Below are 57,671 nucleotides of genomic sequence, written 5' to 3'. Positions count from 1 at the left end.
TGGTCAGCGGGGGCAGTCGGCGCCTCCATGTACGGGCTACTTCTTCTTGGCGCCTCGCTTGACGGCGACCGGGCGCCAGGCGCGCAGGGCGTCGTCCGTGAGGCCGTGCTCGCCCTGGACCATCTGCCGGTCGCCTCGGAAGAAGGCAGCGGGGGAGGCACTGAACGCCGCGTCGAACTCGTTGTGCCACTGGTCCAGCCAGGGCTGGAGTTCCAGCAGGCCCGCGAGGAACGGGGTCAGCTCCTCGGAGGTCAGAGCCTCATGGGCGGCGATGTACGCGTCGAGCGCGTACGCCTGCTCGCGGTGGTCCCAGCCGGCCCAGCCGTACAGGGCCGGGGTGGCGGCGTTGCTCTGCCCGTACGAGACGAACCGCTCCTTCGGCACGTCGAGCTTGCCGCGCGCCTTCCAGAACGAGGGGCGGAGAAAGTCGGCGGAGGTGTACTTCGGCGGTACGGGGATGGTGTCCCGGATCTTCCGCTTGGCCGGCTCGTCCTCGGCGGCGTCCTCCTGCCGCTGGAGGTCCCACACGTGCTCCCAGTCCGCGCGCTTCTTGAGCCCGGAGGGCTTGTAGCGCAGGGCGGAGAGGAACGGCACGTGCTCGCCGGTCATCAACTCGGCTACGACGAGGTGGAGTTCCTTGTGGGGCTCGTAGATCTTGGCGACGGAGACGAAGTCGTCGTCGCGGGAGAGGGCGTCGCTGAGGCGGGAGAGGGTGACGAGGGCGGGCATGTCGATCTCGTCGAACCAGTGGTCCCGGTTCTCGATCCGGTCGAGCAGCCACGAGCGGAGAGCCTTCTGCTGGAGGGCATCCCAGCCCTCGGTGGCCCAGCGCCGCTTGTACTCGGGCCGCTCGATCATGCCGATGGCCCGGCTCGACTCGATGGTGTCGATGCGCTTCTGGACGACCTCGCGGTAGGCGTCGGGCCAGCGGGCGGGGATCTCTGTGATCTGCGTGGACCCGTGCCGCTTGAACCACTCGTCGCTGGCTTCACCTTCGGCGACGCGGCGGGCTAGGACGATCTCGAAGGCGCGCTCGCCGAGGGCCAGTTCGGGGATATCGACCGAGTCGGGGTTCTCGGAGACGCGGAGGTCTTCGGGGTGAAGGCCGTAGAGGGAATAGACCTGCCAGTCCAGTTCTTCTTGAAGAGCGATCATGCGGGCATGAGTGGCGTGCCAGCGGCGGCAGGCTTCTCGCATGGCCGCACTGGTAGGCGTTGCCTCGGCCGCTAGGCCGGAGGGGCTGGTAGCGGTGAGTTGTTGGGCAAGAGCGTCCAGCGTAGTGGCGAGACGAGTCGGAAAGTCGGCGGTTAGGGGAAAGAGTCGGAGTTTGGCAACCGTGAGCTCGTAATTGTTTTTCCAAGCTTCGCTGCCCAACGCTGCATATCCTGCGTCAACTCGTGCCCCGCCTCCCTCGCCCTTGTTGTGGCTCATCTGCTGTAGCCAAAAGCATGCAGTGGAACTGTTTAGCAACCCGAGCAGTTCAAGGTGCACCCGCTCGGATGAGCCTTCTGGAAGCTTAATCACGGGTGCCGACTGTTTAAAGATCCTACCCCCGCGATCCAGGAGGAACTGATTGTTCGTCGAGACCACCGCGTAAGCGATTGAGAGGGGGACTCGGTAGCGATCTTTAAAGAACATGGAGTATTCAAACCATGCTAGACCTCTAGAGATCTGATCCTTTCCAAAGGCTACGCGAGTGCGAAGGTGGACTTTGCGGGGCCAAAGCGTTCGCTCCACATTCGTAGGGGATTCCGCAGTCAGATCATGGCTAGAGTAGGGCCAAAGGGACATGACTGGGCCCCAAGCCACATAATCGCGAATCTCTGCGCCCGCGACCATGGGTCGCTGATACTGCGAGGAAATTCCAAACCTGTGGAGTGCCCCTACGCCAACCTGGTAGGCTTCATGTTCGCGAGGAACGGCCCCGGCGCCGATGTCCTGTGACACCTGGAAAAGCTTCTGTGTACTCGCAGAGTGCACCTCTTCCACTAGTTCGAGTCCACCATCGAGAAGGATCCAGGGTTGCCTTCCGAAATAACGATCGCGATCAAGGTCGTCTACGGATACCCACTTGCTGACGGATCCTGGAGAGTCGATTTGGTCTACGATTGCTCTCCACACGAAGCCTTCTTCTGCGCTTATTGGTGCGCCGGGCTCTCCCTGAACCCCGCGAACGGTTCGGATGGTTCCAGCTCGAGCATTGCCCGTTCGGCGTGTACCGATGAGGATCACTGTCGGAGTGCCATGATTCGGAATATAGGCGCCCGATGTGTCAATTACATCTGTCAATTCAACCTTGTGGGCAAAGAACTCTTCAATGAGTTTTGTTCCGAATCCCTGCTTCATGAAGGAGTTGGCCGTGATCTGCCCAACTCGCCCGTAACCGTTTCCGTCGGTGCCACCCCTCGTGGCCAACTCGAAGAACCTCTGCGCGAATGGAACGGACAGGGCGTAGGATCCGCCGCATGCGTCATATAGCTTTCGATACAATGCATTGAGTTTGCTATCTTTTACTGTGATGTAGGGCGGGTTTCCCACCACCACGTGATACCGTCCCTGCTGCAAAATCCCAGGGTACTCATGCACATCCTCCGTGGCATATGCAAAAGAGGCCAACTCATCCTCGCCTTCCTCATCCCCACCCAGCGTCAGATTCAGCTCCAACTGCCGAGCCTTGATGAGCGAGTCCCCCACAGCCAAGTGGATCGGCCACTCAACCTTCGCCGCCTCCCCCAGCGTCCGCACCCCACTAGCCGCCATAGCCGCCACCAGCAACCGGAACCGCGCCACAGCCACCGCGAACGGGTTCAGGTCCACCCCGTGCACCGAATCCAGCGCCGCCGCCACCCGCTCATGCACATCCCGCCCCGGCTGCCCCTCCGCCCACAGCCGTACCAACCGCCGGAACGCCCCCAGCACGAAGTGCCCCGACCCGCACGTCGGGTCGATCATCTTCAGCTCCGCGTACCCGAACTCCCGTACCGCCGGGTCCATCGTCCGGTCGAGGATGAACTCCTCCACGAACTCCGGGGTCTGGAGCAGCGCGTACGTCTTCCGCGCCGCCTCGCTGAGGTCCTGGTACAGGTCACCCAGGAACCGCGTGTCCCACCCCTTCGTCCCGTCGCCGTCCTCCTCCAACGGGTCCGTGAAGTCGTGCACCAGCACGCCCGCCTCGTCCCGGCCGCGCCAGAAGGCCACCAGGTCCTGGGCCCCGTCGTGCGAAAGCGGGATCTGGAACAGCGGGTTGTGCTTCTGGTCGAACAGCAGCCGGCCCGCCTGCCCGGCGCCCAGTTCCTCGAACGCCTTCTCCAGCCAGCCCCGGTACGTCGGGTCCTGGGACTTCGACACGTACTCCTCGAACCGGGCCAGCGCCAGGTCCCGGCGGTCGTCCTCGGGAGCGGTCACGTACGGCTCCGGGATCAGCCGGTTGTCCTCGCAGAAGCGGACGAAGACCGTGCCCAGCACCCACGCCACCGCGACCTGGGTGACCCGCTCGTCGAGCCAGGAGTTCCAGGTCGCCGCCGTACGGCCCAGCTTGCGAGCCCGGTCGTACTCGGTGCGCAGGCGGGTGCCCACCTCACCGACCGCCTTCACCTGCTGCGCCAGGTCGGTCTCGGCCGCCTTGACCTGCTGCTTCAAGTCGTTCAACAGAGCCTTGCGGTCGATCACTTGACGTCTCCCTGGTGTGCTTCGGTGCCGCCGTTGGCGACTGAGCCGGCGCGGTGGGCGTCGTCCACCCACGCGTCCGGAAGTTCGATCCACTCGCCCAGGCCCGCCTGGTAGGCGACCGCGACCTGGCCGAGCTTGGGCTCGCGGGCCGGGTCGCTCTGCGGGACCAGCAGCCACAGCCCGCGCCCGCCGTGCCGGGCCGCCTGCGCGAGCCGGTGCAGGACGCCCATCGCGTCGTACCGGGCGAAGGCCGTCGCGTCCGTCAGCAGCACCGGGGGCGTACCGGGTCCGCCGGTCGCCAGCAGTTCCCGTACACGCGGCTCGACCGTGCCCCACGCCGTGCGCGCGTACTCCGCGAACTTCACGGCGTTCCGCGAACCGGGCTCCGCCGCGTCCGCCTTCAGCAGCGTCTCCCACGTCGGTTTCGTCCCCGGCGGGACCAGTGCGTGCAGGGCCTCAAGGAACAGCTCCGTGACCGATGCCGCGTGTGCGCCGATCCGGCTGTCCGGGCCGCCGAGGGCCTTTACGGCCTTCGGGGCAAGGTTCTGACGTACCGTCAATACCCGGTAGCCGTCCCGCCGGGCCGAGGCGGTGAGGCGTTCGTCGGTGCGTACCGCACCCGCCAGCAGCGGATCATCGGCGTACCGCGTCACGGCGCCCACGTCCGTGGAACGGCGCCAGGTGCCGGTCGTCAGGTAGCTGGACGCCGAGTCCATCCGCGTGGGCAGATAGCGCAGCGTCCCGCTGTCCTCGTGCGTGGCGAGTGTGAGGTCGAAGCCCGCCTCGCGCAGCGCCTTCGTCAACGGACCGGCCGTCGGCAGGTCATGGGTCGTGCCGCCGCGGCCGTCTGGTACGACCAGCTCCGGGAAGCGCGCCCGTACGCGTTCGTGTACGTCGTCCCCGGTCACCCCGGGCTGCCGCCCCTCGGGTACGCCCACGATCAGGCGGACCAGACCGGCCTGGGTGAGCCGCAGGGCGCGTACCAGGTCCAGGTTCCGGGGGTAGATCTCCAGGCGGGGGGTCGCCGCCGCGTTCTCGGACGCGGCGGCTGCCAGCTCGACCAGTCGGCGCTCGTCCCACTCCACCGCTCCGGGCGGCGGCGTCAGCGCGCCCAGCTCGCCGAGGACCGTCGTCGCCGTGGGCAGCGTGTCCAGCTTCGCGAGGTTGCCGGCCTTCCTGCCCAACCGGGTCGCGTAGTCGAGGAGGCCGGGGGCCGTGGGGGTGTCCGGCGGGTCACCTTCCGTCCCCTCGTCCTCGTCGGCCTCCCGCACGTCCAGCGCGAGCAGACCTGCGCCGAGGGAGTCCTCGGTGGCCTTGCGGTTCGGCTGGTGCTGGAACTGGGCGCTCTCCGGGTCGAGTTGCTCCACCTCCACCACCGCGCGTACCGCCGCGAGCGTCAGCGCTCGGCGCTGCTCCCGGTCGGGCAGTTGCGTGCCGCGCCGTACGGCGAGCGCGTCGGCGATCTCCGAGGCGGACGCGATGCGGCCCAGGCCGGCCAGCAGCTCCATGATCTCCGCACGCAGCGCCCGCACGGCCGGGTCCTTCTTCCAGCGCTTGCGCTCCTCCTTGAGCATCTGGGGGATGCGGCCCGCTGACAGGCCCAGCGCGTCGGCGACTTCCTTCTGCTTCGGCCAGACGCCGATGTCCGGGAGGACGCCGCGCTCGTTCGGCAGGCGCAGCAGCAGGCGGACCATCTCGACCTTGTTGTGGTTGGAGCCGTTGTTGTTCAGCTCCGGCACCAGGATCGTGGCGAGCGTGTCGAGGCTGACCGAGCGGAGCGCGGCCCTGGAGAGGCCGGCCGCCTTGCCACTGGTGGCGAGGGCGTCGAGCACGGTGGCTTCGCCCGCGGTCAGCTGGGCCAGCTCCTCCTTGGCCTCCGCCCGGCCCCGGGGGGTGAGAGGCAACACCGGGGCCTCGCGCAGCAGTTCGCCCCACTCGCGCTGGCGGCGCTGCACCTCGCCCCGGGTCTTGGCGCCGAGGCCCGGCGCGTTGACGAGCTTGCGGCGGCTGTAGTCGAGGAGGCCGCCGACCGTGGTGATGCCGAGGCCGTACAGGAAGGACTGCGCGGCCTCGGTGAGGCCCGCCGTCGACAGATGGGTCTCGCGGGTGACGTCCTTGGCCAGCCGGTCGCGCTGCTGCTCCGCGGTGAGCGGCTCGGCGTCCGCGATGGCGGGGCGGCCGTCGTCGGAGACCTGGGCGGGGGCCCCGGTGGGACGGGAACGGCTGGTCGGAACGGTCTGCGAGGCGTCCAGGAAGATCTTCCGCCAGGCGTCCCGCATCGGCTTCAGCTCGGGGAAGCGCCGGGCGGTGTCCCGGTGCAGAGCCTTGTGGAAGAAGGCGACCAGGCCGTCCCGTACCGCCGGTTCGAACGCGTCGGCCGCGACGGTCGGGTGCGGGAACTCCTTGCTGTCCGTCTGCCGGGGCAGGACCGAGCCGTCGCCCCACTTGGGCAGCTCGCCCGAGGCCATCTGGTGCAGGGTGACGGCTACCGCGTACCGCTCGGCGTGCGAGTCGTAGGCGGTCCGGGTCAGGGTGCCGATGAACGGGTCGAGGTACCCCTCGGTGCCCGCCTCGTAGTCCTTCGCCGGATAGCCGGCCAGCGAGAAGTCGATGAGGACCAGCTCGCGGGTGCGGTTGGGGCGGACGCGGATGGCGATGTTGTCGGGCTTGATGTCCCGGTGCCAGACGCTCTCGCCCTCCAGGAAATCCACCGCGCCGAACAGGTAGTCGCCGTACGCCTCCAACTGGTCGATCTGGAGGCGCCCGCCGTCCCGCAGCTGCCGGGCGACCGTCTCCTCGCGTCGCCGGGTGCGGCTACCGCCCGACTCCGCGCCGTCGACGGTGTCGTCCCGCTCGTCACCCACGTACTCCAGAGCCAGGAGTGTGCGGCTCGAGATGCGCAGCGGTTGCGGTTCGACGAGCCGGATCACGCGGGAGTCGGGGCGCAGCCGCCCCATGATCTCCGCCTCGTGGGCGAGGACCTCGCCCCGGCTGTCGGACAGCGCCACCTTGAGGACGGCCAGCGGCCGGGTCCCGTGTGCCTCGGCCTCCAGGTCCCGTACCAGGAAGGCGCGGCTCGTCGAGCCCGTACCCAGGCGGCGGCGGACCTCCCAGCGGCCGCCGAGGACATCGCCGGCGACGGCTTCGAGCGGATCCTTCTCGGGGGCCTCGGGCGCGGGCGCGGCGGCCGGGGCGGTGAGTACGTCCTCGACCAGCCCCAGTAGCTCCAGGAAGTCGTCGACCGTGGACGGCCGCTGTTCCGGGCGGTAGGCGGTGGCCGACTGCACCAGGTAGTCGATGTCCTCGGACAACCCGTCGACCAGGGAACTGGGACGCAGACCCTCGCCGGCCTCCAGGCGGGCCAGCAACTCGGCCTGGCTCGCGGCCGGCGCCTTGCCGGTGACCAGGAGGTAGGTGAGGACGCCGAGGCCGTACACGTCCAGATACACCGGGTCGGCGCTCGGGGCGCGCAGCTCGGGCGCGAGATAGGCGTCGGAGTCATCGGCCAGATGCGTCGTGGACAGGGCCGTCGGCGCGTGCCGGGTCGCGCCCGTCGCGGCGCCGCCCGAGCCGCTGCGCTGCGTGGCGATCTGCCAGTCGGAGATTTGCAGGTGTGGCGTCAGCCAGGCGGTCTCCTCACCCGTCGCCTGTCCTCGTGGCCCGCGGTCACGGGGGACCACGTGCACGGAGCGCGCGGCCAGCGCCCGGTGGTAGATACGGCTGGAGTGGGCGGAGCGCATCGTCTCGGCCAGCTGCCGCACGAGCGCCATGCGGCCGAGGATGTCGAGCTTCTCGCCGTACTGGAGCAGATACTCGTCCAGGCGCAGGGTCTGCGGGTGGTAGTCGAAGATCAGGGCCGGTCCGGCCGAGTGCCCCGACGGGTTGTACTGCTTGAGCTGCACCACACCCACGTGACGGAACCGCTGCAGGACCGCGGCCTCGCGCCGGGCGGCGTTCTCCACCGACTGTCGGATGGTGGCGTCAGAACCGCGCTCGCGCAGGTAGATACGGACGCGGGCGGACTCCGGCAGCTCGCTGTGCTCGGCCAGGTAGTCGGCCCAGGTCGGCCCGGAGTCGAAGGACTTCCGCTTCAGCTCGTACGGGCCGACCTTGTACTCGGCGTCGCTCTTGCGGATGCCGACGCGGTCCAGCGCGGTCTTGATCTCGCGGGAGCCGATCGCGGTGATGCGGCGACGCTCGTCGGGCGGCGGCTGCTTCAGCATCGCGACCAGGTCGTCGACGCCGTACACACCGTTCTCGTCGTGGGCGGGCAGCCGGATGCGCAGGGAGCCCTCGGTGAAGCAGACGGCCTCGCCCACCCACACCCGCCTGCCGTGCCGGCCGAGCAGCCCGGCCAGTTCCTTCGCCTTCTTGTCGACCAGGTGCAGCGGATTGCCGTGCGGGATGCGGCGGCCGGTGGGCGTCGTCTGAACCCAGGTGCCGTTCTCGCTGGCGAGGGAGCCGTGCCAGTTCTTCAGCTCGATCATGCAGACGCCGCCGGGGGCGACGACGAGGAGGTCGACCTCGCGGACGTGGCCGCTGTTCGCGGTGAAGGTGAAGTTCGACCAGGCCCGCCAGGGGTCGGCGTCCGGCAGCTTCTCGCGGATGGCCTTCAGTCCGCGGCGCTCGTGGTCGAACTCGGACTCGGTGACCGTGGTCCACCGGCCTTCTCGCATGCGCTGTCCCCACCCGTTGATTTCGGTGCCGCCGTGCCGCCGTGTCGCCGTGTCCCCGTGGCCACGCCCGCCCTGTCCGTACTGTCGGCGCTTGTCGGCGCGCGGACGACGAAGGCGTGGGGGAAATCCTAACGGCGCAATCGCGGAAGGAGGCAGTGCGTGAGGAAGAGGGCACGGGGCGCGATATCTCCCGGCGAGGGTGGTGGGCGCCGGGATTCTTGCTTTCCGGTGGGGGCTCGGCGTGCGATGACCGGGGCCGCAGGGGGTGCCCGCCGCGCGGGCCGGAGGCATTCCTGTCGCGGCGGACGGACCGGCACCGCACCGTGCGCACATGACACCGCGTTCGCGAGCTCGAACAGTTCTGTCGCCCCGCACGGTCAGACACGCGCACATCTCATCCCGGAAGCGCGACGCTTACGCGAACGCTTCCCCCGGAACCGCGCATGCCAGTCGGTGAACGATGTCGGAAAGCCGTGTGCGGGAGAACTGCATACACGGTTTGAAGCGGCCGGGACTGGAAACGGAGCCTTGAGCCACCGCGCCAGTCCCCGACCCTACTCAGGGGACAGCGAGGGTGTCGCCGTCTACGGCGGCTCGCATCGGCCGACGACGCCAGGACCGCCGCACCCGCCGCCGCGGCGGCCAAGCCCGATCCCGGCGGGCGGCCGTGCGTTCCACAGCTGCGTGCTGTCGATGTCCGGCTCGACCACGTTCGCGGCGTGGGCGAGACCGGGTAAGGCCGCGGCGACGGCCAGTCCGCCTGCGCCGGCGAGCAGGATGCTGCGCCGACTCGGTCTCCGGCTGGTCATGTTGGCCTCCAACGTCCGGTTGTGGCAGTGGTTTTGTGGCAGTGGTTTTGTGGCACTGGTTCGGATACGCGGATGTGCGTGGGCGCCGGGTGAGGCCGCTGATGTGGCCCCACCCGGTTGGGTCCGCTGCGCGACGTACCGCTTTTACGCGGTGACGCGGCGACGCGGTGCCGTCTTTACGCCGTGTTGTTGGCGAGCGCCTGGAGCCGGCTCAAGGAGCCGTTGAACTTGTTGCGGTCCACGTCCCCCGCGACTCCGCTGACGCGCCCCGTGGCCGTGTACTGCCAGAAGGTCCACGTGGGGAACCCGGACGGGACGGTGGGGTTGCTGACGCCCCAGTGGGCGACCCACAGGGGCGCCTTGGCGGACATTCCGGTCCAGTTCCCGGTGCAGGTGTTCCACCAGCTACCGGTCGTGTAGATGATGACGTCCCGGGTCGTGCGTGCCTTGTACGTGTTGTAGAAGTCGTTGATCCAGTTGCGCATCTGGGTCGTCGACAGCCCGTAGCACATGGAGCCCGACGGGTTGTGCTCGATGTCGAGGACGCCCGGCAGCGTCTGGTTGTCGCGGGACCACCCACCGCCGTTGCTCGCGAAGTAGTTCGCCTGGGCCGCGCCGCTGGAGGAGTTCGGGCGGGCGAAGTGGTACGCGCCGCGGATCAGGCCGGCGTTGTAGGAGCCGGTGTAGTTGGCGCCGAAGCGGGAGTCCTTGAAGTCGGTGCCTTCCGTGGCCTTGACGTAGGCGAAGTCGATCCCGACGCTCTTCACCGAGCCCCAGTTGATCGACCCCTGCCAGTGCGATACGTCGATTCCCTGGACGCCGCTCGTGTCCGTCGGGGACAGTACTCCGCCGCTCTTCGCGGCGCCGGGCTGTTCGAGGCGGGTTCCCGAGCCCATCCACGCCTGGCCGGGCTTGACCGGGGTGTCGGCCGGAGGCGGCGCGGCGGCCGCTGGTCCCGACACGGTCAAGAGCAGTGCGGTGGCGGAGCCGAGTACTCCCAGCGAGAGCGCGGCTCCGGAACGGGCGGACCGGCGTGAGGGGGATCTGAGCGCGGACATGCATGCCTCCGGACAGGGTGGTGGGGGTGGGGGAGTGCATTGCGGCGCGTGCGGTGGAACGCCCGACTTCTCGGGTTCGTCATGAACGCGTCACGAGTAACGCACGGGTGCTCAGGGGCGTAAAGGGGGTAGGTCTCCGGCCCTTTGGACTACACCTCTGACGGCGCCGGTGAGCTGCCCCGACCCCATGGCGGCGGCGAAAAGTTTCAGCCCGTGAAGCCGCCGGAGGCGCCGTTACGCCTGTCGTTGCGGTGCCGCTGCGCGGCCGCCGTGTGTCGGCTGAGCGTCGGCTGCGCGTCGGCTGTGCCTCGGTGTCGACGAGCTGGACCGGAGTATATGACAATGGTTACCATTACCGAAAGAAGCCGCCCCGAAGAGAGCAGGTAGTCCCTTGTCCGCCCACTGCCAACTGACCGGCGCCCAGCCGGGCTTCGGCAACAACATCTCCCACTCGCACCGGCGCACCTCCCGCCGCTTCGATCCCAACATCCAGCGCAAGCGCTACTGGCTGCCGAGTGAGGGCCGGTACGTACGCCTCACGCTCAGCGCCAGGGCGATCAAGGCCATCGACGCGATCGGCATCGAGGCCGCCGTGGCCCGCATCCGCGCGCGGGGAGTGAAGGTCTGATGGCCAAGAAGAGCAAGATCGCGCAGAACGAGAAGCGCAAGGCGATCGTCGAGCGGTACGCGGCCCGGCGGGCCGAGCTGAAGGAGATCATCCGACGACCGGCATCGACGGAGGCCGAACGCGGCGCGGCCGTAGCGGAGTTGCGGAGCCAGCCCCGCGATGCCAGCGCCATCCGGGTACGTAACCGGGACAGCGTGGACGGCCGGCCCCGCGGACACCTCCGCAAGTTCGGCCTGTCCCGGGTGCGCATGCGGGAACAGGCGCACGCCGGACTCCTGCCCGGCGTCACGAAGTCGTCCTGGTAGCGCCCGCACGTCCGGTAGCGCCCGCACGTCCGGCGACAGCGCGCCGGCCCACATCTCCGGCGGGATGTGGGCCGGCGCGCTCTGCGCTGGGCCCCTATCAGCCGCGGATCGCGACCGCTGTACTTTTGCGGATGGCGCGGGCCAAGGCCAATGCCACGGTCATGATCAGGCAGACCGCAGACCGCAGACCGCAGACCGCAGACCGCAGACCGCAGACCGCAGACACCACGCCGAGACCCGCAACGGTCGGGTTGACCCACGAGGGGACGAGGTCGCGCTCGGCGTTGCACCAGTTGTGCAGCGGGAACAGTGAGTCGTTGAGGTGCTCTTCCCTGACCACCTCGTCGTAGGAATCGCCGCAGGTCTCGCCGATGTCCATGCCTCCCCACCCGGCAAAGGCCCCGACCGCGAACGCCGCGACCGTGAGCACCGCGGTCACGACGGCCCACAGCAGCCACCACCCGGGGCGGGACCAGAGCTCAATGCCGGGAAGCTTGGCTTGATCATCTCGTGTGCGGGCGCTGGATGCAGCGAAGCTCCTGTAGAACGAGCGATCTACCACGATCGACTTGTTCGGAACAGGAGCTTCGTTGTCTGGGGAGTCTGGCATAGAGGGGTCGTCGCGTGCGAGCGCGGGACAGACGGGGCAGCTGGGTGTGTTGCGCCAGGTTGTGACACGGCGGATGGTCACGGATGTGCTGGCGGCTTCCGGCCGCGGGGACCGGCGTAGTGACGGCAAACTCTGCGCGGTGACGTGTGTGTTCTTCGTGCTCGCGTTGACGCTGTTCCCGAGAGACGGCTACCGGTCGGTGCTGTCGAAGCTGGCCGGTGGGACGGCGCGGCTGGCCGCGCGGGGCCAGCTGGTCTCCTCCTCGGCGCTGCGGCAGCGCCGCGTCACGCTGGGCCCGGAGCCGTTCCGGTTACTGTTCGAGCGGATCGCCGGGCCGGTCGGCACGGTCGCGATGCCGGGGGTGTTCTGGCGGGGGCTTCGGCTGGCCTCGGTGGACGGCACGTTTCTCGAGGTCGCCGACACCGCGGTGAACGCGGTGTTCGGCCGGACCCGCAATCAGCGGCGGATCGCCGCGTTCCCCCAGGTCCGCCTGGTCGCGCTGATCGAGTGCGGGACCCGGGCGCTGCTCGGGGTGGCGTTCGACATCCGCCGGGTCTGTGAGCAGGACCTGACACGGCGCCTGCTGGACCGGATGCGCCCCGGGATGCTGGTCCTGGCCGACCGGGGATTCCCGGGCTGGCTGCTGTGGGTCGATGCCGCCGCCGGCGGGGCGGATCTGTTGTGGCGGATCTCGGCGGCGGTGCGGCTGGTCCCCGACGAGGTCCTGCCCGACGGCTCCTGGCTCGCGACCCGGCACGCGCACAAGAACATCACGAAAGCCCTGGCGGGGCGGCCCCGGTCGGTACGGATCCGGGTGATCGAGATGGTGGTCGTCATCGAGGCCGCCGACGGGTCACGACGCCATGAGCCCTACCGGCTCATCACCACCTTGCTCGACCCTGCGGCCTTCCCCGCCGGTGAACTGGCCGCACTGTATTCCCAGCGGTGGGAATCCGAGCTCGAATTCCGGGACTTGAAGATCACTCAGCGCGGGGCACGCGCCGTCCTGAGATCGAAGACACCCGCGCTGGTCAACCAGGAGATCTGGGCGTATCTCGTCACCCACCAGGCGATCCGCCGCACGATCAGTTCCACCGCCGCCGGCCACGGGCTCGATGCCGACCGGCTCTCCTTCACTGTCGCCCTGACCGTCGCCCGGGACACCGTGATCCGCACCACGGCGCGGATCGGCACCCACCTCGCCGAGATGACCACGTCGCTGCTGGCGAACCTGCGATCGGCCGAGCGACGCCTGCGGGTCTGCCCCCGGACCGTGAAACGCCCCAGCTCCATCTTCCCCTCGAAACCCGCCGGGCCGGCCAGCCGCAGCACAAAAATCACCGGATACGGGATCGAAATCATCCCACTCGACACAACCCCGCCGACCACCGCGGAGCCCGACAGCCACACGAGATGATCAAGCCAAGCTTCCCGGCATTGGACCAGAGCTTCCCCCGGACCTCACTGCACACCAGCTGGACCACGTCCACTCACCCCTGTTTTCCGGAGGTCGGTCCGAGCGCCCGCGCCGACGCGTTCTCCTGACCCATTATCGGGGTGTGCGGGACCCGTGATTCGCTCACCATGGTCGGATACGTCGCGGAGCCGGGAGGGGTTCGTCGTGGCCAGGTTGGTCGGCAGGCAGGACGTGGACATCGAGGTGGATTTCTACGGCTGGTGCCTGCAGGACGTGGACGACGCGGTGGTGCCCGTGCCGTTCCCCGATGGGTTCGAGGGGGAGGTGTTCCTGGCCGCGCATGAGGGCCGTCTCGACTTCGCCAGTGCCGGTCACACCCACACCGCGGCGCTTACCGCGGAGGTCTGGGACAACGAGCCCGTCGAGGCCCGGGCCGGGGGCGGCTGGGATGAGGTGGCCGAAAGCGTGATCTCGTGCCGCTCGGGTGAGTTGGCCGTGTGGGCGGTAGCCGGCGGCCCGATGCCGACGTACGTCCACCTGTCCGACCATGGTGCCCGGTGGCGGGTGCGGGCTCACTGCCGTGGTCGCGAAGAGGTCCGCCGGCTTGCCCGTGAGGGTGTCCCCGAGGGCTTGGAACGTTACCTGGTCCAGTTCTGGCCCGCCGACACGTAAGGAAGAGGGGGGAGGAACCGGACAGCTCCTTCTCCCTCTTTCCCGTCACGTGGTCAACACCAGTGCGTTAAGCCTGTGACCTGCGATGCAACCCCGGTGTGAATGAGGAACGGGACCCCTGATAGATCGTCTTGCGACCAAGCTCGAAGATCGTCGGGAGTCCCGTTGCAGGAGCAGTCTGTCATCACGTCGTCCGCGGAGATGGCATCGGGGGTCCACGCGCCGGGGCATCTGGGCGAGCTGAGCCAGGTCGTGGATTTCGACCTTGTGGACGCCGTTCTCACCGAGACCGGAGCTCGGGAGAAGCGGATACGGCTGCTGCCGGCCCGGGTGGTGGTCTACTTCGTGCTCGCGCTGGCACTGTTCGAGGACTGCTCCTACCGGGCGGTGTGGGGCAAGCTGACCGTACATCTGCCCGCCTCGGTCATCACGCGTCCGGCGGTCTCCTCGCTCTCACGGGCCCGACGTCGCCTGGGTGCCCGCCCGTTGAAGGTGTTGTTCGAGATACTGGCCGGGCCGGTCGGCGAGAAGAGCCGGCCCGGCGTGTACTACCGGGGCCTGCGGACCGTCGCGATCGACGGCACCAGCCTGCACGTCCCCGAGGACGAGCGGACTCTCTGGCGTTACCCCAAGCGGGCCGGGGAGAAGATGGAGTTCGGCTACCCGCTGCTGCGGCTGCTGGTGATCGTCGAGTGCGGCACCCGGGCCCTACTCGCCGCGGCCTTCGGCCCCGAGAGCGACGGCGAGACCACCTATGCCGCCCGGCTGTTGCACGTCCTGGACGACACGGCGCTGCTACTGGCCGACGCCGGCTTCGACGCCCGTGACCTGCTGGAACGCGTGCGGGATACCGGAGCACAGTTCCTGGTGCGTTCGGGTGCTTCGCGCTGCCCCACCGTCGTGCGCCGCCTGCCCGACGGTTCCTACCTCTCCCGGCTGAGCGGCCCCTACCGGGCCGGCCGGGGCTACTCGTTGCTCACGGTGCGGGTGGTGGAAGCATGGATCACCGTCACCCTGGACGACGGCACCGTACGCCGTGAACAGTGGCGTCTGATCACCAGCCTGCTGAACCACGAGCACTACCCCGCCGCCGAGTTGGTAGATCTCTACCACGAAAGGTGGCAGGTGGAGACCACCTATTTCTCGGTCAAGGCGAGCCTGCTGGACGGCCGGGTCCTGCGCTCCCACAGCATCGACGGCATCGACCAGGAGGTCTGGGCCCTGCTCACCACCTACCAGGCCCTCATCCGAGCCGCCTCCGACGCCGTCACCCACCGGCCCGGCCTGGACATGGACCGCCTCAGCTTCACCATCCTGCTCCAGACCGCCGCCGACACCGTGATCACCGGACACGGCATCACCACCGGGAACATCGACCTGGTCGGCACGATCGGCACCGCCGTCCTGGCCGCCCTCTGGCCCGCCCGTCGGCGCCACCGCGTCAAGGCGCGCAGCATCAAGAACTCGACCAGCAAATACGGCCCCAACGCCGGCAAACACCCCCAGAGCGCCCGGCACTACACCGTTCACACAGAGATCACGTACATGGAGAACGGACTCGCCTCCCGGTCCCGACGTCCCTCCTTGGACAGGTTGCACCGCAGGTCACAGGCTTAACGCACTGGTGTTGGTCACGTGGTCATGAGCTGATCTTGACGAGGAAGCCGTCCTCCTCGGCCGTCGATGATCCGGTTCTTGGTCAGGAACTGGCCCAGCAGACGGCCCTCGTCCTGATTCTGTGTCGAGTCGACCGGCAGTACGGAGTAGTTCAGCTTCTCCCCGGTACCGGGCTGGGCAGTGCCGTGGCTGCGACCACTGCCCAGCCCGGAGCTTTCAGGTCCGCGCCACGAGTTCCGGGTGCTCGTGTTCGCAGACGTCGTCGATGCCGGAGGTGTCCCACACCGGGAACGGGTCGACAGGCGGGACGCTTTCGCCCTCGGCGACCAGGCAGCTCGCGACGGCGGCCTGCAGGGCCTCGGTGCGCAGCCCGGTGCCGATGAACACCAGTTCCTGGCCCTGGGTGGTGTCCGTATCACGAGCACCGGACGGCTCGAAGCGGGCCACGGCGCCGGCCTGTGACCACAGCCCGGTCACGCCGGGGCGGCTGGCCAGCCAGAAGAATCCCTTGGAGCGCAGGATCTGGCCGAACGTTCCACTGTCGAGCCCCTTGGTCGCGAAGGTCCACAACCGGCCTGGGTGGAAGGGTAGTTCGGAGCGGAAGACGGTGGACGAGATGCCGTACTCCTCGGTCTCCGGAACATGGTCGCCGTTGAGCTCCATGACCCATCCCGGGGCCTGCTCGGCGCGCTCCAGATCGAACAGTCCGGTACCCAGGACATCGCTCAGCCGAACACGCCCGCGGGTGGCGGGCACGATCCTGGCTACCGGGTTCAGCCGGCTGAGCGCGGCCCGCAGCCGGTGGGCGCTCTCCGTGTCGACGAGGTCGAGCTTGTTGAGCACGATGACGTCGGCGAACTCGATCTGGTCCACCAACAGGTCGCTGACGGTGCGCTCGTCGTCCTCGTACTGGTCGAGTCCTCGCTCGGCGAGGCCGTCTCCGCCGGCGAGTTCCGGCAGGAAGTTCGCGGCGTCGACGACGGTGACCATGGTGTCGAGACGTGCGAGGTCACCGAGGGTGGCGCCGTCGTCGCGGGGGAAGGCGAAGGTGGCCGCGACGGGCATGGGTTCGGAGATGCCGCTTGACTCGATGAGCAGGTAGTCGAAACGCCCCTCGCGCGCCAGCCGGTCGACCTCCTCCAGCAGATCGTCGCGCAGGGTGCAGCAGATGCAGCCGTTGGTCATCTCGACCAGGCGTTCCTCGGTCCGCGAGAGCGCCGCTTCACCACCCCGCACGAGCGCCGCGTCGATGTTGACCTCGCTCATGTCATTCACGATGACGGCGACGCGAAGGCCCTCGCGGTTGCTCAGGACGTGGTTGAGCAAGGTGGTCTTTCCCGCGCCGAGGAAACCGGAAAGCACGGTCACGGGCAGTTGGGCGAGCGTCATCGCGGTCAGCCCTCCGGCCGCAGCAGGCCGCGTTCGTACGCCTTGGCCAGCCGCTGCGGAACGCGGTAGACCGATCCGTCGACCGTGATCGGCACCAGCTGCGGCGTGCTGGCCTTCCACTGCGCGCGGCGGTGGCGGGTGTTGCTGCGGGACATCTTGCGCTTGGGCACGGCCATGGCTGGCTCCTCGGTCGGGTCGGCAGAGCCCCACGCTACATGAAAATGGATCCCATTCCCAAGAGAGGTTCGTAAGGACAACAGGTGCGACGCCCCTCCCGCTGCCCGTGCCCCGCAGCCTCACCTTCAGGCAGGCATCGCGGCCAGGTGCTTCGACAGCGTCCGCAGGCTCTGGAACGTGACGCCCAGGACGGCGACATGCTTCCAGTGCACGGTGGAGTCCGGGGCGATCAGAAAGACCGCCCGCCGGACACCGATGCCCGCCGCCGCCACCCCGAACGATCGCGCCACTTCCCGTCCGGTGTCCGCCAGCAGCGGCATGCGCAGGTCGTACTTACGGGCGAAGGCCTCGTGGCTGTCCACCCCCTGGGGGCTGATGCCCCACACCTCCGCCCCCAGCTCGGTGAACTCCTCCAGACCGCTTGAGTACGAGCACAGTTGCTTGGTGCACACGCTGGTGTCGTCCCCCGGGTAGAAGGCCAGGACCAGCGGTTTCCCGCGCCGGTCGCCCAGCGAGAAGTCCCGCCGCTCGAATATGTCTCCCGAAAGCACGCCGCCGGGGAGGGAGAAGTCTCCCGCCACGTCACCTACTGCAGGGCCTGCCGCCATGGTCATCTCCGATGGGTTCATGAGTGTGAGGTGGTGGGGGTGGGGGAGGGGGAAGGGTGAGCCGGGCCGGTCTGCTCCTCCTGGAGCCAGGCCGTCCACGCGTCGCCCCGGCTGTCGTGCACCGTCCCGCGCAGGGCGGCGATGTCACCGGCCGACGGACACCGGCCCGCGCCGACGAGGTGCAGCCGGAGAGGTGCGGGGAGCAGGCGCAGAAAATCGGGCGCCGGCACGTCGTGTTCGCAACTCGCCTCGGCAACGTCGAGGTACACGACGTGATGCAGCGGCGGGATGCGATCCGCCACGGCGCCGGCGAGGGCTGGAACCTGTGCGGAGCGGAACCGGCCGCGTACGGCGATCCACACCTTGGGTGCCGCGACTGCCAGCACCCGTACCGACGCGTGCACTTACGGCCCTCCCGCTGATCCGAGCCGCCGTGGGGTGGCGGCTCCCGTTGCTCCGAGACATGCGTGGGCGCAGGCCCACGGCTGATCCCCCAAGGCTATTCGGTGCGGAACCCGGCGCGGATTGCCCCCACCCTCCACCCCACCCTCCCTCCCATTACACGCTGCGCCCTCCTCCCGGTGGGTTACGGAGTCCAGGGTTACGGCGCCCAGGGGGCCTCCACGGCCCACGTGGTGTCCTCGGTGAACGTGATCGGGTTGTCCCATGCCTTCGAGCCGCCCGGAGTGGCCAGCCACACCTGCGAGTCGATGTGGCGCAGGTACTGGCCGGGGAAGTTGTACGCCGACAGCCGCACGCCGCCGTTGCCGCGCACCGCGCACCAGGTGGCGTCGGCCCGGAAGAGCGCTCCGTCGCCCGCCTCCTTGTAGACACGGAACTCACGGTGACGCAGGTACTGGCCGGGGTAGTTGCGGGACTCGAACGAGTAGCAGGAGCTGTCGGCGAGACCAGGGACGATCTTCCAGGTGGCGTCGTTCTTCAGCAGGCCGCTGCTGCCTGAGTCGACGACCTCGGTGAACGCCAGACCGTCCTTGTGACGCAGGAACTTGTTCGTGTGGTCGGGCGTGGTCACCCGTAGCGACTTGTTCCCCGTGGGCAGGGTGACGGGTGGCGCCGGGTTGCGGGAGGCGTCGATCAGGGCCAGGTTGGCCGCTTTGACGCGGGCGGCGTCGACCTTGACGACCTGCCGGTCGTAGGTGAGCAGACCGTTGGCCTCGTTCTCGACGTCGGTGATCTCGGTGTAGACCGACGCGGAGAGGCCCGCCGGCATCTGGTTGTCGCGCATCGCGTCCAGTAGGCGCACGAAGCGGTTGTTGAGGGCCGCGACGCTGGGCTGGTCCTCGTAGCTGAAGCCGCCGCCCGGATACCACTCGTGGCCGGGCACCTTGTAGCCGAGGCCGCCGAATTCGCCGAGGACGGCGGCCCTGGTGGCCGTGGGGGTGGTCACACCGGGGCCCACGTAGATGTGGTTGTCGATCACATCGCCGTTGCCGCCGTCCACGGAGCCGCAGCAGTTGACCCCACTCATGTTGTTGACCAGCCGGGACGGGTCGGACGCCTTCACCTTGTCGGCGATGCGCGCCTGGTCGTACTGGCCCCAGCCCTCGTTCTGGTTGACCCACATCACCACGGAGGGCGAGCTGCGGTGCTGGTCGATGATGCGGTCGTACTCCGCTTCCCACTGCACCCGCGCGGCGCTGTCCGGTGTCCGCAGATCCATCGACGGCATGTCCTGCCACACCAGCAGGCCGCGCCGGTCCGCCCAGTAGAACCAGCGCTGCGGTTCGACCTTGATGTGCTTGCGGACCATGTTGAAGCCCAGGTCCTTGTGCTTTTGCAGGTCGTACTTGAGCGCCTCGTCGCTCGGCGCGGTGTAGATGCCGTCCGGCCAGTAGCCCTGGTCGAGCGTGCCGGACTGGAAAACGAACTACCCGTTCAGCAGGGTGCGTTGCACACCGTCGACCTTGCCGACGGAGATCGAACGCATGCCGGCGTAGCTGCCCACCGAGTCGGTCACCGAGGTGCCGGAGAGCAGGTCGGCCTTGACGTCGTACAGGAAGGGGTCCTCGGGGGACCACAGGCGCGGGTTCGGGATCGGCACCGAGAACTCGCTGCCGACCGGTCCCGTCGCGGTGGCCACGGTTCCTCCGCCGGTGGAGACGGTCACCCTGGCGGTGTGACCGCTCACGCCCGCGCCGCGCACGGTGACTCGCAGGGTGTTGTCCGTCAGGTTGGGCACCATGGCGAGGCCGGCGATGTGAGCCGGCGCAGTGGGTTCCAGCCACACCGTCTGCCAGATCCCGGACGCGGCGGTGTAGAAGATGCCGCCGCCCGGGTGCGGGGCCACGTCACGGATCCGCTGCTTCCTAGCGGTACCGGCGTTACATGGCGCTGGAGGCGGAGGCGGAGGCGACGAGCCTGTGGCACTTCGCGGTGAGCGTGCTGCCGGGGCTGTTGCAGACACCGGGGTACGCGCGGGAGGTGCTGGCGGCCGGTGGGATCAAGGAGCCGGAGCTTACGCAGCAGGTGGAGGCTCGGATGGGGCGGCGGGAGTTGCTGGAGGGGGCCGGTGCGCCTCCTTTTCGGACCGTCCTGTCGGAAGCGGTGCTGCGGACGCCGCTGCGGGATCTGAGAGGATGTTCTGGTTACTTGAGCGATATTTCATGGATTTTGCCAGGTTATGGTGCTTTCGCCGGTTGCCCGCTTCAGGAGGTTGGAGATCATTGCGAGGCGGATCATGCTCTCGGAGTGTGCGGGTTTGGTCTCGTAGTCCCGTGCCAGTCGGCGGTGCATCATGATCCAACCGAAAGTTCGCTCCACCACCCAGCGTCTCGGGACCACGGAGAAGCCCTTGACCTGGGTGTTCCTCGGGACGACGTCGACGTCGATGCCGAGGGCGGCTCCGTGTTCGATGGCCTGGGTCTTGTAGCCGGTGTCGACCCAGGCCTTGGTGATCGCGGGGTGGTCGAGGGCGATTCGGGTGAGCAACTGCTTGCCGGCGTCGTTGTCCGAAATGCTGGCCGCGGTCACTGTGACCAGCAGCAGCAAGCCGATCGTGTCGACAACGATGCTCCGCTTGCGGCCCACGATCTTCTTCCCGGCATCGATGCCCTGCGTGCTGCTGGGCACGGTGTGGGCGGTCTTGACGCTCTGGGCGTCGATGACGCAGGCGGTCGGCTCGGCCGTGCGTCCCACCTGCTCACGGACCACCCGACGCAGCCTGACACCGAGGTTCTCGATCGTGCCGTCGGCAGTCCAATCGCTGAAGTAGGAGAAGACGGTGCTGGGCGGCGGGAAATCGTGCGGCAGGTAGCGCCAGGGGATACCCGTGTGGTTCACGTAGAGGATCGCGTTCATGACTTCACGCAGGTCAGTGACTGGACCCCCCAGTCCGAGCGAGGTCTTCTGCCGCTCGACCCTCCATGCCGTCACCGTCGGCTCCATCAGGGCCCAGCGGGCATCGGTAAGGTCGCTGAGGTAGGCGCTGCGCTGCGGCCGGCTGGTCATAAGTCCACTGACCCACAGTGCGCTTGGCGGGGATATCGCTCGTTCGAGTGAGACGAAAGCCGCCTTCACGGCATCCTCGAACCGGACAGGAGCTATCAGGCTAAAAGTGATCGAATCATCCGGCCGAGCATGCTCGAACAGTTGCGACATTCTCCTCAAAAGCTCTATTCAAGCTGATTTCGGTCTAGGTTCAGAACTACTCAAACCAACATATAGGTGATGCGAACGTCCTCTCAGTGCCTCAAGACGCGGGAAGGCGACCGACTTTCCGTGCCCAGCCGGAATGCGTACGACTGAAAATGCCCAGTCGGCGCGGCCCGGCCCCATGGCGTTTCCTCGTCAGCAGCCCCTGTTGCTGACCTGGTGGAAAAGGGGAATCGGGTGGCGTCGACCAGCCGTCGGAAGCGTCCGCCGAACGCGGACCTGGCCCGGCTCATCGAGACCTGCGGCGCGAGCCACAAGTCCCTGGCCCTGCGGGTCAACCAGCTCGCCAAGAACGCGGGGATGGAGACGGACTACTCGCATACGTCCGTCGTGAACTGGTGCCAGCGGGGAATGCTCCCCAAGTGGCCGGTCCCCACGTTCCTCGCCCAGGCGATCGGGGAACGGCTCGGGCGGCCCGTGTCACTGTCTGAAATCGGTATGGGCGATGCGGAGACACCGGACGCCAGTGTGGGGTTGGATTTCCCACGAGACCGTGCTGATGCGGTCGAAGTGGCCACCTCGTTCTGGAGTTTCGTGAACCGCCGCGACTTCCTGACCGGATCCGGTTTCGCCGTGTCCGCGTTCACCACCCCCGTGACCCGCTGGCTGGTCACCCCCGCCGACGAGACCGCCGACCTCGCCAGCGGCAAACAGGTCGGCCGCGCCGACCTCGAAGAACTCCGAGACGCGGCCGACGAGGCCCGCCGCTGGGACTCCAAATACGGCGGCGGGAACTGGAAAGCCAACTCCGTCAGCGTGTGCCTCCAGGAGCGGGCCGCCCCGCTGCTGCGGGGCTCCTTCACCGACGACGTCGGCCGCGACCTGTTCTCCGTCACCTCGGAGCTGTCCCGCCTCGCCGGATGGACGGCCTTCGATGTCGGCCAGCACGACGTCGCCCAACGCCACTTCATCCAGGCCCTCCGCCTGGCCCGCGCGGGCGGTGACATCCAGCTCGGCTGTTATGTCCTGACCACCATGGCCATGCAGTCCCTGCTGCGGGGCTTCGCCTCCGAGGCCGTCGATATGGCCCAGGGCGCCTTCGAACGGGCCAAGGGGCAGGCCGCCCCCCGCGTGCTGGCATTCACCAAGCTCATCGAAGCTCGGGCCCATGCCCGCGAGAACTACGCCAGGGCCGCCTCACGAGCCCTCGCAGCCTCCGAGGACCTCCTGGGCCAGGCAGACGCCACCAGCGGCGCAGAGCCCGCCTGGATCGACTTCTATCACCACGCCCGCCTCTCCGCGGATGCCGCCGAAGTCTTCCGCGACCTGAAGAACCCCAAGGCCGCCCTCGCCTGGAACCAGCGGGCCGCCGCCATGCCGTCCGGGGCCTTCACCCGCTCCGTCGGCATGCGCCTCGCGATCGTGGGAACCGCCCACCTCCAGGCCCGCGACCTCGACCACGGCCTCGAGCTCGGCCACCGCTCCGTCGACATCCTCGCCCGCGTCCAGTCGAGCCGGGCCAAGGACTACGTCCGAGAGTTCAACACCGCCCTGGGCCCCTGGCGGCGCGAGCCGGCCGTCCGCGAGTTCATCCACCGCACCCGCACCGAACTCCAGATCGCGGCCTGAGCACGTATCCCCGTACTTCCCCACATCCTCGAGGGGGGAAGTACGGGGATACGCGCTCCGCGTACCAATCCGGCGCTGAGGCCACTGCCGTGCCGTTCGCGGCGGCCCGTCAGACCGGCCGGTTGGTGTCCCGCATCATGTTCCTCAGAGCGTCACGTGCCCCGATCAGGTCGTCCTGGGCCTCCTGCAAGGCGTCCCGCAGTCCCTGCCGATCGGCCTCGGAGGCGGCCAGCCGCCCCTCCAGATCCTTGTTGGCCGCCTGGAGCTCGTTGATGCGGGCCGCGAGGTCCTTCGCGCCGCTCTGGTGGAGCTGCTGCCCCAGGTGACGCTGGACCGCGTCCTTGAGGCCGTCCCGTTCCCCCCGGACGGCCGCCAGCTCGGCGCGGGCCAGTTCCAGGTCCGTGGCCAGGCTCGCCGCACTGGCCCGGCTGCCCGAGGTCTTCTCGCGGACCTTCGTCCCGGCCTGGCCCTTGCGGGCTTCCTCGATGTGCTCCCGCATCCCTGCCGAGTAGACCAGCCAGTTCGAGACCTCGGCCGCGCGGGCAACCCCGAGGAAGGTGATCGCCTCGCCCCTGGCCTTCATCGCGTTGACCGTGGAGACCACCCGGGCCCGCTTCTGCTGGCTGTCGCGCTGACGCGACTCCAGCAGGACCTGGGCCGGAGACCTGGCGGCGGTCATCGCTGGTCACCGGCATCCGTGCGCCTGACGACCGTCAGTGGCAGCAGCGGGCGGCCGGCAGTCGCGGCCCTCACCTTGCGAAGCACCTTCGCAGCCTCCTCGACCTGGTTGCGTTCGTCCTCGGGCAGATCGCTCATGTACTCCTTCATCTTCACTCCCACCTGCTGAAATGCCGATATCTCGTCCCCCAGGCCCCGGGTGACGAATTCGGCGGCTCCGCCGGCCATCGCCATCTCCCGGCTGCCCTTCAACGCGCGGATATGGTCCTCGACCGCGGGCAGGTAGGACGGGTCGGGCCGGTAGTGCCCGCATCCGGCGCACTGGAAGCGGATCGGGCAGGCTTGGCCTCCGGCCTTCACGTTCGACGGCTCGGTGCAGTTCCCGAACGGCACTGCCACCGAACGCAGTTCGTAGGCGGTGTTCGACGCCATCGGGGCGGGCAGGCCGATGCGGTCCATCACGTGCAGCCGCATCGTCTTGACCGCCTCGCGCTTCCGCTTGAGAGAGACCTTTAATGGTGGAGTCGGGTATTGGAACTGCCTGAATGCCTGCGGTCCTGAGCGGCGGTGGCTCTCCGGACTTGGCATCAGCGGTCGGGCGTTGACGTGCGAGGGCATTGGTCAGACCTGTTCGAAGTGGAACGCTTTGATGAAGCAGTCGCGAGGCTGGGTGATGGCGAAGAGGATGCACTCCACGAGCGAGTGCGCGGTGAGGGCATCCTTGGCCTCGCGCGGGGTGGTCTCCCATGCCTTGGAGAGCGGGTCGGGGTTGTCGAAGTCGGGCGGGTAGAGCGAGATCACCCGGATCCCTTGAGGGCGCAGGCGCTTGGAGAGGATCTCGGTGAACCCTGCCTGGGCGCTCTTGGCTGCGTAGAAGGCGTCGTGCGCGTCCGACCGGTGGTGGCCCGGTGTTCCGCATGCGGAGACCATCGTCACGACATCTGGTATCTCCGAGTTGAGCAGGAGAGGGAGGAAGCTCTTCGTGGTCAAGACCGTGCCGGTGGCGCCAGAGGCGATGGTGTCGACAACGTCGGCGTCGGTTGCGGACAGCAGGTCCGGCCCTGCGAGGTAGCGAGAGCCGTTGTTGATGAGTACGTCGACACGGTCCGTGTGTTCCGCGACGCTGGAAGCGAAGTCTCGGATTGAGGCGGGGTCCGTCAGGTCGCAGGCGAAGGCGTGTACTTGCTGATGGCCGCGGTCGCGAATCTCGTCACGGACTCGTTGAGCGGCGGAGTGTTCGCGTGCCGAGAGGAAGACCTCGGCGCCGAGGTCCGCGAGGTGGATGGCCAGGGTTCGCCCGAAGTCGCGGCCTGCGGCCGTGATGACGATGCGGCGGTTGTCCAGTCTCATGGTGTCGCTCCTGGTGCGTGGATCAGTTGGTGCGGTGCATTGCGGCGGCTGACGTCTGCGGCGTAGGCGGCCCAGTCGCCGGCGGCGGCTCGCTGCCATTTGACGGCGACGGTGATGTCGATGCCGAGGGTGCGGGCGAGGACCGCGGCGGGCAGCTCGGTGGCGAGCTGGAACAGGGCGGTCGAGCGGGCTTGTGCGAGTCGGATGCCGAGTTTGCGGAGCCGTTCTCCCATCGCCCAGGCACTGATCGGACGGCCTGGCTGTCCGCCGGGGAAGAGCCAGGGTGAGTCTGTGCGGCCGAGGACGGCATGGCTGCGGCGAACCTTGACCTGTTGGAGGGCCAGTTCAGCGACGGGTGCGGGAAGCTCGACAGGGACGGCGCCGAGGCGGATACGGACTGCTCCGTCCGTCTCCTCGATGTGGTCGACGGTGAGCCGGGAGATCGCGGCGGGCCACTGGGCGTAGAGGAGCAACAACAAGCCGGCGAGACGGTCTTCGGGCTTCAGGACGGCCTCGTGCAACAGGCGGCGGGCTGTGGCCCAGCGGGCTTCATCGTCCATCGGCCGGGAGGGGCCGTTCCACCGCTCGGCCGGGAAGCTGAGATCACGGGTGATCTTCTGGGAGAGGGTCCAGCGTACGAAGTGGCCTGCCTCCTGGCGAAGGCGGACGTTGTCGCTGGTCATCCACCGCTCAAGGTCACTCTGGCGGCAGGTGGCCAGGGTCAGGTTCTGGCCCTCGAGCCAGTTCAGGAGATAGACGGCTGCCCGCAGATGCTGCCGCGCGACCGTCAGCTGGTAGTGCGTGGTCTCCGTGCCGCGGCTGCGACGGCGAAGCCGGCGCAGGAGGTGCCACGTCGCGTACCGGTGCAGGATTTTCCGGCCCTCGGCGGTCGCGTGGGAGGCGATGAGGTCCTTCACATGTCGCTCGAGACGGACCATCTGCTCGTCCCGCTTGGGCAGGGCGCCGGTGGCGACGAGGACGCTGCGGATGTGCTCGACGACCTTGCCTTCCGGAAGCTCGTCCAGGGCCTTGTGCGTCAGAGGGCGGCGGCCGGAGCCGAGATCGGACAGGACGGTGGAGACGATGCCCTTGGAGAGCCAGCGCATCGCGGTGCCGGCGCGTTCGGTGCTGGCCAGAGCCTCGTGGAGGGCCTGCAGTTTCGGGGATATGGAGCCGGTGTCATCGGCGAGGAGTTCGTGGAGTCGCTGCTTGAGGGTGCAGCGGGGGCACGGGCCCGGGGCGTGCAGCCGTTCGGCTTGTCCGCAGGTGGGACAGGGGCGCCAGAGCTCGGCGTCCGGTTTGGTGCAGGGGCCGCAGACGGGGGCGTCGGCGGTGCCGGAGTGCATGCCACGGATTCGTCCGCAGATGGTGCAGTGAGCAGGGCGTCTGTCGCAGCCTCCGCAGCGGGGCAGGCCGGTGAGCTTCGAGAGTGTGCAGGGTGCGGTGCGGCCGCAGATCGAGCAGACCAGGACTGGCAGGGGACGGCAGTTGGGGCAGACCGGCCCCTCGGCAGTGCGGGAGTTGACCATGCGTGATTCGCCGCAGACGATGCAGGTTTCCCGGTTGGCCGGGTCCCTGATCAGGCAGCCCGGACACAGGGGTCGTCCCTGGGCGTCGCGGGTGGCCGGTTCTCGCCGAGCACCGCAGCGTACGCATTCTTCGAAGCGGGACTTGGCGATGCAGTTGCGGCAGACCCGCTGCCCGTCGAGCGGCTTGTCGATGCGTACGACTCTGTGGCAGCGAGGGCAGGCCGGGCGGACAATCCCGGTGACGCCGGCCTCGTGCAGCAAGTCGATGAACCGCAGGATGGCGCGATGCGGCGCGAGATATCCCTCCCCGGTCAGCAGACGAGGGTTCTCCTCCAGGGCCCAGACCAGCCTCTGCCGATAGTGGGGACGGTGGGGTGCCGACTGGTGGAGGGCATCGGCGATCACGTCACGGTCGGCGTCCCTGGTGATCCCGGTGATCACCGCGTAGATGACCTCGACCGGGTCGCGGTCATCGTTGTCGGGACACATCTTGCAGCGCAGCAGGCCCTTGCGGTCCCGGAAGGCGACGCGTCGGACGGTGCCGCAGGCGGCGCACTCAGCGGTCTCCTGCCCACAGACCGAGCAGTACCAATCCTGGCCCTGGCGTTGGAGGGTTCGCAGCTTCTTGCCGCACTCGACGCAGACCGGCGGCGAGATCGCCGAGGCGCCGGCCTTGCGGAGCTCGATGAGCAGATCACCGATGGCCCGGGGTGCCGGGGACCGGCCGTCGGTCAGGACGGAGGGCCGCGTCGCCAGGACCTCCGCCAGGCGCCGTGACTTCGCGCGGCCGCCCGCGACCGCGGTGACCACGGCCCGGATGGTCTCCGCGCCGAGTTCCTTCTCGACATCGGCGACGAGGTCGGTGATCAGGCCGGTCGGGTCGGCGACGGCACGGCCGAGGTCGAGATGGTCAGCGGTGGTCATGACCGGTCGACACCCCTGATCCGGGCACGCTTTGGCCGCAGACCGCCAAGCCCCTCCGCATCGGGCGCCGAGCCGCCTCCGGCGGCAGCCCTCTTCGGCTTCTTCACGGCCCCTGCCGCCGCGACGGGCTCGATGAGGTCGTCCATGGTGCAGTCGAGGATGTCGAGCAGGGCCATGAGGATCTTCAGGCTCAGTCGCTCCGGTCGCTCGACGACGAGCCGGTAGACCTGGCTCGACGAGAGGGTGATGCCGCGTTCGGCGAGCGGAGGGATGAGGTCGGTGGTGGAGAACAACCCGCGGCCGGCCATGACCTTGCGCAGGTGCCAGTGGTAGTCGAGCTTGGCGGCCATCGCCGGATCTCTCCTGTCAGGACCCGGCGAACGCCGGGGCCAGTGCCTTGTGCAGGGAAGTGTTCATGAAGTCGTCGCTGACGTGCGTGTAGATGGCCAGGGAGCTGTCGCACTCGTGGCCGACCTGCTGCTGGATGAAGCGCCGGTCGACTCCGTCCTCGGTCAGATGTGTGACGTAAGAATGTCGGATTGAGTGGGGAGTTAGCTCTTTTGGGAGCTTTAGGGCGTCCCGGTATGCCTCGAACCGGTCGTTGATGGAGCCGGGCTGGAGGCGGCCCCCGCGCTCGGTGATCCACAGAGCCGGGTGATCGGGGAATCCGAAGCGTGGACGGGCGTTCTCGGCGTAGTCGGCGACCGCCTCGACGGCCCAGTCCATCACCGACAGCACGTTCCGCCGCCGCGGCGGCTGGCCCTTCTTCGCCTTGCCGTAGCGGACGTTGAGCGTGCCGTACCGGCCGAACTGCGGGGCCTGCGGGTTGCGTCCGAAGTCGACCACGTCCAGCTTGGACGTCTCGGTCCGGCGAAGACCCCACCCGTAGATGACCTTGAAGAGAGTGGCGTCCCGGTAAGCGGCGAGGGCTCCCTTGCGCTTGGCCTTCACGGCGCGTGCGACTTGGTCGTCGGCGTAGTCGAGGAAGCGCTGCAACTCTTCCCGCGTGAAAGGCCGTGCCTCCGGATCGCCTTCGTAATCCTGCAGGTGAGGGAGGGTGTTCCACTCATGGCAGATCGCCACCGGGAAAGCGCCGAAGGCTTCTTCGCATGCCGGGCCCCAGCCGTAGCGGGCGTCGATGAGGAGCTCGGTGAACAGCCGAACGGTGCCCTGGTAGCTGCGGATCGTGGAGGGCGCCAAGCGCCTCTCGCTCGTCAACGATGACGACCACTCGTCCAGGTGGGCCGGCGTCCACTGCCACGGATACTCGTTCGCGAACTCAAGGAACCGGCGGATCAGGCGTTCTCTCGGGTCGATCGTGTCGTCTCTCAGCCCTCGCGACTTCTGCTGAGCCCGCCAGCCCCTCAGCATCGCGTCGAACATCGCGTCCTCCGGACGCAACTGGACCACGCCGGAGACGAGCTCCATATGGGCCGCCCCGGCCAGGGCCACCTTGCGCTGATGCACCACTCCAGACCACCCCTCCTGAAGGGCAAATCATGCATCAGAAGGGATCGCATCGGCAACATGCCTGCTCAGGAGGCACGTTCGTAGTAGCGTCGGAGTCCATCAGTCTCTCGTCGTGACCTGGCGACCTGCGGTTTCTCGCCCGTCTGATGCAATTCCCGAGGGTTGTAGTACCCGGCCGTGGTGTTGGCCGAACGGTGGTCCATGAGGTCACGAAGGACGTCCTGCGGGATGCCCGCGTCGGCATGCCGCTGGCAGTAGGAATGCCGGAAGGCATACGGGTAGATCAGGTCCCGGTCGAACGGCAGCGGCATGCCATCCGGCCCCAGCACCTCCGAGTCGATTCGGTCCAGCGACCGCACCCAGGCCCGCATCACCCTGGCGATGTTGCCCGATAGCAGCATGTGGTTGGCCGTGTTGTTCGTGATCGCGGGAAACAGGTAGCGGGCACTGTTCCGCGGCAGGTCCAGCCCCGCCCGGCGGGCCTTCCAGGCATTGATGGCATCCACCGTTTCCTGCGTGATCGGCAGGCGCCGCCGCAGCCGTTTGCTCTTGCGGTTGTCCCAGATCAGCTGGTGTTCGTCACCATCCTTCTCCAGGCAGTCCAGGATCAGCCGGGCGACCTCCTCAGGCCGCCGCCCGGTGTCCCGCAGCACGAGGTAGACGGTCTGGAACATCGCCTTGATGTCCTCGGCGGCCAGCGTGCCGTAGGGGATGCCCTCGCCGAGAAGGTCGAGCTGCTGGTCAAGCTGGCGGATCACCGACTCCGGGATCGCCTTGCCGATCTCGTCCTCGTCCTGGACCACCTGGGGAATCCGGTGCGAACTGTGGCGGGCAAACTGTCCCGGGACGTCGTCCAGCAGCCCGGTGGCGGCGCCCGTAGTCGATCACCTCGAAGAAGCTGGTCAGGTAGAGGCGCTTGCCCTTCGGCCCCATGTCGGTGCCGTCCCAGCTGGGCAGGACCTGGAAGGCGTCCACGATCGTGTCCATGTCGGCGAAGCCGAGCTTCGTGGGGCCCATGCCTCCGCCGGGCATCCCGTTCCTTCGGGCACCACCCGTTGATGGCGTTCGTCGACCACGGTCCGGGCGGGTCCGGGGAGCCGGTGGCCGCGCTGCTGCGGCCCGGGAACGCGGGCTCCAACACCGCAAGCGATCACATCGAGGCCGCCCGGATCGCCCTGGCCCAGCTACCGAAGCCACTACGGCGGGGACGCCGGACACTGATCCGTACCGATTCCGGCGGTGGCACCCACGAGTTCGTCAACTGGCTGACCAAGCGGGGGCGGTGGCTGTCCTACTCGGTCGGGATGACTGTCACCGCCGACATCCACCAGGCCGTCCTTCGTATTCCCGCTTCCGCGTGGACGCCGGCCGTCGACGGCGACGGTCAGATACGTGACGGCGCCTGGGTCGCGGAGATCGGCGGGCGTCCACTGACCGGCTGGCCGACCGGTCTGCGGCTGATCGTCCGCAAGGAACGGCCGCACCCCGGAGCCCAGTTGCGGTTCACCGACGTCGACGGCAACAGGATCACCTGCTTCGCCACCAACACCAAGAACGTCCCGATCGCCGAGCTGGAACTGCGGCACCGCCGCCGAGCGCGGGCCGAGGACCGCATCCGCAATGCCCGCGACACCGGCCTGCGCAACCTGCCCCTGCACGACACCAGCCAGAACCAGCTCTGGCTGGAGATCATCTCGCTCGCCCTGGACCTGCTGGCCTGGATGCCGATGCTCGCCCTACGAGGTGAGGCCCGCCGCTGGGAACCCAAGAAACTTCGCCTCAGACTGTTCTCCGCCGCCGCCCGGCTCGTCACGACCGGTCGCCGCCGCTGGCTCCGCTTCAACAGCAGCTGGCCCTGGACTGACGTGATCAAAGGCGCGATCCGCCGGCTCGACATCCTGCCGAACCCCGGCTGACCCGCCGCTCCACCCGTCCCGACGACCTGATCAACCTGCCGGAACCGTGGAACCGGCGCCCACCCGACGCGACAGCCGGGCCCCCACCATGGCCACGAGCGACCCGACAAGCAGAAACGGGCCGCCGGACAACCGACGACCCGTCACGAAACATCGAGGCTAGGCATAAAGGAGAAGACTCTCTGCAAGTCGGGCTGCAGGGCGCCGCGTGGTCACGCGAATTAAAGCTCTCACGCTTGAGTGCTGAAATATACACACGATTCCATCTTTACTCAAGGGCCAATTCAAGAGGGAGGGATATGGTTTGAAAGTCCTCCATCTCTCCATCGCGAACTTTTTAGAACATTCTGCCAGGTTTGCGTGGCCATCACTATCGGGCATTAGGTATGATTTGTTCCTTTTTGAGTCGGAAAAACGCTTGTGCTTTGAGTTATCTGGTGGGCCGCGCCGCATCTGTCGCCGTCGGCGCAGGAGGTTCTGCGGTTGCGGGTGGCCGCTCTGGTGGCGGGGCGGTATCGGGAGGACCTCTGTACACGACCCGGAAGGCAACCCATTATTTCACCTCAACGCCGTAAGAGAGACCGATTCGCGAGTGGGCGTTTACCCGGAATGCGGTTTATGCCTATGCCACATTTTGAGAGCTTTAATACGGTAGCAGATGAATGCACCCTCCCCGGCTGGGAGCCCGAGTGTCCGTCTCATCCGCTTCCGTATTTCGAAGTCCGTCTGGTTTGAAAATGCCGCAGAACCGCCCGGTGGTCGGCGGAACCGAATCCTCCGGCGTGCTTGTGCTCACGCTGGGCCGTGAGCGAGCGCAAGCCGTACCCCAGCGACCTGTCCGACGCCCGATGGGCCTTGATCGAACCGACGTTGACGGCCTGGCGGAAGGCCCGGCTCGACCGCAGGCCGACCGGGCAGCCGGCCAAAGTACTGCGCGACGTGTTCAATGCAATGCTCTACGTCAACCGCACGGGAATCCCCTGGAAATACCCTCCGCACGACTTCCCGAACCACGGCACTGTCTACGCGTACTACGCCGCCTGGCGCGACGAGGGATTATTCGCCAGCTCAACTACGACCTGACCGGACTGGCCCGAGTGAAGGAAGGTCGCAAGCCCGAACCGACCGCATCCGTGATCGACACCCAGAGCGTGAAGACCTCCACCAACGTGCCCCTGACCAGCCAGGGAACGGACGCCGGGAAGAAGATCGTCGGTCGGAAACGGGGCATCCTCACCGACACGATCGGACTCCTCCTCGCCGTGACCGTCACCGCCGCGAGCCTCTCGGAAAACGCCGTGGAAATACGACTCCTCGACCAAGCCAAGAAGACCTACCCGACCATCTCCAAGAGCTGGGTCGACACCGGCTTCAAGAACGCCGTCATTGAGCACGGCGCGAGCCTGGGAATCGACGTCGAGGTCGTCAACAGGTGACTACTCACGAGGTTGTGTGACCTGCGGATGATCGGCTCGTTGGTCTGTCCGTGGGGTCCGCGAAGCGTCGTCCGTCGTATGACGATCTCGTGTGCCTGCTCGCGGATGTCCAGGCCGAGTTGAAGGCCACCCGTGCCGAGCTGGCCGAGGTGAGGGCCGAGAACGCGGAGCTCAAGCGGCGCCTGGCGCAGGACTCTTCGAACTCCTCGAAGCCGCCGTCTTCGGACAGTCCCTTCCGTAAGCCGCCGCCGCGCTCGCAGCGAAGGACATCGGGCCGAAAGCCCGGCGGGCAGGACGGCCATCGGGGCGCGAACCTGGAGCGGGTCACGGATCCCGACCACGTCATCGAGCACCGCCCTGCGGTCTGTGGTAGCTGCGAGGCCGCACTGGGCGATGGAGCGGAAGCGACCGGGTTCGTCTCGTCGCAGGTCTTCGACCTGCCCGACCCACGCCTGATCGTCACCGAGCACCGGATGCGATCGGTCCGCTGCACCTGCGGGCATGTCACCCGGGCCGGCGGTCCGCCCGGAGCGGGCGCCCCGACCCAGTACGGTCCCGGCGTGCACGCGCTCGCCGTCTACCAGCTCGTCCACCAGCATGTTCCCTCGCTGCGGACCACCACCGGCGCGGCCGACCTGCACGCCGCCGACCTCTCCGAGGGCTTCGTCCAGGCCGCGCTGGTACGGGCCGCCGCGGCCCTGGCCCCGTTCACCGAGCGAGCGGTCGCGTTGCTGCAAGCCGCACCCGTCGCCCACTTCGACGAGTCCGGCATCCGCGTCACCGCTTCCCTGCACTGGGTCCACGTCGCCTGCACCAGCCGTCTGACCTGGTACACCGCCCACGCCAAGCGCGGGCGCAAGGCCATGGACACGGCCGGAGTGCTGCCGTACTTCACCGGGACCGTCGTCTCCGACGCCTGGAGTTTCTTACCTCGCCTACGGAACCGCCCGCGCGTTGTGCAACGCGCACATCCTGCGCGACCTGGACGGCGTCCAGCACACAGACCCCACCGGGCAGGCCTGGGCGAAGGCCGCCATCGATGCCCTCATCGCCGCGAAGAACGCCGCCGATACCGCCCGCCAGGCCGGGCGCACGGCCCTGACCAGCAGCGAAATCGACGCCCTGGAAACCGGATTCGACCACGCGATCCGCTGCGGACGCTCCACCAACCCCGACCCGCCGCCCGGCGGAAGCAAGACCTTCGCCCGCCAGCTCGTCGACCGTCTGCACCGCCGCCGCGAGGACATCCTGCGCTTCCTGCACGACCTGACCGTGCCCTTCACCAACAACCAGGCCGAGCAGGACATCCGCATGGTCAAAGTGCAGATGAAGGTCTCCGGCGGTTGGCGCACCCCCGACGGCGCGAGCCGCTGGCTGCTGGTGCGCTCGTATCTGTCCACCGCCCGCAAACACGGCCTCAACCCGATGACCGTCCTGCGCGACCTCTTCGCCGGGAACCTCTGGCTGCCACCCGCTCACCCGTAAACAGGGACGTGAGTAGGCACGTCAACAGAAAGCCGGGAGTCCGCGGCTTCCACGTCATCAAAAGACGCTGGGTCGTAGAACGCAGCATCGGATGGATCATGATGCACCGGCGCCTCGCCCGCGACTACGAGACCCTCACCGCCAGCTCCGAAGCCATGATCCATCTCGCATCGATCGACAACCTCGCCAAGCGTATAACGGACGAGACCACACCAACCTGGCGAGGAACTTACTAGGACTTAAAGGGCATTACGCCTACTTCAAACGCCCTCTCACAGGTAGATCTCAAAAATGCGACGCCCTGATGACGTCGGATTCGGCATCGATCTACACGAGCAAGATCGCCAGAGTTCACTCCCTTCATGGCGTCACGAAACTCTCCTCCACTCCCGGGGAGTTGACTCAGCCCGTCGCTCCTCGGGAAGGGCAGCCGGCCCCTCCTGCAGATCTTACGAATCTGCCGCCCACTCCAAGAGGGCGAATGGAGGTTGAGATGAAACGACAGGCCGGCCGTCCCAAGGAGGGATGAAATTGGATGCTTCTCCATGCAACCTTTCCGTCCCTGATGCACTACTGAAGGAGGCCGGATCGGAATTTGACAGTGACAGGCATCACAACAATTATCCCGTGACAACGCTTGATGCGTCTGCTTAGGATCATGGCTCATCAGCCAGCAGGCTTTCGCACACATTCCGTCATCGACTACAGGGCGCGAAAAGCATTTTCTTGCGCAGCGGCACACTGACCGCGCGCCGAAAATTTCGCTGGCTCTCCCAATCCTTGCCCCTCGGGCAGCAGGCGCCGCCTTGCCCCGGAACGTGCAAGGGCTCAAGCATGAAAGGTAAATCAAGCATGCGTGCACTTCTGCGCCCGCTCTTCGCTGTTCTCGCCGCCACCGGCATCGCATTCACGACCGGAACCTCCGCTCACGCGAGTGGGCCAGACATTACCGACTACAACGTCGGCCAGTCCGGTAAGTCGGTGTTCAAGACGTACGGCGATCACCTGTACATATCGGACCTGCGCAAGGACGGTCACTCAGTGGTGACCATCTTGGAGCAGGGCACCAGGTACTACTACTGGAACAGGGACGGCGTGGACACGACCCGACACGTGGACCTCGACCTCCCGGAGGGCGTCGCCATGACCGTCCGGACCTGCCTCGCCGACTGGCAGGGCAGCCCCACTGCCGGTATCCGATGGGACACGTGCAGCAACGGAGCCCAGACCGAGTCCTGACACGATAGAAGGGGCGCAGGCGTTCCCTGCGCCCCGCACACCGCGGCATCCCTCCGGAGAAGCCATGCCAACAACCCCAAGAGCCGTACGGGCCGTAATCGCGACCAGCCTCATGGCGCTGGTGGCATGCACCTCCGGAGGGGAGTCAACTCCACCGGCTCCTTCCGCCACCACGAAAGCCCCCTGGCTCCTGAGCGAGCACCTGGCTCGAGACTTCAAGTCATCCGCCCCTGGCTACGCAGTTGATGACGCCACAAGCCTCGACCGCTTCATCAACCTTGAACACACCGACTGGTACAGAGAGTGCTTCAAGAAGAAGAGCGCCGATGGCACCATCCGCTACTGGGTGGTCCCCGAGGGCGAGAACTGCCCGGCCCGCAAGGGAGACAGAGTTCCCACCCCGAAGACTCCCAACCTGGTGGGCCAGCGGCCAGACAAGGCGGTCGCGAAGATCGCCAAGGAGCTCAGCTACAACCCTCAGCTGATCCGCGTTCTCGAAGTCGGCGAGACCAACCCTGACGAGGTCCTGGACCCGACGCACCTGCCGCACTGGCGCGTGTGCTCCCAGGCCCCCAAGGCAGGCACCCCGTTCGGTAACCCGCGGGAAGTGACATTGCACGTCACAGAGAAAGGGTGCCCTGGTGTGTGAGCCCGCCTCGCAGCCGTGACCCTGACAGTCCGCAGACGTCACGTACTTGTCCGAGTATGTGATCGCGCTCTCGGCGAACTGCACGACGCGAGCCCCGGCCACGCTCGCCCTGGAGGAGCTGGCCGCGCTCGCGGCCGAGAAGGTCGGCGCGGGCGGGCTGCGGCTGATGGGCGAGGGCGGGCTGCTGCCCGAGCTGGCCCAGCATCTGATGCAGGCCGCTCTGGAGGCAGAGATGGACCAGCACCTGGCCGACGGGGCCGGCCGGACCGGCGGGCGCGGGTCACGCTCGGGCGGGAACATGCGCAACGGCTACCGGAGCAAGAAGGTGATGACCGAGGTCGGCGCTGTCACCGTCCAGGTGCCACGGGACCGGCTGGGAACCTTCAGCCCCCGGCTGCTTCCCCGGTATGCCCGCCGGACCGGCGCGCTGGACGAGCTGGTCCTGTCGCTGACCGCGAAGGGCCTGACCTCCGGGGAGATCGTCGCCCATCTCGCCGAGACGTACGGGATGACGACCACGAAGGAGACCATCTCCACCATCACCGACAAGGCGTTGGAGTCCATGGCGGAATGGCGCACGAGGCCGCTGGATCCGGTCTACCCGGTCGTCTTCATCGACGCCGTGCACGTGAAGATTCGGGTTCTGTCGACGATCTTGTGATCCGGACGGTGCGGCAGGCCGGCATCCGACTTTGCGATCATGCACCGCGTGCTCTGACGATGTGCTCAATGAGTTGTTTCCCCACCTGTCCGCGCTGCTGATCGAGCAGGTAAATCGGGGGCTGGACGAGGTCGTGATGCGGACCCGGGTCCGGGCTGACACGGGGGTATGTCGGTGCGGCCAGTTATCCCGGCGGGTTCACGGCAGCTACGTTCGCCGACTTCGGGACGTTGCCACTGGTGGGCTCGGTGTCGTGGTCGAGATATGCGTACGGCGTTTCCGGTGCGAGAACCCCGACTGCGTCGCGGTGACATTCGCCGAGCAGATCACGGGGCTGACCACCCCCCACAGCCGCTACACACCCCTGCTACGGGGGCTGCTGACCGAGATCGGCCTGGCACTGGCCGGCCGGGCAGGGACACGGATGGCATCAGCCATCGGCATCGCCGTGGGGCGAGACACGCTATTGCGGCTGGTCAGAGCACTACCCGACCCGGAGATCGGTGAAGTGGAGGTGCTGGGCGTCGACGACTTCGCCTTCAGGCGTGGCCGCCACTACGGCACCGTACTGATCAACATGGACACCCACCGCCCGATCGACCTGTTCGACGGCCGTGCGGGTGAGGACCTGGCCGCCTGGCTGGGCAGCCACCCCGAGATCCGGGTCGTCTGCCGGGACCGCTCCAGCGGATACGCCGAAGGAGTACGTCTCGGGGCGCCCCAGGCCGAGCAGGTCGCCGACCGATTCCACCTGTGGCAAAACCTCGGCCAAGCCGTCGAGAAGACTGTGAACTCGCACCGCGATCACCTGGCCGAACCGCCTCCTGCCCACACCGCCGAACCGCCGGTCCAAGCACCGGAGGTGGTCCAGCCATCGGCCGAACTCAAGATCGTCACCCGGATGAGAGACCAGCACGCCGCTGTGCACAAGCTATGGGAACAGGGCCTTTCGAAGGCGGCGATCGGCCGGAAACTCGGACTGCACCAGGCCACCGTGCGCAAACTCGTTCAGGCCAGCTCGGTGGACGCCGTCATCACCAAGACGCTGCAGCGAGCGCACAAAGTTGATCCGTACACCGCCTACCTCCATCAGCGGTGGAACGAAGGCATCCGAAATGCCGCCCAGCTGTGCCGCGAAGTCCAACAACTCGGTTATTCAGGAGGTGAATTGGCCGTCCAGCGCCACTTACGCCGCTACCGCGACGGCCGTGGACACGCTCCCGCACCCGGACCGAAACCCCCGACCGTCCGCGAGGTCACCTCCTGGATCATGACCCACCCTGAACATCTTGGAGACGACAAGACGGCCATGCTGCGTCTCCTGCGAGACCGCGACACGAACCTCGACCGGCTCACCCTCCACGTCAGAGGGTTCGCCACGATGATGACCGGCCTTCACGGCGATCGCCTCGACACATGGATAACCACCGTCGAACAGGACACCTTGATACCCCTGGCCTCCTTCGCCCGCAACCTCCGCCGCGACATAGACGCCGTACGCAACGGACTCTCCCTGCCGCACAATTCTGGCGCCGTCGAGGGCAACGTCAACCGGCTGAAGATGCTCAAACGCCAGATGTTCGGCCGTGCCGGACTCGATCTCCTTCGCAAACGCGTCCTGCTCACCCGGTGATCAGCAGCCACCGGATCACAAGATCGTCGACAGAACCAAGATCCGTGACGGTCACGTCGCCAACCGGCCGATCTACGTGGCCATCGCGGTCACTGCCGACGGCTACCGCGAGATCCGCGCGACTGGGCCGATGTCGCCCGTGATCTCAAGCCCGTCTACACCGCCGTCAATGAGGACCAGGCCCGCCAGCGACTGACCGACTTCAACGGCACATGGGGCGCGAAGTGCCACTCCATCGCGGGGACTTGGGAACGGGCCTGGAGCGAGTTCGTTCCCTTCCTCGGCCTGCCCGACTCCATCCGCCAGGTCGTCTACACCACCAACGCAATCGAGTCCCTCAACGCCCGCTACCGGCGCGCGGCCCAGGCCTGCGGACACTTCCCCAACGAGCAGGCCGCCCTGAAGCGCCTCTACCCTGGGCCTGTGGGCCGGCGACGGCGGTGAGGGCGCCAAGTACTGGCAGATCGTCCTGACCGAGATCAAGAACCGCGGGGTCCGTGACGTGCTGATGCTGGTCTGCGACGGACTGACCGCCCTGCCCGACGCGGTGAACACCATCTGGCCCCAGACCGTGGTTCAGACCTGCGTCGTCCATCGAAGCCGTCAAGAAACAACACGTTGCCTCGTCGGGAGGGACTCGTTGGCGTGGTATGCGAATATCCGACAAGGTCCGCCACCAGCTGGGGCGCCGCTTCGAGGTCCTGTTCCCGCATCTGAACGAACGGCAGCGCCGCCTCGCGCTGGCCACCGAGGCCCGCCTTCTAGGCCACGGAGGCGTCCGCCTGGTGGCTACGGCCGCCGGGGTCAGCGAGACCACCGTGCGCAAGGGCGTCTTCGAACTCGAGGGAGGCGTCGATCCGTTGCCTGATGGGCGTGTCCGGCGTCCCGGTGGCGGACGGTTGCTGTCCGAGCGGATCGATCAAGGGCTCGTTCCCGCGCTAATGGCGCTGATCGAGCCGGACGAGCGCGGTGATCCGATGTCGCCGCTGCGCTGGACGACGAAGTCGCTGCGGCACCTGGCCGTCGAGCTGACGCGGCAGGGTCATCGGGTGAGCGCGCCGACGGTGGGACGGCTGCTGCGCGAGAACGGCTTCAGCCTGCAGGCCACGGCGAAGACCTTGGAAGGCGCTTAGCACCCGGACCGCGACGCCCAGTTCCGCCACATCAACGAACAGGTCAAACAGCACCAGGCCGCCGGTGAGCCGGTCATCAGCGTGGACGCGAAGAGAAAGGAACAGGTCGGACAGCTCCCTGCCGCCGGCCGGGAGTGGCGCCCGGCCGGACAGCCGGTCCATGTCGAGGACCACAGCTTCTTCGCCGGGCCGCGCGTCCAGACGGTGATTCCGTACGGGATCTACGACATCGCGGCCAACCGCGGCTGGGTAAACGTCGGCGTCGACCACGACACGGCGGCGTTCGCGGTCGCTTCGATCCGGCGGTGGTGGCAGACGCGCGGCCGGCTCGACTACCCTCACGCCTCGCGACTGTTGATCACGGCGGACGCCGGAGGCTCGAACAGCTACCGCTACCGGCTGTGGAAGTCGGAGCTGGCCGCGTTCGCCGCCGAGGCCGGGCTGACGGTCATGGTGTGCCACTTCCCTCCGGGCACGTCGAAGTGGAACAAGATCGAGCACCGGTTGTTCTCCCACATCACGATGAACTGGCGGGGCCGTCCGCTGACCAGTCTCGAAGTCGTCCTCAACACGATCGCCGCGACGACGACCGCGACCGGGCTGGCCGTCGAAGCCGCCATGGACATGGGCGACTACCCGACGGGCATCGCCGTCAGCCGCGAACAGATCAAGGCACTGCCGATCACCGCCCACGTCGAACGGGAAAGCTGGAACTACAGCATCGCCCCGACCGGCGGCGCGGCCGCCGCACCGTGCGCCGACGAACGCACCGCAGCCCGCACACAAGCCCTCGAGATGCTCGCCGAACCCCGCTTGACCGGTATGAGTAGCAGCGAACTAGACGCGCTGCGAGCCCAGTTGGCGTCGACCCAAGCAGCCAGGGCCGAACAGCGCCGCTACGTACTACGCGGCGGGCGGCGCGTCGCCACCACCGGCCGAAACCGATCACTACTGTCGGCCGCGGACGAGGTCCTGGTCACCGTCGTCTACCTGCGGCAGGTCTGCCCGCAGAAGGTGCTGTGTGACCTGCTCGGGATCAACCCGGTCACCGTCGGCCAGGCCATCAAGGCAACCCGGCAGCTGCTGGGCGAACAGAAGATCAGCATCACACCAACCGTCGTGCGGTACTTCACCCGCGCCGAGGACCTCCGGGCCTGGGCCACCGGCACCGGCCCGGACAAACACGCTCCAGTGATGCCGACCCGCGAGGCACTGACCGACCCGACGCTGACCGGCGTGAGCCGCGAGGCACTGCACACCCTGCTCGAAGAGCTGATCGTGCCCTATGCCGCCGTGATCGAACAGCGCCGGCATCGCCAGCGTGGCGGCAACCGGCGCCCGGGCACCCGCGGCGGTGTTTTCCGGCAGAAGATCACCGACGCCGACCGGATCCTCGCCACGATCCTCTACCGGCGCCAGATCTGCAGCCTCAGCCACCTCGCAGAACTGTTCGGCGTCTGCCGCAGCACGCTATGGAACGCAATCAACGACGTCCTGCCGATCCTCGACGCCCACCGCGTCTCCATCACCCCCGCCGAGCATCGGCACACCTCAGCGGCCGACGTCCTCGCCTCGGTCGGCCAACCGCTCATAGAAGATGACGAGGGCCAACACGGGTAACCACCATGTTGTTTCTTGACGGGTTCATCTCATCCGCGCAAGCCTGCGTTATGCCTCGCGCCGGGCGAACGCACCGCTGCCTTCAACCTCCAGGTGGAACTGATCACCCGCGTCGGCTACCAACAGCTCGCCCCCGGCCAAGGCTCACTCCGCGACGCTCTCACCTCACTACACTCCCTGTTCGCCTTCACCCGCACGATGCTCCACCGTGTGGCCCTAGATGACACCCCCACCCCTACCTTCCCGCGCATCGCCACCACACTCCTCAACGAGCACCTGCGTCCCTTCCTCACAACGTGGCACCCTGCCCTCCAGGAACACGAGACCGCCCGACCGGAAGATTTCAAGTCCAGTGAGACGGCCGTGACGCTATGAGGTCTGTGGTGCCGGTTGTCTGCGCTTGGCCGGGTCGTTGATCCAGGCCGTTTGGGGTATCTGGGGTGGTCGGGGGCGGCGGCCAAAGCGTTCGGGGTGTCGGGCGTATGCCTCGGCGAGGGTGACCGCGCGCTGATCGCGGACCTCCTCGGCGGTGCCGAAGTGCACGGAGGCGGGGGTGTGCCAGCCGATGCCGGAGTGCCGGTGCTCATGGTTGTAATACGCGATGAACGCGTCGAACCACTCGCGGGCATGGGCCAGCGAATCGAAGCGGTCGGGGTAGTCCGCCATGTACTTCGTGGTCTTGAAGTGGGCTTCGCTGTAGGGGTTGTCGTTGGAGACCTTCGGCCTCGAGTGCGACCGTGTGACGCCCAGATCGATCAGCAGTTGGGAGACTTTCTTGGAGGTCATCGAGGTGCCGCGGTCGGCGTGCACGGTCTCGGGCACGATCCCGTTGTGTGCGATGGTCTCGCGGATCAACTCCTCGGCCCGCTCCGCCGATTCGGCTCGCTCGACGGTGTGGCCGACGATGTACCGGCTGAAGATGTCGATGATCACGTAGGCGTGATACCAGACGCCCTTGACCGGTCCGGCCGCCTTGGTGATGTCCCAGGTGAACACCTGAGACGGGCCGGTGGCGACCAGCTCGGGCACCGCCTTTGCCGGGTGGGTGGCCTGGCGGCGGCGCTCGCCGGTCTGCCCCTTTTCGCGCAGGATCCGGTACATCGTTGAAACCGAGCAGTGGTAGCGCCCGGCATCCAGCTCGCGGGCCCAGATCTGCGCGGGCGCAAGCTCGGCGTACTCGTCGCTGTTCATCAACTCCAGTACCGCAGCCCGCTCTTCGACTGCCAGAGCCGAGGGCTGGACCTGCGGCGAGCGGGGCCTGCGCGGTGGTGGGGGCCGCAGCCGGCGGTAGTGGGTGGCCCTCGATCGGCCGGTCAGCCGGCACGCCGCCGTGATGCCCAACTCTGCCTCGACGCCGCTGAATGCGTCGTCGGCCACCGGGTCGGCGTCAGACTTCAGTCCGCGCTCTCGGAGATCATTTCCAAGAGCGCGGAAGCTTTTCCCATGACTTCCAGCGCGGCCTTGTTCCGGGCCAGTTCCTTCTCCAGCCGTTCCACCTGGCGGCGCAGTTTCTCGTTCTCCGCCTCGGCGGCCGGCTTCTTCGGCCGGGCCGGGCTGGTGCGCTTGTCGACCAGCTTCTCCAGGGCCCCGGCGTCCCGCGCGGCCCGCCACTCGGTGACGTGTGAGTGGTACAGGCGCTCGCGGCGCAGGACCGCACCCTTCTCGTTCTTGGGCGCGGCGTCGTACTCGGCCACGATCCGCAGCTTGTACTCGGGGCTGAAGGAGCGGCGCTTCGGCCTGGGGGCCGGATCGGATCCGGCGGGGTTGGTGCTGGTCATGAAGGGGGGTTCTCCTGTCGGTGCCCTCTAAGGCTAACCCGTCGAAGCGGGACGTCTCACCCAAGGCTGACAGAGAGGGGACCGCCAAATCTCAGTGCCGTCGAACACGAGCAGCACTGGGACCGGGCGGCCGAGCTCCGTGCCGAACTCTCCGCTCTGCACCAGCCACTGGCGGTCGCAGTAGGACAGCTCGCCGATCTGTGCGGTACCGACCTGACCACGCCATCGGAACCCCTGTCCTAATCACCGTTTCGCTGCTCATGCTGTGCCCTAGGTTCAACCGTCAGCTCACATGGCTTCCTAGTTGTCAGGATCGTCGTCTCTTACCAAGAGACGACTTCTTGGCTCTACCGACACTCGGCGAACGGCACATCGCGGCTGGCCAGCGTGGCGAAGACGTCAGTCGTAGAGCCGTGATCCGTACCGGCTCGCGCTGTGTTCTCCGCGCCCTCGTGTTGATTTTGCGATGAATGGGGCTGCTGGTGCGGAACATTCGGGACTCTCGCCTCCGCCAGGGCTGTGTGCAGAAGAACCCCGGGGAGCGGCGCAGTCGGGTCCATGGCCCACTCGATGGCGGCCATGACCTCGTCGTCCAGCGCGTCCAGGAGGTGGCCGTACCGGTCCACGGTGGTGGTGATGGACTCGTGCCCAAGACGTCCTTGGATGGCCGGCCCCTCTCTGTCAGCCTTGGGTGAGACGTCCCGCTTCGACGGGTTAGCCTTAGAGGGCACCGACAGGAGAACCCCCCTTCATGACCAGCACCAACCCCGCCGGATCCGATCCGGCCCCCAGGCCGAAGCGCCGCTCCTTCAGCCCCGAGTACAAGCTGCGGATCGTGGCCGAGTACGACGCCGCGCCCAAGAACGAGAAGGGTGCGGTCCTGCGCCGCGAGCGCCTGTACCACTCACACGTCACCGAGTGGCGGGCCGCGCGGGACGCCGGGGCCCTGGAGAAGCTGGTCGACAAGCGCACCAGCCCGGCCCGGCCGAAGAAGCCGGCCGCCGAGGCGGAGAACGAGAAACTGCGCCGCCAGGTGGAACGGCTGGAGAAGGAACTGGCCCGGAACAAGGCCGCGCTGGAAGTCATGGGAAAAGCTTCCGCGCTCTTGGAAATGATCTCCGAGAGCGCGGACTGAAGTCTGACGCCGACCCGGTGGCCGACGACGCATTCAGCGGCGTCGAGGCAGAGTTGGGCATCACGGCGGCGTGCCGGCTGACCGGCCGATCGAGGGCCACCCACTACCGCCGGCTGCGGCCCCCACCACCGCGCAGGCCCCGCTCGCCGCAGGTCCAGCCCTCGGCTCTGGCAGTCGAAGAGCGGGCTGCGGTACTGGAGTTGATGAACAGCGACGAGTACGCCGAGCTTGCGCCCGCGCAGATCTGGGCCCGCGAGCTGGATGCCGGGCGCTACCACTGCTCGGTTTCAACGATGTACCGGATCCTGCGCGAAAAGGGGCAGACCGGCGAGCGCCGCCGCCAGGCCACCCACCCGGCAAAGGCGGTGCCCGAGCTGGTCGCCACCGGCCCGTCTCAGGTGTTCACCTGGGACATCACCAAGGCGGCCGGACCGGTCAAGGGCGTCTGGTATCACGCCTACGTGATCATCGACATCTTCAGCCGGTACATCGTCGGCCACACCGTCGAGCGAGCCGAATCGGCGGAGCGGGCCGAGGAGTTGATCCGCGAGACCATCGCACACAACGGGATCGTGCCCGAGACCGTGCACGCCGACCGCGGCACCTCGATGACCTCCAAGAAAGTCTCCCAACTGCTGATCGATCTGGGCGTCACACGGTCGCACTCGAGGCCGAAGGTCTCCAACGACAACCCCTACAGCGAAGCCCACTTCAAGACCACGAAGTACATGGCGGACTACCCCGACCGCTTCGATTCGCTGGCCCATGCCCGCGAGTGGTTCGACGCGTTCATCGCGTATTACAACCATGAGCACCGGCACTCCGGCATCGGCTGGCACACCCCCGCCTCCGTGCACTTCGGCACCGCCGAGGAGGTCCGCGATCAGCGCGCGGTCACCCTCGCCGAGGCATACGCCCGACACCCCGAACGCTTTGGCCGCCGCCCCCGACCACCCCAGATACCCCAAACGGCCTGGATCAACGACCCGGCCAAGCGCAGACAACCGGCACCACAGACCTCATAGCGTCACGGCCGTCTCACTGGACTTGAAATCTTCCGCCTTGATGATTTAATGCATGAGCCGCGCAGATGGGGGAGGGTTCAGGTTGGGGCTCTGTCAGCCCTGCGGCTTGTGGCGGTTGCGCGGATGAGTCACACCCGTACCGCATCACTTTCGCGTGGATGGACGGCGCAACTGTCCCGGTTCGGACAGTCTCCGAAAGCACAGCCGCCGAGGCCATCCCCTTCCCAACCACTGTGGACACCGGCCTGACCACGGCCAATCGCCATTCAACTCCCAATTCAATTACATGTGTTACACAGCCTCGGCGGCTCGTCGGTACTGCGATTGGCATCGTCGCTGCGCTTGCCAAGTCCTTGCGCACGACCGGATCGCCGTCCTGGAACCGTCACCGTACTGGCGGCCCCCTTGGCTGACTCGATCGCCGGCTTCCTCGCAGGGCCCAACCTGGCCTGGCGTGCGGCCCAGATCACACCAGTTGAAGCGCTTCGTCGCTGAGACCACCAACTTGGGCACATGCGCCCAGATCCCGCTCTGTCTCTGTGAAAGGAATTCCATGGCTGACGAGAAAGTGCGTCAAGCACAACGTTTCATCAACACTACTTACAGCAACGGCGCCGCACTCGGTACATCCAAGCTCGAAGAAAATGGCCAAACCGGCTGGCCCGTCATGTATGCCCTCACTCGAGCACTCCAGTACGAGATGGGCATCACCAGTCTGTCTGACTCCTTCGGCTCGGCCACGATGGCGAAGATTGCGGAGAAGTACGGCAAACTGGATGGGACAACCATCCCCTCAGCCAACTTCTGTCGAATCATCCAGTCGGCCCTGTACTGCAAGGGCTACGACGGCGGCGACATTGATGGCAAGTACAGTGACCGAGTCAAGGCCGCCGTCGCGGAGCTGCACCAGAACATGGGGGTGGGGACTACCTATCCGGGCAGCGCTTTGTGGCCCAAGACGGCGAAGGGCCTCTTCAATATGGACGCCTACGTCACCGTCAGCGGCGGCTCGGAGGGTATCCGCTCCATTCAGCAGTGGCTCAACGGCAAGTACATCCTCCGGAAGGACTTTTACGCGATCCCCTGCGACGGGCATCACTCCCGGGACGTGGCCAAGTCAATGCTTTTTGCAACCCAGTACGAGCTGGGCATGGCTGACGGCGCCGCGAACGGTCTGTTCGGCCCAGGGACGAAGGCCGGGCTGCGAGAGCACAAGGTAGGAACAGGGTCTACCGGGGTATGGGTACAGCTGTTCTCCGCGGGGATGGTGCTCAACCACCGGCCAGTCTCGTTCACCAGTAGCTTCTCCGCTGCTCTCGCCACTGCCACCAGCAGTTTCCAGGCATTCGCGATGCTGCCGGCCACGGGCCAGGGGGACTTCTCCACCTGGGCTTCGCTGCTTGTCTCCTACGGCGACCAGGACCGGAAGGGGCAGGCCTGCGACGGAGTCACGAAGATCACTGATGCTCGGGCCAAGGCGCTGAAGGTCGAGGGCATCACCTACGTGGGTCGGTACCTCACCAACCCGATTCCTGACGATAAGGACTTGCCGGAGAAGGAGATTCAGCCTGGCGAGTTGAAGACTATCGCCGACAACGGGCTACGCTGCTACCCGATCTACCAGACCTTCGGCCGTGACGCTTCAGGTTTCAACTATCCTGCAGGGCGCGCCGCCGGGCAGGCAGCCGTGAACGCAGCAATCGACCACGGCTTCAAGCCAGGAACCCGGATCTTCTTTGCCGTCGACTTCGACGCTCTCGACTATCAGGTCACCCAGAACGTGCTGCCGCACTTCCAGGGCATAAAGGCAGCGCTCACCGATGACGGTGGCCGCTTCGAGATCGGGGTCTACGGGCCGCGCAACGTGTGCACGCGCGTGGGTGAAGTCGGCCACTCCACGGCCTCGTTCGTCTCCGATATGTCCTCCGGCTTCTCCGGGAACTTCGGTTACGCGCTGCCCGCAGACTGGGCTTACGACCAGATCGTCACGCGGACGATCGGAACCGGTGACGGTTCCATCAACATCGACGTCAACATCGCGTCCGGCCGGGACAAGGGGCAGGCGTCCTTCAACACCCCCCGCGCCGCTGGCCCCGACGCCAGATACGACGCCAGCTACCTCTCCCCTCTCCGCGACGATCTCGGCAAGTACATGCGATCCATCGGCTTCGCTGATAATGGCGGCACCGGAGCGGATGCACGGCTGTTCACGCACGCTGAGTGCTTCGACACCATCATGAACAACGACGAGCAGACGACTCAGCTGTCGAACAAGTACGCCATGCGCAAAGCGTTGATCCAGACATCCGCGTACTGGGAGATGCGCCACTACGACCTTATCGACCAGAGTGTCGACCACGCTGTGGCTCAATACCACCTGCAGGGCATCGGGGCAAAGAAGGATTCCTCGACCGGGATTGCGCAGATCAGCGGCGGAGTGGGAATCCTGGCCTGGAATCACTGCATCAACAAGGGGCTTGTCACAGGGGCCATTCTCAGCCCCACCAGGGACGCCGATATCTGGACAATGTGGCAAAAAGTCAACAAGGACAACGCCTTCAGCATGCGTACGGTGCCGCTCATCCATCTTTGGGGAGTTGACGGCAAGCCGGGAGGGGGGAATCCCCCCGGCGGGGAGACCACTCTGCGCTCCATGCGCTTGAACTACACCGAGCGGGAGGTCTTCCAGGTTCTGCGGCGCTATCAGGGATGGGGCGACCAGGCCGAGGCCGCTGCCAGCAAGCGTATGGCGATCTACCAGATCTTCGAGAAGTACAACAGCATCATGAGGCAGCTCGCAGGATGAGTGCCATGTCGACAGCGTCGCAGTACCCGGCAATAGTACCTCTGGCCATCTGCATCCTCGTCAGCGCCCTGCTCGCTTTCGGGCTCGCCGGCTATGGCTTCAGCACCCTGGATGGCGATCGGCGTCCGCCCGGCGTGGCCGGAGTCGCCCGGGGGGCCGCCGCACTAAGCGCCGCGGCGGGCGCAGCCATGTACGCGTGGGGCTCGGTGCACCTGTTTCTGGACGAGACTGGTACGGCAGAGGCTTGCCAGAGCGCCGCCACCCCCGCGCAGTTCGGCTCTGTGGACCGCTACAGCGTTTCCTACGTGCCGCCTTCACTGCAGTGCCATCTCACTGGAGGCGGCTCCTACGACGCGGCTGTCCCCGGCTATGTCGCCCCTGTCATGACGGGGCTCGCCATCGTGGCCGTCACGCTAGCCGTCATCGCGGCCATGGAATCCGCACACCACACCCGCGACCAAAAACACAAGGAGAAGAAGCTGTGACCACGTCACCCGTGTCACGCCGCACCATCTTGACCCGGGCGGCGTTCATTGCCGCGGCTGCGGCGACGGTATCCCTGCCTGGCTCGCAGTTCCTGGTCACTCCTGCTCATGCTGCCGATCAGGACCCCTTCTCAAAAGCGGTTCGCAGGGCAGTCGCGCGAGCCAAGGCACGTAACAAGCGTGTCCTGGCCGACGCACGTTCGGCCAACGGTTGGGAGATCGAGAAGGCCGCCGACCAGGACGGCTCCATCTTCACCCGTCCCGTTCCCGGAGTTCCGCTCGCAGGAGTCCAGGTGCGTCTCGGCGGACCCGAAGAAGCCCTCGGTCACGTGATCCAGCGCTTCCACTACGAGATCGACGAGCTTCGCGAAGGCGATGTCATCGGCTGGCGCGCACCGGACCAGGTGGGCAAGAGCCGCCCGGAGTCCAACCAGGCTTCCGGCACTGCGGTGCAGATCCGACCAGGTTTCTACCCGGCAGGTGCGCAGGGCAATTTCTTCCCCCACCAAGTCGTGGTCATCCGCGACATCCTCGCCGAGCTCAACGGAGTCATCCGATGGGGCGGCGACGACCGTGTCCCAGACGAGTCTCTGTTCTACATCGCGGTCAGGGCCAATGACCCTCGGCTGATGAAGGCATCCGGGTCAATCCGCACGTGGCGGGCCACTCCGGGTCTAGGTGCCGGAACAGCGATTGATGTCCTGAACGCAGACCGCCGAAAAGCCGCGCAGACTCTGGAAAGTCGCCAACGGCGCACTGCAGCCTGAGCAATGGCGCCTGCACAGCGACGAGTAAGCGCATAGCGCGTGCTGGGACGCTCGAGATCGAGCGTCCCAGCACGCGCTAGATGTGAGAGGATGTTCTGGTTACTTGAGCGATATTTCATGGATTTTGCCAGGTTATGGTGCTTTCGCCGGTTGCCCGCTTCAGGAGGTTGGAGATCATTGCGAGGCGGATCATGCTCTCGGAGTGTGCGGGTTTGGTCTCGTAGTCCCGTGCCAGTCGGCGGTGCATCATGATCCAACCGAAAGTTCGCTCCACCACCCAGCGTCTCGGGACCACGGAGAAGCCCTTGACCTGGGTGTTCCTCGGGACGACGTCGACGTCGATGCCGAGGGCGGCTCCGTGTTCGATGGCCTGGGTCTTGTAGCCGGTGTCGACCCAGGCCTTGGTGATCGCGGGGTGGTCGAGGGCGATTCGGGTGAGCAACTGCTTGCCGGCGTCGTTGTCCGAAATGCTGGCCGCGGTCACTGTGACCAGCAGCAGCAAGCCGATCGTGTCGACAACGATGCTCCGCTTGCGGCCCACGATCTTCTTCCCGGCATCGATGCCCTGCGTGCTGCTGGGCACGGTGTGGGCGGTCTTGACGCTCTGGGCGTCGATGACGCAGGCGGTCGGCTCGGCCGTGCGTCCCACCTGCTCACGGACCACCCGACGCAGCCTGACACCGAGGTTCTCGATCGTGCCGTCGGCAGTCCAATCGCTGAAGTAGGAGAAGACGGTGCTGGGCGGCGGGAAATCGTGCGGCAGGTAGCGCCAGGGGATACCCGTGTGGTTCACGTAGAGGATCGCGTTCATGACTTCACGCAGGTCAGTGACTGGACCCCCCAGTCCGAGCGAGGTCTTCTGCCGCTCGACCCTCCATGCCGTCACCGTCGGCTCCATCAGGGCCCAGCGGGCATCGGTAAGGTCGCTGAGGTAGGCGCTGCGCTGCGGCCGGCTGGTCATAAGTCCACTGACCCACAGTGCGCTTGGCGGGGATATCGCTCGTTCGAGTGAGACGAAAGCCGCCTTCACGGCATCCTCGAACCGGACAGGAGCTATCAGGCTAAAAGTGATCGAATCATCCGGCCGAGCATGCTCGAACAGTTGCGACATTCTCCTCAAAAGCTCTATTCAAGCTGATTTCGGTCTAGGTTCAGAACTACTCAAACCAACATATAGGTGATGCGAACGTCCTCTGAGAGAGTGGCGGGGGCAGTTGGAGTACCTGGGGGAGATGAGCGAGCGGGACGAAGTGACGGTTCAGGTGTTGCCGTTCAAGGCGGGGCCGTACGGACTGGACAGCACCGATGTCTGGTTCCTGCGTCTGACAGGCGGGCGTACCGTGGCCTATACCGAGAACGCCTACAGGGGCGAACTCATCGAGGCAGACACGCCGGTTGAACGGCTGCAACGTGTTTATGATGCGGTACGTGACTTGGCCTTGCCCCCGACCGAGTCACGGAAGTTCATCCTGCGCATGTTGGAGGAAGTACCTTGCGATCCCTCGACCTGAGCGCCGTTAACTGGCGCAAGAGCTCCTACAGCAACTCGGACGGTGGCGCGTGCATCGAGGTCTCCGACGACTTCGTTGCTGCCTGGCGCAAGAGCAGCTACAGCAACTCGGACGGTGGCGAGTGCGTGGAGGTCTCCGACGACTTCGCGGCGTTCGTCCCTGTGCGGGACAGCAAGAACCCGCACGGACCTGTGCTCGCGTTCGCGGCGGACGGCTGGTCGTCGTTCGTGTCCGCCGTCAAGGATGGCGAGCTGCGGGCCTGACCGCTGGCGCGGGCTGCTTCAACGAGTCGGCCCCCGGAGACCATTTGCTGGTCAGCGGGGGCCGTCGGCGTCTTCGCGCGCGGGCTACTTCTTGGCCGTACGGCGTCCTCGCGTCGCCGGGCTCCGTGGGTGCACGCTCTCAGTTCGCCGGGGCGAAGAGCTCCAGGGCGATGTTGTCCGGGTCACGGAACTCCAGGATGTATCCGGCGCCGATGTCCTTGATGCCCTCGTGCGGGACACCCTGTTCGTCGAGCACCTTCACCGCCGACTCCAGGTCCGCGCGGCCGCCGACCGCGAAGCTGACGTGGTCGAGGCCCGTGCGGTTCTCGCTGAAGCGGTCCTCGGAGACCGGGCGCAGCCCGAACAGCGAGTCACCGAGCTGGTAGATGACGCCGCCGAAGAGGAAGGAGAACTGTTCGCGCGTCTTCTCGTCGGCGTCCGGCGGCAGTTGGAACGCCACCGGCAGCCCGAAGACCTTGTCGTAGAAGGCGCGGGAGCGGTCGATGTCCGACACCGTGAGACGGACGTGGGCGTAGGCTCGAGTGTTGATAGTCATGGCTTCATGCTCCACCTTCCGGCGCGGGCAGGACCGAAACGGCACGCCGACCCGCGCCTTCCACGCGTACCAATCCTCATCCCAGGGCCACCCGGCGAAAGCGCGTCAGCGCCAGCAGCATGAAGGCGCCGGTGATCAGGCAGGCGCAGGCGAGCGCGTACGGCAGGGCGTGGACGACGGGCCAGGCGTCGCTCACCGGGACACCGCTGGGCGCCGGGTTGCCGAAGAGGTCCCGTACGGCCGTCGCCGTGGCCGAGACCGGGTTCCACTCCGCCACCGCGCGCAGCGGCCCCGGCATCGTGTGCGTCGAGACGAACGCCGACGACACGAAGGTCACCGGGAAGAGCCACAGAAGGCCGGCGCTCTGCGCCACCTCCACACTGCGGGCCATCAGCCCGATGGCCGCGCCGACCCACGACATCGCGAAGGCGAACAGCAGGATGAGGAGGTACGCGAGCACCGCGTCGGTGACGGACGCGGCGATGCGCCACCCCACCAGGAGCCCGCACAGGGACGTCACGACCAGCGTCACGGTGCTCATGAGCAGGTCGGACAACGTGCGTCCCAGCAGTACCGCCATCCTGGGCATGGGCAGCGACCGGAACCGGTCCACGATGCCCTTGTCCATGTCGTTGGCCAGACCCAGCGCCGTGAACGCCGAGTTGAAGGTGACGGCCTGCGCGAAGATCCCGCCCATGAGGAATGTCCGGTAGTCCGCCCCGCCGAGGCTGCCCCCGAAGACGTACGCCAGCAGCAGTACGAACATCACGGGCTGCACCAGGGCGGCGATCACCGAGCCCGGTGTGCGGCGCAGATTCAGCAGGTTGCGCCAGGCGACGATGGAGGAGTCGCGGGCCAGCCGCCTGACGGACGTCATCGCCCTGCCTCCCGTGCGCCCGCGCCGACGATCTCTTCGGGGGCCGCCGGTCTGCCCGACGTGTCCACTCTGCGGGAGGCCTCCGGTTGGCCGGTCAGGGACAGGAAGACGTCGTCGAGCGTGGGCGGCGAGAGTGCCACGTCCCGTACGGCGATGTCCGCCAGCCGCAGGCAGCCCAGGGCGTATTCGAGGCTCTGCGCGCCGTGTTCGGTGGCGACCGTGAAGCGTCCCGTACGGGAATCCAGGGCGGGCGCGTGCGGACCCAGGGCGCCGAGGATCTCGGCTGCCGCCGCCCGCGCCCACGGGTCGGCGACGGTCAGCGACAGCCGCTCGCCCCCGACCCGGCCCTTGAGTTCGGACGCGGAACCCCGGGCGACCACGGTGCCGTGCTCGATGACGACGATGGTGTCGGCCAGCTGATCGGCCTCTTCCAGGTACTGGGTGGTGAGCAGGACCGTCGTACCGCTGTCGACCAGTTCCTGGATGGAGGCCCAGGTGTCCGCCCGGCTGCGCGGGTCGAGCCCGGTGGTCGGCTCGTCCAGCACGACGACGGGCGGGCGGGCGACGAGTGCTCCCGCGAGGTCGAGGCGCCGGCGCATGCCACCGGAGTACGTGCCGCTGGGCCGGTCGGCGGCGTCTTCGAGCCGGAAGCTCTCGAGCAGCAGACCCGCTCTGCGCCGGGCGGCGTGCCGCCCCATGCCGTACAGGCGGGCGACCAGGTAGAGGTTCTCGCGGCCGGTCAGTTTCTCGTCGACCGCCGCGTACTGGCCCGACAGGCCGAGGTTGCGCCGTACGCTCTCGGGGTCCTTGCGTACGTCGTGCCCGGCCACCCAGGCCTGCCCGCCGTCCGGCCGGAGCAGGGTCGACAGCACGCGCACCGTGGTGGTCTTGCCCGCCCCGTTCGGGCCGAGCACCCCCAGCACGGTGCCGGGCGCCGCCTCCAGGTCCACACCGGCCAGGGCCTGCTTGTCCCCGAAGCTCTTGGTGAGCCCTTCGGCGCGTATCGCCGCGTTGTTCTGCCGCTCCGTCATCGCTGCCTTTCGTCGCGCGGTGGTCTGCAGGCCGGGATCGCGGTGGTCTGCAGGCCGGGATCACGCTATGGCGACGCGGGCGCTCCTGGGGGTGAGGTCCGTCCAGTGCAGCTCCACGTACTCCAGGCAGGCGGCGTGGGCGGCCGGGCCGAACGCCGCCTCCCACCCGGCGGGGACATCGGCGAAGGACGGCCACAGGGCGTGCTGGCCCTCGTCGTTGACGAGGACACGGTGCTGGGTCTGCGGGTCGTCGAATGGGTTGGTCATGAGTGGTCTCCCTGCGCGGTGTGGTGGCCGGCGCGCAGCGCGGCGGCCAGGGTCGTGCCGATCTGCGCGCGCGCAGCCGGCTGCATCATCTGTGCGTGCGCGCACGCCACGTCGTGGTTCTCGATGTGTCCGTCGATGTACGGCGCCCAGAGTTCGAGTCCGAAGGCGTCGCGCGGGCGGCCCTCGGCGGCGGTGAAGAACAGGACGGGGCCCCGGAACGTGCGGGGGGTGTACCTGCGCATCAGCCGTGCCTGGCCGGCGAAGTTGTCCACCATCGTGTCGATGGTGGCCGGTTCGAGAGACCCGAGCGGGCTGCCGGCGCGGCGGAAGGCGTCCCGTACGGCGGTGGCCTCGACCTCGCCGTCACCTTCGAGCGCTTCCTCGCCCACCCCGAGGTTAGACAGAAGTGCCCGGAACACGGTGTCGCGGCTCGCGCTGTCCAGGTCGTCGAGCGGCGCGAGCGGGAAGGCGTCGAGGATGGTCAGCAGCGCGACCTGCTCACCGGCCTCCTGGAGCTGCACCGCGACTTCCTGCGCAAGGTTGCCGCCGAAGGACCAGCCGAAGAGGTGGTACGGCCCGTGCGGCTGCACGGCGCGCAACTCGCCGACGTACACGGCCGCCATCGCCTCCATGCTGTCCGGGAACGGGGCCGCGCCGTCGAGATTGGGGGTCTGGAGCCCGTACACCGGCTGGTCGGGGTCCAGATGGGGCAGCAGCCCGCCGTACGCCCAGGCCAGTCCGCCCGCCGGGTGGACACAGAACAGCGCCGGGCGGTCACCTGTGGTGCGCAGCGGCAGCAGTGTCGCCAGCGGGTTGTCGTCCGCGGCGTCGAGGAGGCGTTCCGCGAGCGCGGCGACGGTCGGCGCCTCGAAGAGGCTGCGGATGCTGGCCTCGACGCCCAGGGTGGCGCGGATACGGCCGATGAGCCGGGTCGCGAGCAGGGAGTGACCGCCCAGTGTGAAGAAGTCGTCGTCGATCAGGACCTGTTCGACGCCGAGCACCTCCGCGAAGAGGGTGCACAGCACGTCCTCGCGGGGGTTGCGAGGGCCCCTGCCCCCGTCGTCGGCGCGGGCGGACGGCGCCGGGTCGGGCAGGGCCTTGCGGTCGAGCTTGCCGCTGGTGGTGAGCGGGATGCGGTCCAGGGGCTGCCAGCCGGTGGGGACCATGTACGCGGGCAGATTGCGGGCCGCGTGGGCCCGTACCGCCGCGAGACCGGCGGACGCCTCGGACAGGACCAGATAGGCGGCGAGCTGTGTCCCCGCCGGGCCGCCGTCGTGGGCGGTCACGGCGGCCTGGACGACGTCGGGGTGGGCTTCGAGTACCGCCGCGACCTCGTCGGGCTCGACCCGGAAGCCGCGCACCTTGACCTGGCTGTCGGCGCGTCCGGCGAATTCCAGTGCGCCGTCCGCGCCGCGCCGCACGCGGTCTCCGGTGCGGTACATCCGTGCGCCGGCCGGGCCGTACGGATCGGGTACGAAGCCGCGTGCCGTCTCGGCCGGCCGCCCGTGGTAACCGAGCGCGAGGCTGTCGCCGGCGAGGTACAGGTCGCCGGTCACCCCCACCGGCACGGGGCGCAGCCGTGCGTCCAGCAGATGCGCGCGGGTGCCGGTGACCGGCGTACCCAGGACGGGGCGGTCGGTCCGCGCGAGCGGGGCGACGAGGGTGTCGACGGTGGCTTCCGTCGGACCGTAGAAGTTGAAGGACAGCACATCGGGCACCTCGCGCAGCGCGGTCCAGAGTGCCTGCGGGACGGCTTCGCCGCCGAGAACGAGGACCGACGGGCGGTGCGGGCCCGTCGCGAGCAGGCCGGCGTCCAGCAGTTGGTGCACGTGGGTCGGGGTCGACTCCAGTACGTCGAGGCGCCGTTCACGCACCGCTTCGACGAGCGCTTCGCAGTCGCGCCGGGTCAGGTCGTCGAGCACGTGCAGCTGGTGCCCGTCGATCATCCACAGCACCGGGTCGAGAGAGGCGTCGAAGGACAGGGCGGCGGTGAGGGCGACCCGCAGCCGCCGGTTGCCGCTCGCCCGCACCGCCGGGGCGAAGACCTGCCGCCGGTGGTGATCCAGCAGCCGGGCCAGCGAGCCGTGCCCGACGAGCACCCCCTTGGGACGCCCGGTCGACCCCGAGGTGTGGATGAGGTAGGCCGCCGTGTCCGGCCTGGGCCTGGCGGCCGGCGCTGGGGTGGCCGGCGCTGTCAGGAACCGGGCCGATTCGGCGCTGTCGATGACCAGCCGGGGCCAGACCTCCGCGACCCGGCCGGCCGTGGCGTCGGCGGTGACGACGAGCCGGGGCCCGGCGTCGTTCAGGACGGCCTCGATCCGCCCCTGGGGAAGGGACTCGTCGACCGGCGCGTAGACGGCGCCCGCCTTGAGCACGCCGAGCAGGGTGGCGATGGAGTCGACGGACCGGGGCAGCAGGACGGCCACCACGTCGCCGGGGTGCGCACCGGACTCCCGCAGCAGGGCGGCGATGCGCTCGGAGCGTGCGTCGAGCTCCGAGAACGAGATCCGGCCGTCGGGCGCGGTGACCGCGATGTCGCCGCTGCGGGACGCGGCGACCGTCTCGGCGAACCGGTCCAGGACGGTGGCGGGACCGGTGGACAGGCCTGGTCCTGCGGGCTCGCCTCCGTGGCCGAGAGCCAGCAGCCGCGTCTGCTCGACCTCGTCGATCAGCGGCAGGTCGGCGATCCTGGTGTCGGGTTCGCCGCCCGCCCGGTCGAGGAGCCGCAGGAGCCACTGCGTGATCCGGTGCGCCGTACCGGTGTCGAAGAGATCCCGGCTGAACTCCAGGGTCGCGTCGAGGGTTTCCTCGCCGGGCGCTGCTCCGGGCCGCTCGGTGAAGCCGAAGGACAGGTCGAACTTGGCCCCTCCGGTGTCGACCCCCTCCATCCGCGCCCGCAGGCCCGGCAGGTCCAGGCGGGGCGGCCGGGTGTTGTTGAGGGTGAGCATGACCTGGAAGAGGGGGTGGCGGGTGAGGGAACGCGTGGGCTGCAACGCCTCCACGAGCCGCTCGAACGGCAGCTCCTGGTGGGCGTAGGCGGCCAGGTCGGTGTCCCGTACCCGTGCAAGGAGATCCCTGAACGTCGTCTCGGGGCTCACGCTGGTGCGCAGGGCGAGCGTGTTGACGAAGAAGCCGACGAGCGGTTCGAGAGCCTCGTCCGTCCGCCCTGCCACCGGGGTGCCGATCGTGATGTCGTCGCCTGCCCCGGCGCGGTGCAAGGTGGCCGCCAGCGCGGCGTGCAGGACCATGAAGGTGCTGGTCGCGGACGTCCTGGCCAGCCGGCCGAGGGCCGCGGTCGTGTCCGCCGGCACCTGGCAGGTCACCACGCCGCCGCGGCCACTGGAGACCGCGGGCCGGGGCCGGTCAGCCGGCAGCGGTGTCTCCTCCGGTGCGCCGGACATCTCCGCCGTCCAGTAAGCCAGTTGACCGGCGGACAGCGAGGCCGGGTCGGCTGCGCTGCCGAGCAGCCCGCGCTGCCACAGGGTGTAGTCCGTGTACTGGACCGGCAGCGGCGCCCAGCTGGGCGAGCGTCCGGCCGTCCGTGCCGCGTACGCCCCGGCCAGGTCCTGGGCCAGCGGCCCCATCGACCAGCCGTCGGCCGCGATGTGATGCACCGTGATCAGCAGCGTGTGCCGGTCCTCGGCGAGCCGGAACAGCTCGGCGCGCAGCGGTATCTCCTGCGCCAGGTCGAACGGCCGCCCGCTCGCGTCGCGCAGGGCCTGCGCGAGGGCCGGCTCCTCCAGGGCGGTCACCGGCATGCCGGGCCGCGCGTCACCAGGGGCGAGCACGGCCTGGAAGGGTTCGCCTTCGCTGACCTTGACGAGGGTGCGCAGGCTCTCGTGCCGGGCCACCACGTCGGCGAGCGCCCGGTGCAGCGCCGTACGGTCCAGCGCGCCGCCCAGCCGCACCGCGACGGAAATGTGGTACGCGGCGGACTCCGGGTCCAGCTGGTGCAGGAACCACAAACGCTGCTGCGCGGGGGAGAGCGGGGGCAGGGCGGGCCTGGGGGACCTGCGCAGCGCGGGACGCGCCGTGCCCGCTTCGTCGAGCCGCTCGGCGAGCGCCGCCGGGGTGGTGGACTCGAAGAGGGTACGGACCGGGAGCTCGACGCCGAACGCCGAACGGATCCGGCCGATGAGGCGGGTGGCCAGCAGCGAGTGCCCGCCCAGCTCGAAGAAGTCGTCGCTGCGGCCGACCCGTTCGTGCCCGAGGCTCTCCGCGAACAGGGCGCACAGGATCTCCTCCGGTGCGGAACGCGGCGGATCGGTGTCGGCCGCGCCGGTCCCCGCATCGGTCCCCGCGCCGGTCCCCGCATCGGTCCCCGAGCCGGTCCCCGCGCCGGAAGCGTCGTGCTCTGCCGTGGGGAGCGCGGCGAAGTCGACCTTGCCGTGCGCGGTCAGTGGCAGCGCGGCCACCGGTATGACCGCTGTCGGCACCATGTACACCGGAAGCCGGTCGGCCAGGTACGCCCGCAGGGCGCGGGTGGACAGTTCCTGCCCGTCGCACGCGACGACCCAGCACACCAGCCGCGCACCGCCCCCCGCGTCCGCCTGTACGGCGACCGCCGAGTG

39 protein-coding genes and 13 pseudogenes (1 of these 52 cut by a window edge) are annotated in these 57,671 nt (G+C 67.7%); 26 read left to right on the top strand and 26 right to left on the bottom strand.

All coding sequences use genetic code 11. From position 1 onward, the window contains the following. Nucleotides 1–36: 36 nt before the first annotated feature. From pglX to ACU6WZ_RS04055, 4 genes are all read right to left on the bottom strand, one after another. Nucleotides 37–3,669, bottom strand: coding sequence for a BREX-2 system adenine-specific DNA-methyltransferase PglX (gene pglX / locus ACU6WZ_RS04070; protein ID WP_447031743.1), 3,633 nt, complete (start codon nucleotides 3,667–3,669; stop codon nucleotides 37–39). Further along, nucleotides 3,666–8,345 (bottom strand): BREX system serine/threonine kinase PglW, encoded by a 4,680-nt coding sequence (pglW, locus tag ACU6WZ_RS04065; protein WP_447031742.1) that lies wholly within the window; start codon nucleotides 8,343–8,345, stop codon nucleotides 3,666–3,668. The genes pglX and pglW overlap by 4 nt, the downstream gene beginning before the upstream one ends. A 584-nt stretch (nucleotides 8,346–8,929) precedes the next feature. Then, complete coding sequence (locus ACU6WZ_RS04060) at nucleotides 8,930–9,154, bottom strand: hypothetical protein (protein ID WP_447031741.1); 225 nt, start codon at nucleotides 9,152–9,154, stop codon at nucleotides 8,930–8,932. A gap of 176 nt (nucleotides 9,155–9,330) precedes the next feature. After that, entirely contained in the window at nucleotides 9,331–10,212 is an 882-nt protein-coding gene (locus ACU6WZ_RS04055) for a lysozyme (RefSeq protein ID WP_447031740.1), read from the bottom strand. Between the two features lie 391 nt (nucleotides 10,213–10,603). On the opposite strand from ACU6WZ_RS04055, the gene rpmB reads away from it, so the two are divergent. Together rpmB and rpsN are read left to right on the top strand one after the other, a co-directional pair. After that, nucleotides 10,604–10,840 carry a 50S ribosomal protein L28 gene (gene rpmB / locus ACU6WZ_RS04050; protein ID WP_447031739.1) on the top strand — a complete coding sequence of 79 codons (237 nt, stop codon included), beginning with the start codon at nucleotides 10,604–10,606 and terminating at the stop codon, nucleotides 10,838–10,840. Next, on the top strand, nucleotides 10,840–11,145 hold the full coding sequence (gene rpsN, locus ACU6WZ_RS04045; RefSeq protein ID WP_447031738.1) for a 30S ribosomal protein S14: 306 nt from the start codon (nucleotides 10,840–10,842) through the stop codon (nucleotides 11,143–11,145). The genes rpmB and rpsN overlap by 1 nt, the downstream gene beginning before the upstream one ends. A 97-nt stretch (nucleotides 11,146–11,242) precedes the next feature. Here rpsN and ACU6WZ_RS04040 read toward each other — a convergent pair whose 3' ends face one another. Beyond that, the gene (locus tag ACU6WZ_RS04040) at nucleotides 11,243–11,584 is read right to left on the bottom strand and encodes a hypothetical protein (protein ID WP_447031737.1); all 342 of its coding nucleotides are present in this window, start codon (nucleotides 11,582–11,584) and stop codon (nucleotides 11,243–11,245) included. Between the two features lie 244 nt (nucleotides 11,585–11,828). On the opposite strand from ACU6WZ_RS04040, the gene ACU6WZ_RS04035 reads away from it, so the two are divergent. The 3 genes from ACU6WZ_RS04035 to ACU6WZ_RS04025 all read left to right on the top strand — a co-directional run bounded on the left by ACU6WZ_RS04035 (nucleotide 11,829) and on the right by ACU6WZ_RS04025 (nucleotide 15,461). Continuing rightward, entirely contained in the window at nucleotides 11,829–13,172 is a 1,344-nt protein-coding gene (locus ACU6WZ_RS04035; protein ID WP_447028847.1) for an IS4 family transposase, read from the top strand. Between the two features lie 204 nt (nucleotides 13,173–13,376). After that, a complete protein-coding gene (locus ACU6WZ_RS04030; protein WP_447031736.1) occupies nucleotides 13,377–13,844 on the top strand; it encodes a hypothetical protein in 468 nt (155 codons plus the stop codon). A gap of 165 nt (nucleotides 13,845–14,009) precedes the next feature. Beyond that, nucleotides 14,010–15,461, top strand: coding sequence for an IS4 family transposase (locus ACU6WZ_RS04025; protein ID WP_447031735.1), 1,452 nt, complete (start codon nucleotides 14,010–14,012; stop codon nucleotides 15,459–15,461). Nucleotides 15,462–15,677: 216 nt separating this feature from the next. Here ACU6WZ_RS04025 and ACU6WZ_RS04020 read toward each other — a convergent pair whose 3' ends face one another. The 5 genes and pseudogenes from ACU6WZ_RS04020 to ACU6WZ_RS04000 form a co-directional block, all read right to left on the bottom strand. Then, nucleotides 15,678–16,850, bottom strand: coding sequence for a GTP-binding protein (locus ACU6WZ_RS04020; protein WP_447031734.1), 1,173 nt, complete (start codon nucleotides 16,848–16,850; stop codon nucleotides 15,678–15,680). 5 nt (nucleotides 16,851–16,855) lie between these two features. Then, nucleotides 16,856–17,026: a 50S ribosomal protein L32 gene (gene rpmF / locus ACU6WZ_RS04015; RefSeq protein ID WP_447031732.1), complete on the bottom strand. Its 171-nt coding sequence runs from the start codon at nucleotides 17,024–17,026 to the stop codon at nucleotides 16,856–16,858. Nucleotides 17,027–17,152: 126 nt separating this feature from the next. Next, a complete protein-coding gene (locus tag ACU6WZ_RS04010) occupies nucleotides 17,153–17,635 on the bottom strand; it encodes a peroxiredoxin (protein WP_447031731.1) in 483 nt (160 codons plus the stop codon). 17 nt (nucleotides 17,636–17,652) lie between these two features. Further along, nucleotides 17,653–18,039 carry a hypothetical protein gene (locus ACU6WZ_RS04005; protein WP_447031730.1) on the bottom strand — a complete coding sequence of 129 codons (387 nt, stop codon included), beginning with the start codon at nucleotides 18,037–18,039 and terminating at the stop codon, nucleotides 17,653–17,655. Between the two features lie 197 nt (nucleotides 18,040–18,236). Beyond that, nucleotides 18,237–19,964: pseudogene (locus tag ACU6WZ_RS04000) on the bottom strand (AbfB domain-containing protein); the annotation flags it as partial. A gap of 2 nt (nucleotides 19,965–19,966) precedes the next feature. On the opposite strand from ACU6WZ_RS04000, the pseudogene ACU6WZ_RS03995 reads away from it, so the two are divergent. Next, nucleotides 19,967–20,224 (top strand): annotated as a pseudogene (locus tag ACU6WZ_RS03995) (Scr1 family TA system antitoxin-like transcriptional regulator); the annotation flags it as partial. Between the two features lie 33 nt (nucleotides 20,225–20,257). Here the strand turns inward: ACU6WZ_RS03995 and ACU6WZ_RS03990 are convergent. Further along, nucleotides 20,258–21,103: an IS5 family transposase gene (locus ACU6WZ_RS03990; protein ID WP_447033842.1), complete on the bottom strand. Its 846-nt coding sequence runs from the start codon at nucleotides 21,101–21,103 to the stop codon at nucleotides 20,258–20,260. A 381-nt stretch (nucleotides 21,104–21,484) separates the two neighbouring features. On the opposite strand from ACU6WZ_RS03990, the gene ACU6WZ_RS03985 reads away from it, so the two are divergent. Continuing rightward, nucleotides 21,485–22,876: an NsdA family TPR-like regulatory protein gene (locus ACU6WZ_RS03985; RefSeq protein ID WP_447031729.1), complete on the top strand. Its 1,392-nt coding sequence runs from the start codon at nucleotides 21,485–21,487 to the stop codon at nucleotides 22,874–22,876. Between the two features lie 109 nt (nucleotides 22,877–22,985). Here ACU6WZ_RS03985 and ACU6WZ_RS03980 read toward each other — a convergent pair whose 3' ends face one another. The 7 genes and pseudogenes from ACU6WZ_RS03980 to ACU6WZ_RS03950 all read right to left on the bottom strand — a co-directional run bounded on the left by ACU6WZ_RS03980 (nucleotide 22,986) and on the right by ACU6WZ_RS03950 (nucleotide 29,630). Then, nucleotides 22,986–23,555: a DUF6262 family protein gene (locus ACU6WZ_RS03980; protein WP_447031728.1), complete on the bottom strand. Its 570-nt coding sequence runs from the start codon at nucleotides 23,553–23,555 to the stop codon at nucleotides 22,986–22,988. Further along, nucleotides 23,552–24,067, bottom strand: a pseudogene (locus ACU6WZ_RS03975) (tyrosine-type recombinase/integrase); the annotation flags it as partial. The pseudogene ACU6WZ_RS03975 and the gene ACU6WZ_RS03980, both read right to left, overlap by 4 nt. A 108-nt stretch (nucleotides 24,068–24,175) precedes the next feature. Beyond that, nucleotides 24,176–24,904 carry an SDR family oxidoreductase gene (locus ACU6WZ_RS03970; protein ID WP_447031727.1) on the bottom strand — a complete coding sequence of 243 codons (729 nt, stop codon included), beginning with the start codon at nucleotides 24,902–24,904 and terminating at the stop codon, nucleotides 24,176–24,178. After that, nucleotides 24,901–27,357 carry a site-specific integrase gene (locus ACU6WZ_RS03965; RefSeq protein WP_447031726.1) on the bottom strand — a complete coding sequence of 819 codons (2,457 nt, stop codon included), beginning with the start codon at nucleotides 27,355–27,357 and terminating at the stop codon, nucleotides 24,901–24,903. The genes ACU6WZ_RS03970 and ACU6WZ_RS03965 overlap by 4 nt, the downstream gene beginning before the upstream one ends. Then, nucleotides 27,354–27,707, bottom strand: a complete 354-nt coding sequence (locus ACU6WZ_RS03960) for a helix-turn-helix domain-containing protein (protein ID WP_447031725.1) — start codon at nucleotides 27,705–27,707, stop codon at nucleotides 27,354–27,356. The genes ACU6WZ_RS03965 and ACU6WZ_RS03960 overlap by 4 nt, the downstream gene beginning before the upstream one ends. Nucleotides 27,708–27,723: 16 nt before the next feature. Beyond that, nucleotides 27,724–28,827: a tyrosine-type recombinase/integrase gene (locus tag ACU6WZ_RS03955; protein ID WP_447031724.1), complete on the bottom strand. Its 1,104-nt coding sequence runs from the start codon at nucleotides 28,825–28,827 to the stop codon at nucleotides 27,724–27,726. 65 nt (nucleotides 28,828–28,892) lie between these two features. Then, complete coding sequence (locus tag ACU6WZ_RS03950) at nucleotides 28,893–29,630, bottom strand: tyrosine-type recombinase/integrase (protein WP_447031723.1); 738 nt, start codon at nucleotides 29,628–29,630, stop codon at nucleotides 28,893–28,895. 231 nt (nucleotides 29,631–29,861) lie between these two features. Here ACU6WZ_RS03950 and ACU6WZ_RS03945 point away from each other — a divergent pair. The 12 genes and pseudogenes from ACU6WZ_RS03945 to ACU6WZ_RS03890 all read left to right on the top strand — a co-directional run. Then, nucleotides 29,862–30,743, top strand: a pseudogene (locus ACU6WZ_RS03945) (IS1380 family transposase); the annotation flags it as partial. 804 nt (nucleotides 30,744–31,547) lie between these two features. Then, nucleotides 31,548–32,176: pseudogene (locus tag ACU6WZ_RS03940) on the top strand (IS5 family transposase); the annotation flags it as partial. A 53-nt stretch (nucleotides 32,177–32,229) separates the two neighbouring features. Then, a pseudogene (gene tnpC / locus ACU6WZ_RS03935) lies at nucleotides 32,230–33,664 on the top strand (IS66 family transposase). A 20-nt stretch (nucleotides 33,665–33,684) separates the two neighbouring features. Continuing rightward, nucleotides 33,685–33,900 (top strand): annotated as a pseudogene (locus ACU6WZ_RS03930) (transposase); the annotation flags it as partial. A gap of 616 nt (nucleotides 33,901–34,516) precedes the next feature. After that, the gene (locus tag ACU6WZ_RS03925; RefSeq protein ID WP_447031722.1) at nucleotides 34,517–34,903 is read left to right on the top strand and encodes a hypothetical protein; all 387 of its coding nucleotides are present in this window, start codon (nucleotides 34,517–34,519) and stop codon (nucleotides 34,901–34,903) included. Nucleotides 34,904–35,015: 112 nt separating this feature from the next. Beyond that, nucleotides 35,016–35,552, top strand: coding sequence for a hypothetical protein (locus ACU6WZ_RS03920; protein WP_447031721.1), 537 nt, complete (start codon nucleotides 35,016–35,018; stop codon nucleotides 35,550–35,552). 61 nt (nucleotides 35,553–35,613) lie between these two features. Further along, nucleotides 35,614–36,192: pseudogene (locus ACU6WZ_RS03915) on the top strand (transposase); the annotation flags it as partial. A 157-nt stretch (nucleotides 36,193–36,349) separates the two neighbouring features. After that, nucleotides 36,350–37,846, top strand: coding sequence for an ISL3 family transposase (locus ACU6WZ_RS03910; RefSeq protein WP_447033843.1), 1,497 nt, complete (start codon nucleotides 36,350–36,352; stop codon nucleotides 37,844–37,846). Between the two features lie 37 nt (nucleotides 37,847–37,883). Continuing rightward, nucleotides 37,884–38,260 (top strand): annotated as a pseudogene (locus ACU6WZ_RS03905) (transposase); the annotation flags it as partial. A 1-nt stretch (nucleotide 38,261) separates the two neighbouring features. Further along, nucleotides 38,262–38,450 (top strand): annotated as a pseudogene (locus ACU6WZ_RS03900) (transposase); the annotation flags it as partial. Between the two features lie 46 nt (nucleotides 38,451–38,496). Then, nucleotides 38,497–40,599, top strand: a pseudogene (locus tag ACU6WZ_RS03895) (ISAzo13 family transposase). Between the two features lie 15 nt (nucleotides 40,600–40,614). Continuing rightward, nucleotides 40,615–40,974 carry a hypothetical protein gene (locus tag ACU6WZ_RS03890; protein ID WP_447031720.1) on the top strand — a complete coding sequence of 120 codons (360 nt, stop codon included), beginning with the start codon at nucleotides 40,615–40,617 and terminating at the stop codon, nucleotides 40,972–40,974. Here ACU6WZ_RS03890 and ACU6WZ_RS03885 read toward each other — a convergent pair. Further along, nucleotides 40,969–41,976: an IS3 family transposase gene (locus ACU6WZ_RS03885; RefSeq protein ID WP_447031631.1), complete on the bottom strand. Its 1,008-nt coding sequence runs from the start codon at nucleotides 41,974–41,976 to the stop codon at nucleotides 40,969–40,971. The two genes, ACU6WZ_RS03890 and ACU6WZ_RS03885, sit on opposite strands and share 6 nt — an antisense overlap. A 17-nt stretch (nucleotides 41,977–41,993) precedes the next feature. Further along, complete coding sequence (locus ACU6WZ_RS03880; protein ID WP_447028573.1) at nucleotides 41,994–42,377, bottom strand: transposase; 384 nt, start codon at nucleotides 42,375–42,377, stop codon at nucleotides 41,994–41,996. A gap of 751 nt (nucleotides 42,378–43,128) precedes the next feature. On the opposite strand from ACU6WZ_RS03880, the gene ACU6WZ_RS03875 reads away from it, so the two are divergent. The 5 genes from ACU6WZ_RS03875 (at nucleotide 43,129) to ACU6WZ_RS03855 (ending at nucleotide 48,595) form a co-directional block, all read left to right on the top strand. Next, complete coding sequence (locus ACU6WZ_RS03875; protein ID WP_447028573.1) at nucleotides 43,129–43,512, top strand: transposase; 384 nt, start codon at nucleotides 43,129–43,131, stop codon at nucleotides 43,510–43,512. Between the two features lie 17 nt (nucleotides 43,513–43,529). Next, the gene (locus tag ACU6WZ_RS03870) at nucleotides 43,530–44,537 is read left to right on the top strand and encodes an IS3 family transposase (protein ID WP_447031631.1); all 1,008 of its coding nucleotides are present in this window, start codon (nucleotides 43,530–43,532) and stop codon (nucleotides 44,535–44,537) included. Nucleotides 44,538–45,090: 553 nt separating this feature from the next. Then, nucleotides 45,091–47,343 carry a glycoside hydrolase domain-containing protein gene (locus ACU6WZ_RS03865; protein ID WP_447031719.1) on the top strand — a complete coding sequence of 751 codons (2,253 nt, stop codon included), beginning with the start codon at nucleotides 45,091–45,093 and terminating at the stop codon, nucleotides 47,341–47,343. A 5-nt stretch (nucleotides 47,344–47,348) separates the two neighbouring features. Further along, nucleotides 47,349–47,828: a hypothetical protein gene (locus ACU6WZ_RS03860; RefSeq protein WP_447031718.1), complete on the top strand. Its 480-nt coding sequence runs from the start codon at nucleotides 47,349–47,351 to the stop codon at nucleotides 47,826–47,828. Next, on the top strand, nucleotides 47,825–48,595 hold the full coding sequence (locus ACU6WZ_RS03855; protein WP_447031717.1) for a hypothetical protein: 771 nt from the start codon (nucleotides 47,825–47,827) through the stop codon (nucleotides 48,593–48,595). The genes ACU6WZ_RS03860 and ACU6WZ_RS03855 overlap by 4 nt, the downstream gene beginning before the upstream one ends. A gap of 115 nt (nucleotides 48,596–48,710) precedes the next feature. On the opposite strand, the gene ACU6WZ_RS03850 is transcribed toward ACU6WZ_RS03855, so the two are convergent. Further along, nucleotides 48,711–49,556 carry an IS5 family transposase gene (locus tag ACU6WZ_RS03850; protein WP_447033842.1) on the bottom strand — a complete coding sequence of 282 codons (846 nt, stop codon included), beginning with the start codon at nucleotides 49,554–49,556 and terminating at the stop codon, nucleotides 48,711–48,713. A 229-nt stretch (nucleotides 49,557–49,785) separates the two neighbouring features. Between ACU6WZ_RS03850 and ACU6WZ_RS03845 the strand changes: the two are divergent. Both ACU6WZ_RS03845 and ACU6WZ_RS03840 read left to right on the top strand, forming a co-directional pair. Then, nucleotides 49,786–50,106 (top strand): annotated as a pseudogene (locus ACU6WZ_RS03845) (Scr1 family TA system antitoxin-like transcriptional regulator); the annotation flags it as partial. Continuing rightward, nucleotides 50,088–50,369 (top strand): DUF397 domain-containing protein, encoded by a 282-nt coding sequence (locus ACU6WZ_RS03840; RefSeq protein WP_447031716.1) that lies wholly within the window; start codon nucleotides 50,088–50,090, stop codon nucleotides 50,367–50,369. The pseudogene ACU6WZ_RS03845 and the gene ACU6WZ_RS03840, both read left to right, overlap by 19 nt. A 139-nt stretch (nucleotides 50,370–50,508) precedes the next feature. On the opposite strand, the gene ACU6WZ_RS03835 is transcribed toward ACU6WZ_RS03840, so the two are convergent. From ACU6WZ_RS03835 to ACU6WZ_RS03815, 5 genes and pseudogenes are all read right to left on the bottom strand, one after another. Next, the gene (locus ACU6WZ_RS03835) at nucleotides 50,509–50,925 is read right to left on the bottom strand and encodes a VOC family protein (RefSeq protein ID WP_447031715.1); all 417 of its coding nucleotides are present in this window, start codon (nucleotides 50,923–50,925) and stop codon (nucleotides 50,509–50,511) included. Nucleotides 50,926–51,001: 76 nt separating this feature from the next. Next, nucleotides 51,002–51,802, bottom strand: coding sequence for an ABC transporter permease (locus ACU6WZ_RS03830; RefSeq protein ID WP_447031714.1), 801 nt, complete (start codon nucleotides 51,800–51,802; stop codon nucleotides 51,002–51,004). Then, nucleotides 51,799–52,833, bottom strand: coding sequence for an efflux ABC transporter ATPase subunit, DrrA-related (locus ACU6WZ_RS03825; protein WP_447031713.1), 1,035 nt, complete (start codon nucleotides 52,831–52,833; stop codon nucleotides 51,799–51,801). The genes ACU6WZ_RS03830 and ACU6WZ_RS03825 overlap by 4 nt, the downstream gene beginning before the upstream one ends. A 60-nt stretch (nucleotides 52,834–52,893) precedes the next feature. Continuing rightward, the gene (locus ACU6WZ_RS03820) at nucleotides 52,894–53,100 is read right to left on the bottom strand and encodes an MbtH family protein (protein ID WP_447031712.1); all 207 of its coding nucleotides are present in this window, start codon (nucleotides 53,098–53,100) and stop codon (nucleotides 52,894–52,896) included. Then, a pseudogene (locus ACU6WZ_RS03815) lies at nucleotides 53,097–57,671 on the bottom strand (amino acid adenylation domain-containing protein) (it continues 5,975 nt past the right edge of the window). The gene ACU6WZ_RS03820 and the pseudogene ACU6WZ_RS03815 overlap by 4 nt, the downstream one beginning before the upstream one ends.

Source organism: Streptomyces hypolithicus (assembly GCF_052934925.1).
Note: the sequence above shows the minus strand (reverse complement) of the source record. Positions and strands in the feature narration are given on the sequence as shown.

What these genes read in the sequence shown, in the direction of transcription:
- pglW (WP_447031742.1), bottom strand. Translation starts at nt 8,345, where the DNA reads ATGCGAGAAGGCCGGTGGACCACGGTCACCGAGTCCGAGTTCGACCAC.
- ACU6WZ_RS04060 (WP_447031741.1), bottom strand. Translation starts at nt 9,154, where the DNA reads ATGACCAGCCGGAGACCGAGTCGGCGCAGCATCCTGCTCGCCGGCGCA.
- ACU6WZ_RS04055 (WP_447031740.1), bottom strand. Translation starts at nt 10,212, where the DNA reads ATGTCCGCGCTCAGATCCCCCTCACGCCGGTCCGCCCGTTCCGGAGCC.
- rpsN (WP_447031738.1), top strand. Translation starts at nt 10,840, where the DNA reads ATGGCCAAGAAGAGCAAGATCGCGCAGAACGAGAAGCGCAAGGCGATC.
- ACU6WZ_RS04035 (WP_447028847.1), top strand. Translation starts at nt 11,829, where the DNA reads ATGGTCACGGATGTGCTGGCGGCTTCCGGCCGCGGGGACCGGCGTAGT.
- ACU6WZ_RS04020 (WP_447031734.1), bottom strand. Translation starts at nt 16,850, where the DNA reads ATGACGCTCGCCCAACTGCCCGTGACCGTGCTTTCCGGTTTCCTCGGC.
- rpmF (WP_447031732.1), bottom strand. Translation starts at nt 17,026, where the DNA reads ATGGCCGTGCCCAAGCGCAAGATGTCCCGCAGCAACACCCGCCACCGC.
- ACU6WZ_RS04010 (WP_447031731.1), bottom strand. Translation starts at nt 17,635, where the DNA reads ATGGCGGCAGGCCCTGCAGTAGGTGACGTGGCGGGAGACTTCTCCCTC.
- ACU6WZ_RS03990 (WP_447033842.1), bottom strand. Translation starts at nt 21,103, where the DNA reads ATGACCAGCCGGCCGCAGCGCAGCGCCTACCTCAGCGACCTTACCGAT.
- ACU6WZ_RS03980 (WP_447031728.1), bottom strand. Translation starts at nt 23,555, where the DNA reads ATGACCGCCGCCAGGTCTCCGGCCCAGGTCCTGCTGGAGTCGCGTCAG.
- ACU6WZ_RS03970 (WP_447031727.1), bottom strand. Translation starts at nt 24,904, where the DNA reads ATGAGACTGGACAACCGCCGCATCGTCATCACGGCCGCAGGCCGCGAC.
- ACU6WZ_RS03965 (WP_447031726.1), bottom strand. Translation starts at nt 27,357, where the DNA reads ATGACCACCGCTGACCATCTCGACCTCGGCCGTGCCGTCGCCGACCCG.
- ACU6WZ_RS03960 (WP_447031725.1), bottom strand. Translation starts at nt 27,707, where the DNA reads ATGGCCGCCAAGCTCGACTACCACTGGCACCTGCGCAAGGTCATGGCC.
- ACU6WZ_RS03925 (WP_447031722.1), top strand. Translation starts at nt 34,517, where the DNA reads ATGCGTGCACTTCTGCGCCCGCTCTTCGCTGTTCTCGCCGCCACCGGC.
- ACU6WZ_RS03920 (WP_447031721.1), top strand. Translation starts at nt 35,016, where the DNA reads ATGGCGCTGGTGGCATGCACCTCCGGAGGGGAGTCAACTCCACCGGCT.
- ACU6WZ_RS03910 (WP_447033843.1), top strand. Translation starts at nt 36,350, where the DNA reads ATGCGGACCCGGGTCCGGGCTGACACGGGGGTATGTCGGTGCGGCCAG.
- ACU6WZ_RS03880 (WP_447028573.1), bottom strand. Translation starts at nt 42,377, where the DNA reads ATGACCAGCACCAACCCCGCCGGATCCGATCCGGCCCCCAGGCCGAAG.
- ACU6WZ_RS03875 (WP_447028573.1), top strand. Translation starts at nt 43,129, where the DNA reads ATGACCAGCACCAACCCCGCCGGATCCGATCCGGCCCCCAGGCCGAAG.
- ACU6WZ_RS03865 (WP_447031719.1), top strand. Translation starts at nt 45,091, where the DNA reads ATGGCTGACGAGAAAGTGCGTCAAGCACAACGTTTCATCAACACTACT.
- ACU6WZ_RS03860 (WP_447031718.1), top strand. Translation starts at nt 47,349, where the DNA reads ATGTCGACAGCGTCGCAGTACCCGGCAATAGTACCTCTGGCCATCTGC.
- ACU6WZ_RS03850 (WP_447033842.1), bottom strand. Translation starts at nt 49,556, where the DNA reads ATGACCAGCCGGCCGCAGCGCAGCGCCTACCTCAGCGACCTTACCGAT.
- ACU6WZ_RS03835 (WP_447031715.1), bottom strand. Translation starts at nt 50,925, where the DNA reads ATGACTATCAACACTCGAGCCTACGCCCACGTCCGTCTCACGGTGTCG.
- ACU6WZ_RS03830 (WP_447031714.1), bottom strand. Translation starts at nt 51,802, where the DNA reads ATGACGTCCGTCAGGCGGCTGGCCCGCGACTCCTCCATCGTCGCCTGG.
- ACU6WZ_RS03825 (WP_447031713.1), bottom strand. Translation starts at nt 52,833, where the DNA reads ATGACGGAGCGGCAGAACAACGCGGCGATACGCGCCGAAGGGCTCACC.
- ACU6WZ_RS03820 (WP_447031712.1), bottom strand. Translation starts at nt 53,100, where the DNA reads ATGACCAACCCATTCGACGACCCGCAGACCCAGCACCGTGTCCTCGTC.